We start from the raw sequence: 47,499 nt of genomic DNA, 5'->3' as shown, positions 1-47,499 counted from the left end.
CAGGTCGATATGGTGTGCGTAAGGTCTGGCAACAATTGAAACGTGAAGGTTATGTTATCGCACGTTGTACAGTTACTCGATTGATGCAGAAGCTAGGTATACAAGGTGTTTGGCGTGGTAAGAATAAACAAACCACCCGTAGCCGAGATGATCAAAAAAGAGCAGATGATTTAGTGAAACGTAATTTTAATGCTGATCATCCTGACCAACTGTGGGTGAGTGACTTTACGTATATTCAAACTCATTCAGGCTGGGTCTATACCGCCTTTATTATTGATGTGTTCTCACGAGCCATTGTTGGATGGAAAGTATCTACACGGATGAATACAGATATGGCACTCGATGCACTTGAGCAAGCATTGCACGATCGAGGCATGCCAAAGAATTTGATTCATCATTCCGATAGAGGTGTTCAATATCTTTCTATTCGCTATACCAATCGTTTAGAAGCTGCAAATTTACGAGCATCAGTCGGTACGACTGGTGATTCATACGATAATGCTTTGGCTGAAACAGTGAATGGCTTATACAAAACAGAGGTGATTGAGTATTTAAAAGCAGATTGGAAAGGTTTAGCGGATGTACAACTTGCGACACTCAACTGGGTAGATTGGTTCAATAAAGAGCGTGTACACAGTGCATTGGGTTACAAGTCGCCTTTTGAGTTTGAAGCAATGTACTATGATAAGATTAACCCGTTAGGTCAGGTGGCCTAACTTAAATAAAAAAGTCTCCGACAAACCCGGTACGGTTCATCTCAGCTTTCTACATAAAAGGGTCATCATTAAGCTTTAGCATAATAAAAGCATGCAAATGCCTTACATATATAACTGCTATTCGGGAGCGAACATGAATAACAGCCAAAATTATGTCAAACAAATTAAAAATGCTAAACGTGGAGGATATACGCCTACCATCGCCAAAGACATCAACAAACATAAGATTCAAAAAGCCATTCGCCTAATTGAACAATGGAGAACGCTCGCAAATGAACTCAAACCACAAATGCAACTTGATATGGCCTTTACCTTAGAAGAATGTGCACAGGATTTAGATCGCATCTTAAGAAATAAATAATCGCTTTTCACACTTCATTTCAAGTTATTTTCTTCAATGAGCCCACCCGCTGGGCTCATTTCATACAAAACCTTCTATGTGATTTCCTCGTTTGTAACGCGCCAAAATACTGTGTACAAAATCTTCAAAAACTCTATGCCCTGCATTAAACGGTTACTTTTTGGCTTGCGCACACGTAAAAATTCTGTAAAATTCTCTACACAACGCCGGCATAGCTCAGTTGGTAGAGCAACTGACTTGTAATCAGTAGGTCCACAGTTCGAATCCGTGTGCCGGCACCATATTAAACCTCATAAGTTTTTAATTTATGAGGTTTTTTGTTTCTATAAACGTATATTTTTATCTTCCTCATGCTGCTCGAATCTCCAATTTATTTAGGGCTTCGATGTATCTGCAAAACTTCAATTGCAATACAAGATTGTGACTTTTCACTTGTTAAATGTATTTTATGATTTAGAATGCTGTACACATATTTCAGATCGTATTTTTATATTGATGGTCTATTTTGTTGATGTTTCATCCATATAAACTGACATTTAAAAATATTTTTGTGAATTAAAATAAAAATTTAAAATTATAAGTCTTAGAAAATTGAGTATTAAAACAATGCTTCTCTAAAATTTTCCAGTTTAAGGAAGACCTCATGGCTCAAAGCTTTGCAACGCATCATTCCATGACCAATCATGGTGGAATCATCCTTGCCAACCAAATGCGTGTTTCTCAAATGGGAAATTTATTTTTAGTGGCGGGTGATGGACATTTCTGCCCTCAGTGCCAACGTTGGTCCACGATTATAAAAAGTCACGATCATATTCTTTTTGATGATAAAGCCGTGGCTTATGTCGGAGATCAATTGACGTGTGGCGCAAAAATTTTACCGAAGCAGTTTCATGTGGTGGGTAGGATTTAAAGCTAAGCATGGACAACTAAACACCGAAAAATCCCATCATCTAACAGCTCATTACAATAGATTAAGCTTTTTCCGCACTCACCTGCACATATTTAATCCAGCCATCTGCATAGAGCTTGGCACATAAACGTGCGGTCATGGCAATTTTAAACCAGTCTGCATCTCGCGTTTGAATTTGATGCTTGAGATGCTGATACACATAATCAGCAAAACCCGCCAAAACCTGTGCCGACAAATCTTCCACCTGAATCTGTTTAAATTCAAACTGTGCCAAGACCGCTCGAAGCTGACTTGCGGACATTAGATCTTTAAAATTGACATCGGCAGATTTTAATAAGGCACGATATTGCAGCTGTTTGAATGCATGTGGTGGCGCTTGTTCTGCCCAAATTAAATAATGAAAGCCCAAACGTCCGTTTGAATTCAAAACCGCACTGACCTGACTTAAAAATGAATTCAAATGACTGTGATATGCTGCATCGATACAGAACACCACATCAAAACGTGGTTGTGGAAAAAGTGCTTTTAAATTTAAAAATGAAGCAGCGTGAATTTTAATATTTGAATTTAAATGTTGTCGAATCGACTGCACATGATGATCTTGTAGCTCAACAGCTTCAAGTCGTTGTATTTGATAGTGTTCCAACCAATATTTAAGACTGGCACCTTGCCCACAGCCTAAATCCAGTACAACATCTTTTGAATTTAAATGCACTGCTGCGGCCAAATGCGCTGCTAAATTTTGACATGCAGCGGGATAATCAGATCCCACTGCATCTGACCAATAACCTAAATTGCTCCACGGCAGTGCGGAAGTATCTCCCAAATATGCCGCTTGAATGGCATATTTATGTTTTGGAAAATGCTGTCGTATCGCCTGTTGCCATTTCATACTGACTCAGTCTAATTCAAAAAAGAGGGGCTGTTGATAATTCATCTATGTTTGCGACAACGCATATTTTTTAGCTGATATAAGGCATGAGGCAGGAAATTTAGTCATTCTAAATGACTGACTCATAACGCAATAGCAGCAAAAAATATGCTCGTCCTGAAAGGCTGTGGCTAAAACTTTCTCAGATTGCGTTATGAAACTTGGCAATAGTCTCGCTATTCCCTGCGTTTCATGCCTGATCTGCTCAGTTTTAGCCTACAGCACAAACCATTTATGAAATATCAACAGACCCTAAACTTAATAACCTAATTGCGGCGCAACCTCAACTTGTGGTTTTAAATCAATAAACGGTAATGGTGCACCAAAAATTTCTGCAATATGCATAGCGGAAGTCACTGCAGATTCTAAAATTGGTAAACCATCGCACGACCATGAACCGCAGAAGAACACTTTACGATTGTCTTGGTGATGGCGCTGCTGCAACTCTTTGTTTAATGCCACTGTCTTTGAATCCACCACAGCGCGGGTTAAAGTTACCGTTGAAATGATCTTTTTCGGATCAATTGGTGTAACTGGACGCCATGTTTGGAACACTGGCGATTTACCGACCAAAGTTGGTTCGATCGAGTTAAGCCATACCGTAAATTGCTGACGAGTAAATTTACGATCCATCATATAACTTAAAACAGACCAATCTTTACGTTTTGGCGGCATCACCGTTTGATCAGTGTGAATCACCAAATCACCCTGCTCGAATTTGAACTGTTTAAGCAATTCAATATCTTCTGCAAATTGTTGATTGTCCAAGAAGTCTTGGACTTTAGTGGTTGGCGTTGCAATCACCACACGGTCAAATGTTTGCGACTGACCCTCAGAATTTTCAACAATTACACCATCTTCTTGTTGATGAACACGAGTAATCGCTGCACCACTTTGAATATTAATACCTTCAATCAACTTATCAACCAATGCAGGCGTGCCACCTTGTAAACGCAATAATGCATCACCATCAGTCAATTGGCGTAAAAATACCAACAATGGTTTTGCTGGCCATTCACCAATGGTTTTAGGGTCACAAGTACAAATGGTGTAAAGCACTGGCATCACTGCACCATGCCAAAACACTTCTTCAATTTCGTTACGGTTGATAAATTCCGCAAGGGTAATGTCTTGGTTTTTAGATTTGAAAAATTTAGCGATGGCTGTTTTTAACTGCAACATGCCTTTTACCAAACGCCAGCCGTATTGTTGTATGCCTTTACGGTTGTTAATGATTGGGAAATTACCAATACGGGTACGGCTTGTGGTCAGCCAAGTTTCGGTACGATCTTCAAATAACCAACTGCACGCCATATAAGTACGCACAGGATAAGTTTTAATGCCTAAATGTGTGGCCAAGCTGAGGGTGTTTTTCCACAAATGTGGATTCATGACCCGTAACGGCGCATCAATTAAACCATCTTCAAATTCGATGCTATGACTGTCCATTCCACGACCAGGCAGCGCCTCAAAAATTGTAATGTTATGCCCTGCATCTTTAAGAATTCTTGCGGTAGCCAGTCCAGCCATACCACTACCGATCACTGCGATATCCAAACCGATCATCCATCTTTTTACATACTTTATGAAATTATGAACCATGCCTAAGGAAAATGAGCTATTAAAAACTACCAGATTGTGTACTTTTCACAGAGAAACAACACAAAGTAGATTGGCAATCTGATTACATTTTTTAACAATCAGGAAGTGCTTAAATAAGCCCTAGAATTTATTCATATTATTTTCTAAACACTATAAATAGTGTTCTAAACCATGTAGATAAATTCACCAGTTTTATAATTTTCGTTTTACAAATAAATGTCTAAACGCTATGATACCAAGCACAAAAATGATAACTACATCACAGATAATTATCATAAAGAATATGATCAATCCGTTAAAACGAGAAACTTTACAGCGTAATAATGATAAAAGCCTCTATCGAATATTCGATAGAGGCTTTTTTCTTGGCTAAGATTTTTTTAAAGCTTAACCTGCTTGATGTTGAATCGGAATTTCACCAAACTTGCCTTGATTAAAATCTTCAAAAGCTTGAATGATTTCCTGCTTGGTATTCATGACAAATGGACCATAGCCTTGAATGGGTTCATTTAATGGCTTGCCTGTCAGCACTAAAAATTGTGTATCTTGCAGTGCTTCAAGCTGAATTAATACTTCGCCATCTTGAGCAAACAACACCACTGAGTGATCTTGCACAAGTTGACTGCCATTGACTCGCACTTCACCTGCCAACACCACCAATAAAGTATTGTGATCCACAGGCACATGCAGCGCTTGAGTCTGTGCAGCTTTCAGTTGTCCATCCCAAACATTGACAGGGCTAAAGGTGCTGGCAGGCCCAGATTGCTCTGCATATTGACCTGCGATAATACGTAAATGCCCCGCCTGATTTTCAAACTCAATTGTCGGAATATGTTGAGATTCAATGGCTTGATAACGTGGCGTCGTCATTTTGTCTGCAGCAGGCAAATTGACCCAAAGCTGTACCATTTCAAACAACCCGCCTTGTGCTGCATAGTCTTTGGAGTGAAACTCCTTATGCACCACACCAGCACCTGCTGTCATCCACTGCACATCACCTGTTTTAATGGTGCCACCACCGCCTGCCGAGTCTTTATGCGTCACTTCGCCCCGATAGGCAAGTGTCACCGTTTCGAAACCGCGATGTGGATGCGAGCCAACTCCATGTTGTGCCGTTGTCGCATCAAAATGATACGGCGCTGCATAATCCAAGAGTAGAAATGGACTGATCGCCTGCCCTAAACGGTCATAAGAAAATAGATTTTTGACTGGAAAACCATCGCCCACCCAATGCATGTTTTGGTTGCGATATAAACCGATTATTTTTTTCATGTGTTACACCTATTGCTAGGAGAATAGATGTTTTGATCTTAATCGCTCATCACACCACAACCTAGTGCAAATTTGGCATACAGCATTGCAAGAATGGAATAATCTTGTTGAAACTTATACATGGTTAAACAAATCATGAGCATAAAAAATCCAGAAGCGAAGTTCTGGATTTTTAAAATTGAGTGCGACGATTCGATTAGATTTTACCAACCAAATCAATAGATGGTGCTAGGGTTGCATCGCCTTCTTTCCACTTGGCAGGGCAAACTTCGCCAGGATGTGCATGCACATATTGCGCTGCTTTTACTTTACGCAATAACTCTTGCGCGTCACGACCAATACCGCCTGCATTGATTTCTACAATTTGGATTTTACCTTCAGGGTCAATCACGAAAGTACCACGATCTGCTAAACCTTCTGCTTCAATCAGCACTTCAAAGTTTTTAGACAATGTCCAAGTTGGGTCGCCAATCATTGGATACTGAATCTTTTTAATTTCTTCTGAGGTGTCATGCCATGCTTTATGGGTAAAGTGCGTGTCTGTAGATACTGAGTAAATTTCTACACCCATTTTTTGGAACTCGGCATATTGATCGGCTAAATCTGCAAGTTCAGTTGGGCAAACAAAGGTGAAATCCGCAGGGTAGAAAAACACCACTGACCATTTACCAATAAAGTCTTGCTCAGATACGTCAATAAATTGACCATTGTGGTAAGCGGTTGCGTTAAATGCTTTGACTTGGATATTGATTAAACTCATGGATGACTCCTCAATTCGTTTCGGGGATTGCTTATCTTGTGTAGCTAGAATACGAAAATCGAAAGAATCGGTAAAACAGTGTTTTTTTATAAAAATAATCGGATTTATGAATTATAAATCCTATCATAGTTTGAAATTTAATCGAGAAAATAGATATTTGCTAAATATCTGCATAAAAAACCCTTTGTCGAAACAAAGGGTTTGGATGATGATTTTCCATTTTAAATCAAATGGCTATCTCTAGTATGTCTCAAAACGGCAAATCATCATCTAAATCTGCAGGTGCGGTTGCAGGCGCAGCTTGTGGCTTCGGTGCAAAACCACTTGGGTTATTGTTGGCATAGCCACCACCCTGATTTTGGTTAAAACCGCCTTGATTTTGATTCGCATAACCTGTGGCTGGAGCTTGGTTCTGATTGCCATAACCGCCTTGGTTATTGTTAAAACGTGGTTGAGCAAAGCCACCATCTTGCTGGTCAGATTGTCCACGGTTAGCAGAGTCGAGCATTTGCATTTGATCGCCACGAATTTCAGTGGTGTAACGCTCTTGACCATTTTGGTCTGTCCACTGACGCGTACGCAATGAACCTTCAATATATACTTTAGAACCTTTGCGTAAATATTGCTGTGCAATCTCGCCTAAACGGTTATGTAAAACAATGCGATGCCACTCTGTTTGCTCTTTACGCTCACCTGTGTTTTTGTCTGTCCAGACATCACTGGTTGCGATAGAAAATTGAGTGAGAGAACCACCATTTGGGAAAGTTTTTGTTTCAGGATCACGACCTAAAGTACCCACTAAAATGACTTTATTTACACCACGCATTAGACGTTTTCTTCCTATTTGTTTCTATTATTTACTTTATAAGAGTTATGCTTAAATGGCTACCTCTTTCCCAAACAAGTGCGTTAATTGTTGTCGCGCAGCATCATCAATTTGCTGTTTATCCACTTTCACATAAGCCACTTGCTGGTCAGACATCACCACGACCTCTTCAATACCACGAATTACCAAAAGTTGAGAAGTCCATTCATCTGTTTCTCGGTTCTCAGGCAAACGCAACACCAAAGACGAAAGATAGCGCGGCTGCGCCAATCCAAAACTAACGAATAGCCAAATTATAGCAATCGCGGTCAAAATACTCCAACCCATTGCGGTGTGGTTGAGCATCAATAATTGTCCGCCAATCATCCCACCAAAGAATGCACCCAAAAACTGACTGCTGGCATTTACACCCATCGCGGTGGCTTTAGATTGAATTGGTGCAGCCTTTGACAACCACGAAGGTAATAAGGCTTCCATAACGTTAAAGGCAATAAAGAATAAACCCAAACCCAATAAAAGGATGTATTTCGATTCAAACCCGAAAATCAGCACCAACAGCCCTAAAATAATACCTGCAATCGCGGTCAGGAAAATGCCACGCATTTTGCGATATTTTTCTGCCAAAACAATGCTTGGAAATGCCACGAACAGACTGACCAACAACAATGGCAAATACACCCAACCATGATGCTGCAAAGGAATATCGGCAAATTGGATTAATTGCGAAGGCACATAAATAAACATGGCAGTCAGCAATAAATGTAGGGTAAATACCGATACATGCAGACGGTTTAAATCGCCCATTTTCAGGACTTGCTTTAACTGAGTGATATAGCCTTGCTGAAAATTACGATGATGACGCGTGACTTTAGGCACCAATAACAACATGAGAATCGCTGCTAGTCCCATCACTGTGGTGACCCAAAATAACCCTGAAATACCAACCCAGCCCGTAAGCCATGGCCCTAAACTAAAGGCCACCACAAAGGACATACCGATACTCATCCCCATCACCGCCATGGCTTTCATGCGGTTTTCTTCGCGGGTCACATCGGCCAGTAATGCCATCACCACGGCAGATACTGCGCCACCACCTGCAATGGCACGACCAATAATCACGCCATAAATGGTGTCAGACATGGCTGCAATTGCACCACCCAAAGCAAACAGTAATAAGCCAAAAACCACCAATGGCTTACGGCTATAACGGTCTGCAATTAAGCTAAACGGAATTTGTAAAATGGCTTGGGTGAGTCCATAAACACCAACGGCAAGACCAATCAGTGCAGGAGTTGAGTATTGATATGACTGCCCTGCTACTGAAAATACAGGAATAATCATGAACAGACCCAACATGCGCAATGCAAAAATACTGCTTAAAGCAAAGGTCGAGCGGCGTTCTAAGGCATTCATCATATCAATCGACTAAAACTAAATAATTTTGAATTTGCAGATATCCTACAACATTCAGCTTAAGGATGCTGATTTTTCCCGATGTTTATTCAACAGACCCTACTTTTTCAATAAAAAAGGGCGCAACGTTGTGCACCCAAATTTATATTTTATACAGTCTTCATCACCGTATTGCTCTGTGATTTCGCGGCAATACAGCAACGGGCATCACCATAGCATTAACCCGCTTTTGCCTGACGTTTTTTAAATTGAATAGATGCAATCACCGCCCAAACAATAAAGGCAACACCAATTAAACCTGTCACCACTTCTGGCACATGCAAGCCTGTACCGCTGGCAATCATAATAAAGGCCAACGCACCAATCGCATAGTGCGCACCGTGTTCAAGGTAAATATAGGCATCCAACGTGCCTTTTTCGACTAAATAAATCGTCATCGAACGCACGAAAATTGCACCAATCGCCAAGCCTAACATGATGATCACCACATCAGAGGTGATTGCAAATGCACCAATGACACCATCAAAACTGAACGAGGCATCTAGCACTTCCAGATATAAAAAGCCCCCAATACCCGCTTTCACCACGCCTGTCGGTACGCCATTTTCGTCATGACGCACAGCATTGCCCTGTTCATCGACCTCTGGTTCACCGCCCAACATGTGACTCAGCACTTGTACGCCAATATAAATCACGATGCCCCAAATACCCGCCATCGTCACCACAAGGCGCTTATCTTCCACCACATTGGCCGCCATGATTAACAAAGTCACTAAGGCCAAAAATACCGACATGGCAGGCACGCTTGCCAGATTGCTCAAACGACGCTCAAACCATCTAAACCAGTGCGTGTCTTTTTCATCATCCAAGAAAAAGTTTAGGAAAACCATCAACAAGAATGCGCCACCAAAAGCAGCAATTTCAGGGTGATGTGCCATCAGTTTAGCCGAATATTGCTTCGGATCATTCAATGCCAGTTGCACCACTTCCATCATGCCCATATCGGCAGTGACCGCCACAATGACCACAGGGAAAATTAAACGCATACCAAAAACTGCAATGATAATCCCCACGGTTAAAAACAGCATTTTCCAGAAATGATCCCAACCGCGCAGCACTGACGCATTCACCACCGCGTTATCAAACGACAACGACACTTCCATAATCGCCAAAATTGCGGTAATGGTTAGTGCGGTAAGCATGGTTTGCACACCTGCTTCTGGGCCATGGGTATAGCCCCAGTATGCAGATAGCGCAAGACACACAATCGAAAATACGATTGAGAAACCAAAATGTTTCATCATGAGAAACGACCTATCACTATATTTTGATCTGAACTTTTCATCTGCCGAATCTGTACCATCAACGCAAAGTACAGTTTTGATTAAGCTTTAACAGATACAAAAATTCTGAAAATTGAATTGCCCGAATTTTAAATCGGACAAAAACTGAGAATGTAAAATTTTATGCTGCAATTATGACGCTTTTTCCTCAACTTCGGCAAAATTCTTCGTATGATTTTTGGTTTCCCGATCAGATACCGTGAAAACCGTGTTTTTCATTCCCAAACTGCTATAGTGAAATGCAACGACATATTAGGAATTTAGGATGCGCTTTTCTCAAGACGCTTGGCAACGTAACCTTGCCCTTTATCACAAGACGCTCGCTTTACCATTTAATCAGGAGTTGGCACAAGGCACCTTAAGTAAAGCTGCTTTTGCACATTATGTGATTCAAGATTCACATTACTTAATTGCCTACGGGCGTGCACTGGCAGTCTGTGCGGCTAAAGCTTTTGATGCAGATGATATTATTCAGTTCGCAGATGCCGCCAAAATCGCAATTGTGGTGGAACGTACCTTACATGACAGCTTTATGCAGGAGTTTGATATTTCCAAACAGGAATTTGAAAGTACTCCGCTGACCCTTGCCTGTCATCACTACACTTCTTATTTAGTCGCAACCGCATGGTCAGAAAGCTATCCTGTGGTATTGGCATCACTACTGCCATGTTTCTGGATTTATGCCGAAGTTGGTAAAGATATCGTCAATAATTCTGCACCGAATAATCCGTATCAGGCATGGGTCGATACCTATTCGGGCGAGGAATTCCACACCGCAGTCAATAATGTGATTCAAACCATAGACCGTGTTGCTGCGCGCTGTGATGCCGATACCCTTGAAAAAATGCACCACGCCTACACCAAAGCTGCAGAACTGGAATGGTTATTCTGGGATAGCGCCTATCATCAACGTCAGTGGCCGGGTTTAGATCAAGCTTAACGGCCGCCCTCACGCACCGTATGGGGATCACTCCATACAGTGCGACAAGCCATGACCGATAAAGCATGAAAAATAACACTTGAACAATTTTCATGCGCTATCATATATAGGTTTTTCATTTGCAAAATATCGAGAAGTTTTTATGAGCCAAAGTCATATCCGTATTCGAGGTGCACGTACCCATAACCTAAAAAACGTGAACCTTGATATTCCACGCGATAAATTTGTGGTAATTACGGGTTTATCTGGTTCAGGAAAATCTTCACTGGCGTTTGATACCCTTTATGCCGAAGGACAGCGTCGTTATGTCGAATCGCTTTCTGCATACGCACGCCAGTTTTTATCGCAAATGGAAAAACCTGAAGTCGACTCGATTGAAGGTCTAAGTCCCGCAATTGCCATTGAACAGAAATCGACCAGCCATAACCCGCGTTCAACCGTGGGTACCATTACCGAAATTTACGACTATTTGCGTTTACTGTATGCACGTGTCGGCACACCTTACTGTCCTGAACATGATTTACCAATGGTGGCGCAAACTGTTTCAGAAATGGTCGATGCTGTAAAAGCACTGGAAGAAGGCACTGCCTTAATGCTACTCGCGCCTGTGATTCGTGAGCGTAAAGGCGAATATGTGCATCTGTTTGAACAGCTACAAAGTCAGGGTTTTGTACGCGCCCGAGTTGATGGCGAAGTCATGGACATTGACCCACCACCAGAACTCGATAAAAAGAAAAAACATACCATTGAAGTGGTGGTAGACCGTTTTAAAGTCCGAGATGATTTGGGCAACCGTATTGCCGAAAGCTTTGAAACTGCACTGCGTTTAGGTGGCGATTTAGCCATTTTATCGTGGATGAATGCGGAACAACCTGATCGTATTTTTTCGGCCAAGCACTCTTGCCCGCAATGTGACCGTGCCGTGGCAGAACTTGAACCGCGCCTGTTCTCATTTAACAACCCTTTTGGCGCTTGTCCAACTTGTGATGGTTTGGGGACACGTAGCCATTTCAGTGCGGAAAAATTGATTCCAAACCCTGAACTGTCGATTAGTCAGGGCGCAATTCGCGGCTGGGACAGACAGCGTCCGTATTATTACAGCATGCTGGAAAAAGTCGCGGCACATTATGAACTCTCACTCGATACGGCATGGAATCAGCTGGACAGCGTGACACAAAAGAAATTCCTGTATGGCACAGGTAAAGACAAAATTGACCTGAGCTATACTGATGAACGTGGACGCCACCATAAACGTGTGATTGCGTTTGAAGGCGTGTTACCGCATTTAGAACGTCGTTACCGTGAAACCGAAAGTAATTATGTACGTGATGATTTGGCGCAGTATTTATCTAATGCTGCCTGTGATGCCTGCGGTGGTTCACGTTTAAATGAAATCTCTCGTAATGTCCGCGTGAAAGACAAAACCATTGCTCAAATTACCCAAATGTCGATTGGCGATGCCGAAGACTACTATCAAGGCTTAAATCTTGAAGGGGCCAAAGGTGAAGTCGCAGATAAAATCTTTAAAGAAATTCGTGAACGTCTGCACTTTTTAGTGTCGGTGGGTTTGAATTATTTAAGTCTGTCACGCTCCGCCGAAACTCTTTCAGGCGGTGAAGCACAACGTATCCGCTTGGCATCTCAAATTGGTGCGGGGCTTATGGGCGTGATGTATGTGCTAGATGAACCTTCAATTGGCTTGCACCAGCGTGACAATGATCGCCTGTTGGAAACCCTGATTCGTTTACGTGACTTGGGTAACACAGTGTTAGTGGTAGAACACGATGAAGATGCGATTCGCGCTGCCGACCATATTATTGATATTGGCCCAGGTGCAGGTGTGCATGGTGGACATATTATTGCCGAAGGCACCTATGCAGAACTGGCCGAACATGCAGACTCCCTAACAGGGCAGTATTTATCGGGCAAATTAAAAATTGAAGTGCCGAAAACGCGCACCCAACCGCCACATCCCGAACAACAAATTAAGCTAATGGGCGCAGCAGGACATAACCTGAAAAAAGTGGATCTCACTTTGCCTTTAGGGGTAATGACTTGTGTCACAGGCGTGTCGGGTTCAGGAAAATCCACCCTAATTAACCGTACTTTGTTGCCTTTGGCTGCAACACAATTAAATGGCGCAACTACATTAACCGCAGAAAAATTCGACTCGATTGATGGTTTGCAATATTTAGATAAAGTGGTGGATATTGACCAAAGCCCGATTGGGCGAACGCCACGCTCGAACCCCGCGACCTATACAGGCTTGTTCACTCCAATTCGTGAGCTGTTTGCGCAAACCCCTGAAGCTAAAGCACGTGGCTATGCAGCAGGACGCTTCTCCTTTAACGTTAAAGGTGGACGCTGCGAAGCTTGTGAGGGTGATGGCATGATTAAAGTTGCCATGCACTTCTTGCCAGATATGTACGTGCCTTGCGATGCCTGTCATGGTAAACGCTATAACCGCGAAACTTTGGAAGTCAGTTATAAAGGTCGCAATATTTCTGATGTTTTGGAAATGACCGTTGAAGATGCCATGCATTTCTTTGATGCCATTCCTGTGATTCATCGTCGGTTGGAAACGTTAAATCAGGTTGGCTTGGGTTATATCCGCCTTGGTCAATCAGCTACAACTTTATCTGGCGGTGAAGCACAGCGCGTAAAACTGGCGCGTGAACTGGCCAAACGAGATACAGGCAAAACCCTGTATGTACTGGATGAACCGACCACTGGTTTGCACTTCCATGACATTGCCAAATTGCTCGACATCCTGCATGAGCTACGCAACAAGGGTAATACCATTGTGGTGATTGAACACAACCTAGATGTGATTAAAACTGCAGACTGGATTGTCGATTTAGGCCCTGAAGGTGGTGCAGGCGGTGGACAAATCATTGCCGAAGGCACACCTGAAACTGTCGCAAAATCTAAAGTTTCACATACCGCAAAATTTTTAAAACCCATGCTGAAAGGCTAAATAGATTATTTCAGTTTTTAGCCCATCCAACTTTAAATACAGATTCAGCACAAAACCTGTGCTGAATCTTTCACTCTAGGCTTTTTATCATTTCGGAATGGGATCACTTACTGCAACTTACCCACCAGCAACGGCATTGCGCCCACGTGCTTTGGCTCTAAATAAGTGTTTATCGGCTTTTTCCAACAATCTGCTCCATGACGCAGCACCTACCGCCACGCCAGCACTGACTGACACTTGAATATAATCATTCAGTTCTGGAATAAAAATTTCTTGATTTACAATATGACAGCGCAATTTATCTGCCAAATACAGCGCCTCAGTAAATTCTATTTGCTCAATCAAAACCAAAAATTCATCGCCACCATAACGCACCACCAAGTCTGAGGCACGGACATGCGCCTTGAGTGTATCGGCAATACATTTTAAAGCTTGGTCACCTACCACATGCCCGAAGGTATCGTTAATGTGTTTGAATTTATCCACATCCATAATAATCAGACCAGTTTTGCTCAATTTTTCAGGTCGATGTTCTAAATATTTGATGTATTCCTCAAGCGCCAAACGGTTGGAAACACCAGTTAAGGCATCGGTATTGGCAATATTACGCAGCTGAAATTCTAAAATATCACGTTGCTCTAGGCGTTGTTTTAGTTTTTGAATAGCCTCCAAGAGCGTTATCTTGTCTGGATTTTGCGTACCTTGAGCTTCATCTTCATAAGCTGCCAAACGTAAAATTTGGCTGCGTGCCTGAATTAAAGGAATAAAGACCTTTGAGCGCGCATAGACCATGGTGAAAATAGCAGCCAATAACGAAATAATTGACGCTACTAGGGTTAAAATGAAAATACGCTGAGCTTGATGATAATCTTTGTGCGCAACCTGCAAACTGTGCGCTAATATAAATGACTGCAAACTGACCACAGTGTTGAATTTATCCACCATTTTTTGGGTGAGTTCAGTGCCTGTCAATGAATAGGGTTGCCCATCAATACTTTGCTGAATCAATTGATTGACGATAGGAATTCCATCATCCAGAAACTCCTTTTTAATTGATCATGCAAAATATTATATTCAGGAATTTTATGTGCTTCAGGCAAAATGGTATGGATTAAATCCCACAAATAATAAGCTTGGCGTTGGGTTTGCAAAGAGCTCGCCAAATTAGTTTCAGGAATTTTTTCAGCAAACGTTACCGCGGCAATAATATTGGATGCCACCCTTCCCGCTTGATCACGCAAATCTGAAAGAACAAAAATCACACTATAATAGGTCGATACCGATGAGTCTTTTGCCACTGAATCGAGCATGACGTGTTTCAGCACATGCTGAGAACTGTCCCATGCCGCAAACATTTTTTGAATCGCATGATCCATCTGTTGAGAGCTACGCAAATGCTGTGGAGTTGCTGCATATTCATCGACCGCCTGACGCCCTTGTTCTAAAGCGGTCTTTAATTGATGCGATAAATGATGCGCATGGATAATAAAACCTTCTTTTCTTAAAATATTGATGGTCTGTTCTACTTGTTGATCCACGCCAGCACGGTACGCTTTCAGTTCTTGTAAATTTTGCTGAAATTCAGCTGCTGAACTCGACATGACTTTATTCGCAGGCGCTCGTTCACGCGAAATACTATTGGTCAGTTCAGCCACTTTGCCTAATACGGAAATTTCAATTAAAGCACGTTTTGTTTTTTGATAACTCTGATAACTATTCACCATCAGAGGAACGCAAATAAAAAGCAATGACACGATAATAATGATCATCGAGATCAACAGTCGCTGACTGATATGCTCTGTGCGCAATTTCATCATCATGCTAAGTTTCACCTACGTCATTATAACTGTGCAAAATCGTGGACTTGATCACTTAATCGGCGACTATATTACATGAGCAATCTTTAAATTACTTACAAAAAAGATAATTAATTCACTTATATTTTAAAGCCGTCTAACTAAGTCATCTCATTCAAGAAAATTTCTAAAAGCATGCCCTGCGCCGACTTACCTAAAACAACAAATACAAAAAATAATGTTTCAGCATGCAGAAAATATTTTACAGATGCAACATTTGGGTGCATAATGCACCTCATTAGGGCGAGTTTAGTTTTTCCTCAGCAGTAAACTAAATTTACCCGCAAATTTTGGCGAAAAATCCCAGTTTTTGAAAGAAAACTGGGATTTTTTTATGGGTTTTGATCATATCACACCCTCATACTGCACCATATCGGTGCAATTTTCGCAAAACCATTTGCGTTTTCACATGCAAAAAAAACCCAACCTTGGGGAAAGTTGGGCAGATAAAAAGCAAACAATTATGGAGAATCAGATCGCACTACTGGATGAACCAAGCTTAGGATTTGATGGTTAAATTATGAGATAAGTCACATAATTTACAAACCCGACTTAAGTAGTAGGACTTCATGGTGGAATTATGAAATAAATCACAGTTTATGTAAAGCCCAGTCAACTAGTCTGATTTATTTTTATACAAATAGTCAAAATTAATGTGATTAAATTCACATTATGCCGACTATTCCACTCAAATTTATTCTGAACAGACCCTATTTTTAGTTTGTTTTTTATCCAAAAATCATGATTTCACCCTAAAACAGGTGAATTTTTCCGTTATTCTTCACTCTCCAAGAATTATTATTACAGATAATTTCAATTAAATTTATCGATTAACCCAATTAATGCTTTGCTTATTATTTCTACTTTTGTTGCAAAAACGAACATATCGACTTGTTATCCATACAGTTTTTAGGTTGACAGCAAAAATTTTATTTGAATATTTTTTAAACACCAAAGTCAATTGGACTTAATTCTTAAATAAAGTCCTTTTAGTTCATTGATTTAATAATTTGTTACACTAAAATGATCAATGTTTCATCCATTTTTAACAAAACTGGTAACTATCATGAAAAAAACTCGGTTTAGCCACTGCATTATTATTAGCCATGACCGGTGCTCAAGCGTACCAATTCGAAGTTCAAGGTCAATCTGAATACATCGACAATACAGTAAACGATAAGAATTTCACTGGTGCTGTTCAAGGTACTTACTACTTCAAAAATGTTGATGCGACTAAAGGTCCATTGGCTGAAGCTGCATTCTTAAACCAAGCGTCTAACTTCTCTTTAGCATACAACTATGGTGAATATGACGAAGATGGTTTAGATATCGTTTCTCACACATATGGCGCTAAAGCTGAAGCGTATGTACCAACTCAATTGGTTCCAGTTTATGCAAGTGCAGCATATAGCCATACAATTAATGACAGCAAAAATAACCTTGAGTTTGATGACCAAGGCGACCGTTATGCCTTAGAACTTGGTGCAGTAGTAGCGCCGAACTTCTTAGTTGCTGTAGGTTATACAAGCGTTGCAGACCAAACTTCTTATGATGCTTTCAACATCCTTGCTAATGGTGTTGCTAAAGCAGCACTTGAGTCGGGCACAATCAATCAAGATCAAGATGCAATCACTGCACGTACAAAATACGTAGGCGCAATTGACGGCACCAATATGGCTGTTGGTTTTGAAGCAGGTCTTGTATATGGTGAAGATACTATGTACAACTTAAAAACAGATCTTTACTTAACACCAGCGCTTAGCGTAGGTGCTTCTTATGTAGAAACAAGTGCTGACTCTGTTGTCGATTCTGCTTGGGGCGCGAACGTAAACTACTTCATCACTCCTGCAGTTGCAGTTGGTGCTAGCTATGTAAATGCGAATGCTGTAGGCGAAGCTGTTGACACTCAAACTGTTGGTGTAAACGCTAAATTCCGTTTCTAATTTCACATTAGACACTGAAGTTAAAAAAGACGCTCATCTGAGCGTCTTTTTTATGCCTGAAATATGTCATGAAAAATTTGAACTGCCGTTTTACTCAGATGAATCATCATGGTGATGATGCGGTAGGTGGCGAATGTACTGCAATGCGATTAAACGTGACACGATCAATGCCAAATACATTACTCCACAGAACATTTGCAACATGGCAATCACCCGTGCTTCGGGACTGATCGGTATAAGGTCGGATAAGCCTGTCGCGGACTGCAAACTAAAACTTAAAAACAGTAAATCAAGCCAGCTTTGCAAACCTGCAGCATTTGGGTTCTGAAAACTTTGCGGAATCAAAATTTGACAGATGCTATATAAAAAAGCAAAACCCCAAGCGATTAAGGTAAATACCGCTGCAGCAGCAAACAACTCATCTTTGGTTAAGTAACGGTCATGAAACATATAGCGCAATAAACCATAAGCGGCACTAAAATAAGCTGCAGCTTCACAGGCATGACTCATCACCAGAATAAGTGGATGCCGCACACCCAGTAAAATAAAGAATGAAAAGAACAAAGCCGCATACACAAAACTTAGCCCCAAAACACTCAACATTGGCGTTTGTCGAATCACTTTGGCGATGAGCAGCAACACCAATACCCCTACCATCCAAGTGATGACTTTATAGGGCATATGGTGATGCGCAAAGAGTGAGAGCAGCAAAATCACAAACTGCAAAAACAACAGCCATGCCGAAGGCAAAACCCGAAACTTTTTCCAGACATTGTCTAATATGTACATATATCTGCTGCCTATTCTTTTTATATTGCATCCAACATAGCAGCTTATTTGCGCATGCAATGCAATCTCTCTGTATCAAAATTGCATATCTCAATAACCGTATCCACAAATGCTCAAAATATTTATCGGCATGCTTGCTCAAGCCAACATACAGGCATAAAAAAAGTCCCATGACTGGGACTTTTTTGAGGTGTTTCAGACCTTAGTGGTCAGATGCACCAGAGATACCAATACCTGTTTGTGAGCGTACGAACTGTGCATCGAATGCTTTACGTTCAGCTTGTGCTTGCGCAGAGTTATCTGTAATAGAGAAGAACCAGCAGCAGAAGAATGAAAGTGGCATTGCAAAGATCGCAGGACCGTTAAATGGGTTGATTGGTGTATCAGAAATTTGCAGCGTATCGACCCAAACTGCTTTAGACAATACAATCAAGGTTACTGCTGAAGCTAGACCAGCAACACCACCGATTACCGCACCACGAGTCGTTAAGCCTCTCCAGAACATCGACAATACCAGTACTGGGAAGTTCGCACATGCCGCTACAGAGAATGCTAAACCAACCATGAACGCAACGTTTTGTTTCTCGAAAAGAATACCCAAGATCATTGCGAAGATTGCTAAGCCTAAAGTTGCAATTTTAGACATGCGAAGTTCAGATTCAGGAGTCGTTTGACCTTTCTTGAATACGTTAGCATACAAGTCGTGAGAGATTGCTGAAGCACCAGACAATGTCAAACCAGCTACAACCGCAAGAATTGTTGCGAATGCTACCGCTGAAATGAAGCCCATGAACAAGTCACCGCCAACTGCGTCAGACAAGTGCACCGCAGCCATGTTGTTACCACCAACAAGTTCTAACTTGCCAGTAACTGCCATTTTCGCAACATCAAGGAATTGTGGGTTGTTTGATACATAAAGGATCGCACCAAAACCAATGATGAACGTTAATAGGTAGAAGTAACCAATGAAACCTGTAGCAACTACAACTGATTTACGCGCTTCTTTTGCATCTTTTACAGTGAAGAAACGCATCAAGATATGTGGTAAACCTGCAGTACCGAACATTAATGCAAGACCAAGCGAGATTGCATCAATTGGGTTAGAGGCTAACTTACCAGGACCCATAATGTTTGCAGCATCTGCCAAGCTCAAGTCATGTACTTTAGAGAATACTTGGATTGATTGCTCGAACATGTTAGTGAAGCTGAAGCCCACACCTTTCATTACCATGAAGGCCATGAAAGTTGCACCTGAAAGTAACATCACCGCTTTGATGATCTGTACCCAAGTTGTTGCCAACATACCACCGAACATTACGTAAGCCATCATGAGTAGACCCACGATTACTACAGCAAGGTTGTAGTTCAAACCAAAGAGTAGTTTGATTAACTGGCCCGCACCTACCATCTGTGCAATCAGATAGAACGCAACTACAACAAGTGAACTGAATGCTGCAAGGGTACGTACTGGCTTTTCAGCTAGACGGAACGATACCACGTCAGAAAGGTTATATTTACCTAAGTTACGTAAACGCTCAGCAATCAAGAACAATACAATTGGCCAGCCCACCATGAAGCCTAGTGAATATAGCAAGCCATCAAAGCCTGACATAAACACCATTGCGGAAATACCGAGGAACGATGCTGCTGACATATAGTCACCTGCAATCGCTAGACCATTTTGGAAACCAGAAATACCACCGCCTGCGGTATAGAAGTCCTTAGTACTCGTGGTTTGCTTCGCTGCCCATTTAGTAATGAACAAAGTTGCGCCAACGAAAATCAAGAACATAATAATTGCTGGCCAGTTGGTTGGCTGCTGTTCTGCTGCACCTAAATCTGGTCCTGCAAATGCCATACCTGACATTAATACAGTAGACGCAGCCAGTGCTTTCAATGAATTCCATTTCATCTTAGTGCGGTCCTTTCTCATGTGTAATTGCTTCAACTTCACGCATCGCTTCTTCATTCAACTGGTCAAGTTTGCCATTCGCAATTGATGAGTAAACTGCACATAAAATGAAAGATAAAACGATAATGCCCAGACCCAGTGGAATACCCCAAGTCGTCACACCACCTGAAATTGAACTCAATAAGAATTCTTTGTTATAGCCCACTAAAAGCATAAAACCTACGTACACAAACAACATGATTGCTGTTAATGTCCAGCTTAGGTTACTTTTTCTGCGAACCATTTCTTTGAATTTTGGGTTTTGTAGAATACGATCTACTTGTACCTCATCCATAACCTGCTCCTTCAAGCGCCCTGCCTTAGGCGCAAATTTTTAATTCGAATTATTTCGAACTTAAAATTAACAATGTTGGAGCCGATTTGCAATTTAGACTTTGGTCGCTAAAAAAATGATCAACCTCAGCGCAAAGGCAATGGAATAGGCTATCATAGCCCTATTGTCGATACTTTTAAGGCATCATGAACAGCTGGCTCATTATGGGGGTTTTAGCCCTCTATATCGCATTACTTTTTATCTGTGCTTTCTATGGGGAAAAACACGCCAGTCGTTTAAGCACGCGTGGGCGCATGCTCATGTTCAGCTTAACTTTAGGGGTGTACTGTTCATCATGGACTTTTTATGGTGCAACGGGCGCAGCCGTTCGTGAAGGGATCATTTTTTTACCCATTTATTTAGGGCCATTGCTGTTTGTCGCTGTTGGTTATGATATTTGGCGACGTTTAGGTCGAGTGCGACAACACCACGCCATTTCATCGATTGCTGACTTTGTTGCTGCACGTTACGGTAAAAGCGGGCCATTGGCATCACTGGTCACAATTTTGGCGGTGATTGCAATTATTCCCTATTTGGCTTTGCAATTACGCGCAATTGCGCTGAGTGCCGCAGTGATTTTGGATCAAAGCACCAATGTTGAAAGTACCACCAATGCGGTGTTATTCCTGACAGGTTTATTGGCTATTTTGGCGATGCTGTTTGGTACTCGACAAATTGCCAATACCGAACAACACGGCGGCTTAATGCTTGCGGTTGCCTTTGAGTCCTTTGTCAAACTATTTGCCTTGCTGGCTGTGGCCTTCTTCTTTGTATTTGAAGCGCCTGACAATATTCATCAAATTGCCAATGATGTTTCAATTACCTTCCATGAAGTACAGCTGTTTGGTGTGCCTGAAACCTTTTGGGTGCAAACCTTATTGGCGGCATTAGCGATTATTTGTTTGCCGCGTCAGTTTCACGTTGCTGTGGTCGAACTGCGCGATGAAAAACATATTCGGGGTGCGCGTCGCTGGTTTGCCGTTTATCTGATTTTAACCACCATCGCGATTGTTCCAATTGCCAGTTGGGCCTTGCACGCAGCTCCGCAATATTTAGCCATCCCAGATGTAGCGGTTTTGTCTTTGCCACTCAGTTATAACCAAGACTGGTTGACGCTGTTGGCGTTCTTGGGAGGATTCTCCGCCTCAACAGGCATGCTATTGGTATCTTCAGTAGCACTGTCGATCATGCTGAGTAATGACCTGATCATGCCTGCCTTGTGGCGCATGGGCATTTTCTCACGCCATGACAAGCGCTTGCCTTTGGTACTGAAATTCACCCGACGCATTTGTATTTTAGCGGTGATGCTGCTCGGCTTCCTGTTCTTCAACTTCTTTAACGATATTGATCAACTTTCTGTGTTTGGCTTGTTGGCCTTTAGTGCAGTGGCACAGTTCTCCCCTGCCCTGATTGGGGGGTTATATTGGCGTGGTGGCAGTAAACAGGGCGTTTATGCAGGCTTAATTGTTGGATTTGCGATGTGGGCCTATACCCTGCTACTTCCGACTATTTTACGCAGCCTGCCAAGTCAGTTCAGCGAGTTTACCCGTGAATTTTTATTGCTGGGACCTTTAGGCATCAACTGGTTACGCCCTGAAGCCTTGCTTGGCTTTGAATCTTTTGCCCCGCTCACACATGGGGTAGTTTGGGCGCTCGGTTTAAATATTTTGTTATATGTTTGGGTGTCACGTATTTTCCGCCCAAGTGTGGCAGAACAGATTCAGGCCGAAAGTTTCTTTTATTATGAAACCAAGCCTTTGCCAACTCAGAACATGAGCAACGAGGTCAGCTATTCACATCAGGATGTAGCGCGTTTAAAAGTAGGCGATTTAATCACACTGGCAAAACGCATTACAGGCGAATCTCCAACCCGACAAGCCTTTGAGCAGTTTAGTCAGCAAAATAATGTGGTGCTGAATGAAAATGCCAATGCCAACGGCATGTGGTGGCGTTTTACCGAACAATATTTGGCAGGCACCATTGGTGCAGCATCTGCGCGTACTTTGCTCACCACTGCCATGGTCAATAACGGACTCGCTTTAGGGCAAGTTGCGAATATTCTTGACCAAGCCTCACAATGGCAACGCTTTAACCAAAACCTAATCATGACCATGATTGACCACATGACCCAAGGCGTGAGTGTGGTAGATGAAAATATGTGTTTGGTAGCATGGAATAATCAATATCTCAAACTATTTGATTATCCTAAAGATATTGTCTATGTCGGGTGCCCAATTGCCGATTTGATTCGCTATAACGCAGAACGTGGTGAATGTGGTCCGGGCTCAATTGAAGAACACGTGCGTAAACGTATTCACTGGATGAAAATGGGCAGTGCGCATGAGTTTGAGCGCATCCGTAAAGATGGCCGTGTCATTCAAATGCGTGGCAACCCAATTGAAGGCGGTGGTTTTGTAACCACCTTTGCCGATATTACTGCCTTCCGTGAAAATGAAGCCGTACTTGAAGCACGGGTGCAGGATCGTACCCAACAATTGGCCGATGCCTTGTCCGAACAACAATTGGCTCGTGAACAAGCCGACAAAGCCAATATGTCCAAAAGCCGCTTTATTGCCGCAGCCAGCCATGACTTATTACAACCTATGCATGCAGCGCGCTTATTCAGTACGGCTTTAGAGCAAAGTATTCAGTCCGATGAAGACCGTAAAACCCTGCAACAACTGGATCGTGCCCTGCATGGTGCAGAAAGTATGCTCTCGGCCTTGTTGGATATTGCCCGTTTGGAAGGCGGTACGATTCAGCCGAAACGTCAGGCTTATCCACTGCATGACTTACTCAGCGATTTAAGCCTGCAATTTAAATCCATTGCGGCACAACGTGGCATTGAATTCCGTGTGCATGACGTACAGTTCTGGATTGATACCGACCCACAATGGATTCGTCGTATTATTCAAAACTTTGTCAGCAATGCGCTGCGCTATACCGCCAAAGGGCGTGTTGTGGTAGGGGTACTGCGTTCTGCCGAGCATCCACAGCATATTCGGATTGGGGTTTGGGACACAGGCCCAGGCATTGCCGAAGAACAACGCATTAAACTGTTTCAGGAATTTGAACGTTGTGGACATACTTCACCTTGGGGTGAGCAAGGTCTGGGCTTAGGCTTGGCGATTGTGCAGCGTATGACCAGTTTGCTGAACTACCCTGTGCATGTCTATTCGGAATTGGGCAAAGGCTCGTGCTTTATGATTGAAGTGCCGATTGTCGAAGCTCCAAAAGTAGTGGCTGCACCTGTGCAAGTGGTGCCGTTGAAAACCAAAGCCTATAAAATTTTGTGTTTAGACAATGATGAAACCATTTTGGAAGGCATGGCGACCCTGCTGAGTAAATGGGGCTATCACGTATTTAAAGCCACCGAACCTGAACAAGCAATTGAGTTGATTCAACGTGAGCACATTCAAGTTTGGTTGGTCGATCAGCACTTAAATGACGATAAAATCGGTTTAGATTTTATTCTGGAACATCGTCAAGCCGATGTACCTGTGGCGTTAATTACTGCTGACTCTGATCCAGAACTACCGCAACGCTTAAAAGAACTCAACATCGTCTTGCTGAAAAAACCATTAAAACCAGCATCGCTACGTTCTTGGTTATCGGGTCTGAAAATTTCGGAGACTTGATTCACATACCTAACTTTGGCTAATTTGGGGCGCTCATCCCACAGAGATAAAGCTGAGATGAACGCACCGACCTTGTTACATTTTCTGGTTTGGTTACATTTGTTAGTCTGATGACCAAGCTTCACTTTACATAGCGAAATATGGCTACAATGAAAATCCAACACATTTGCTGTCAATATTGACAGCGATTGACCTGATGCAGCACACCAATTGACCAAACTTTTCAAAAACACTGCCTTTTGATGCGCTACAATTCACATTAAATATCATGGTCAGATTCGCTATAGCAAAGTCTGACAAGATCGTAAGCAAATACACCCAAACTTGCTTACAATTTCTTTAATTGCCGAGTTTGTAAAGGCTTTTCTGAGCACATTGCAATACATTAGACTTTAGTCTTATACATCTATTGACTATCTGCGCGCATAACTAAGTACAAGAAATGATCAGCGCATTCATCTTCAAGCCACATCCAAACAAATTTCCTGCCCTATTAAGCGTTGATCGACCTGTTTTCACGTTTTAGGAAGAATCTCATGAATACCGTGAACCATGAACAGCAGCTCGCAGAACAAACACAGCAGCTACAGCGTCAATATGGCGTAAATGCGCTATTGCCCGAAATTCACTGGGATCGTCTGTTTCAAAACAGCAAACTCAAAGCTCCTCATCTACAAGCGCTGAATACCCTGTATCAAACCGCAGTACCCTTAGCCCTACAAGTCTTTGAAGAACTCAATTTTGATGTGTTTCGCCCTGCGGCGTATCAACCACAAGGTTTAGGTCTGTTCAACAAACTTTCAGCACAGGAGGAGCAATTACTGGATGTTTTGGAACAAGAAGCGCAAGGCTTAGATCAAAGCACCCGCCAGCATATTTGGAGTATGTTATTACGTGGTGGTGCGGTACTGGTCTTTAAAGCATGGTTAGGCAAAGTCAAAACAGATGAGGCACAACTCGATACAGCTCAATTTGATGAATTGTCCGATTTGCTGTTCATTAAAACCTCACCTTTTGAGCTGGCAGAACGCTTAAAAGTCGATGCGCATGCACCCACTGAACATATTTTTCTACTGTATGGCAATGACGTGTATTTAGACCGTTTTAACAGTCTTGAAACGGCAGCCTTATTTGTCGATTTAGGCGTGTACGATGCTGCGTTTATAAGCCTGAGAGATGACCACGTTGCAAAATACCTGATTGGACAAGGCTATGTCAGTGAGCAGCAAATTGATGAATTGCAATGTGCCTTAAATCCTTTGAATTGTGCCGATTTAAATCCAAAACAGAACTATATTGCTTAGTGTGAGTTGAAGACTTAAATTCCAAGTAATCACATCGCAAACCCCATCCTATTCCAAATAAAAACAAGGCGTGCAATAGCACGCCTTGTGGCTTATTTCATTAACAATACACGAATGAATTTTGCTTAAAACGTCACACGTTTATAATCACGATATTCAGGCTTCCAGAAATTAGCCTCAATTGCCTCTCGTAATGCCTCATCACTCATGACAGCTGCAACGCCTGCATCCATTGCTGCTTTTGCGACTCTAAATGCAATAAATTTAGACACCTGCTGAATTTCATTTAAATCAGGCAATAAATCTGCATTTGGATCCTGCAACAATGGTGAGCAGTCCGCCAGCGCATTACTGGATGCAATTAACATACTGTCTGTCACACGTGTTGCCCCTGCAGCGATTACCCCTAAGCCAATACCTGGGAAAATATACGAGTTATTGCATTGGGAAATATTATAAAGTTTGCCCTGATAGTTCACTGGCTCAAATGGGCTACCTGTTGCAATTAAGGCCTTGCCTTCAGTCCACTCCAAAATATCGGCAGGAAATGCTTCAACTTGTGAGGTTGGGTTTGACAATGGCAACACAATTGGACGCTCGCAATTGGCAGCCAAGGTTTTAATCACCTCTTCAGTAAATAAACCCGGTTGCCCCGAAACCCCAATCAATACCGTTGGCTTGGCGTTTTGAATGACGTCCAACAGAGAAATCACACCTTCAGGATTGCCCCAATGTGCAACACGGTCAGGACTTTGTGCCAATTTACGTTGGAAATCGAGCAAGTTTGGCTGATTGCTGGTGAATAAGCCAAAACGATCCACCATATACACACGAGCACGTGCTTCAGCATCGCTTAAGCCTTCCACCACCATTTGCGCCACAATTTGCTCGGCAATACCACATCCTGCAGAACCCGCGCCCAAAAAGGCAATGGTTTGATCTTTCAGCTGCTTGCCTGCCGCACGTGATGCAGCAATTAAACTGCCCACAGATACAGCAGCAGTGCCCTGAATATCATCATTAAAACAGCAAATCTGATCACGATATTTATTCAGCAAGGGCATGGCATTTTTCTGAGCAAAATCTTCAAACTGAATCAATGCCTTTGGCCAACGGCGTTTCACCGCATCGAGCACTTGATCAACAAATTGATAGTATTCCTCACCACTAATACGTGGCTGATTCCAGCCCATATAGATCGGATCATTCAGTAATTGTGGGTTATTGGTGCCTACATCTAAGGTAATGGGTAAGGTATAGGCAGGACTAATACCGCCACATGCTGTATATAAAGACAGTTTTCCAATTGGAATACCCATGCCGCCAATGCCCTGATCACCCAAGCCTAAAATACGCTCACCATCGGTAATCACAATCACTTTGACATTCTTTTTATTGATGTTTTGTACAATATCATCAATATGGGCACGGTCTGGATAGGAAATAAAAATACCCCGATGACGGCGGTAAATATCGGAAAAACGCTGACATGCCTCGCCCACAGTTGGGGTGTAAATAATAGGCATCATTTCACTCAAATGCTGTTCAATCAGGTGATAAAACAGGGTTTCATTGGTGTCCTGAATGTTGCGCAAATAAATATGCTTGTTGATGGCATCGCTAAAAGCAGAATATTGCTGATACGAACGCTGGCTTTGTTCTTCAATATTTTCAATTGCATGCGGAATTAAACCATGCAGGTTAAAACGAGTACGTTCTTCTTCAGAAAATGCAGAACCTTTGTTTAATAAAGGCAGTTCTAAAAGGCTGTTACCAGCATAGGGAATATATAAAGGACGTTTTTGCTGCAGATTTGCGGTGGTCATTGTTCATCTCATTCTAATCAGTTGCGAATGGCGCATGGATTGAGATACGCCATCAGACATTTGACTAGCTTAGCCCCTTTTGCAGTAAAGGGGGCATTTAGAAGTTTGATAACCAAATCTGAATGATTTTTATTTCTGATAACCGTATGTTTTTGAGTACGACGTTCTTTGAATCAACCTAAACAGAGAACAGATCACGATTATTTCGGTGGCTGTAAAGGTGGCATATCGACAATCAAGCTAGCGAATTTACGTACCATTGGCAAAACAAACAGCACCACTGGAAAAGCAAAGGCCCAAGAAATCATCCAGTTATTGAACCAGAGTGCAAAAAAACCATCAATCCAGCCTAAATTACGAATCATATTGATAAAGGAAATGATGCCACTCATCAAACACGATAAAAAGAAAGGAATCACCACGGTGGCCCATTTCATAGGTAACTTGGGTACATTGCCAAAAATCATTGCACGTTGCTTCATGCCATCGCCTTTTGCCTGACGTTATTGGCAGATACTATGCCATGAATTGCTTAGAGAAAAGATGATTTTTCAGGCAATGTATTGCTTTAGATCCACCCACCGCAAAATTCGATAAAGCATACAATTGCATTCCCCTAAAGCCCCTGAAATTTGCTATATTTAGCGTTTTTCTGCACATCTATTTTTCGACTCAATATGAATACGGCAATACAAGCAGCGCTCGAGCATGCAGTGCAATCCCTTCAAGCTGAAGGTGTACTCCCATCTGACTGGAACAATACGAGTAATTTAACCCGTACCAAAGACCGCAGCCACGGCGATTTCGCATCGAATATTGCCATGATTGCCTCTAAAGCTGCGGGTATGAAGCCGCGCGATTTAGCCGAAAAAATTCTTGCTGCTCTGCCTGAAGTGGCGGATATCAGCAAAGCAGAAATTGCAGGACCAGGTTTTATTAACTTCTTTTTAAATGCCGATCAACGTTTTAGCGTTTTAGATCAAATTCAAGCACAACAACAAAATTTTGGTCGCAGCCAAATCAATGCGCAAAAACGTATTCAGGTCGAATTCGTTTCTGCCAACCCAACTTCAAGCCTACACGTAGGACATGGTCGTGGTGCGGCTTACGGCATGACCGTTGCCAATTTACTTGAGGCCACAGGTGCCAAAGTTGAGCGTGAATACTATGTCAACGACGCAGGTCGTCAAATGGATATTTTGGCGACTTCGACTTATTTACGTTATTTGGAGCTGGCTGGACAAACTCTGGTTTTCCCGAAAAATGCGTACCAAGGTGACTATGTCAAAGACATTGCACAAAGCATTTTAAAACAAGATGGTGAACGCCACGTACGCCCTGTTGCAGATGTATATCACAATGTACCTGAAGATGTGCAATATGCTGCAGAACTCGATGCCGATGGCAACAAAGTGGTGCTATCGGGCGATAAAGAAAAACACATTGATGGTTTGATCTTCAATTCACAAAATCTTTTGGGCAATGACTATCGCGTATTCCACCAAGCGGCCTTGAACGCCATTTTGGCCGACATTAAAGATGACTTGGGCGAGTTTGGCGTGACCTTTAACCAATGGTTTAGCGAAGCATCATTGACTGAAAAAATTGATGAAGCCCTGCAAACCCTAGACCAACGTGGTTATCTATACGAAAAAGACGGCAATATCTGGTTTAAATCAACTGAATTTGGCGATGAAAAAGACCGTGTAGTGAAACGCCGTAATGGTCAAACCACTTACTTTGCTTCAGACATTGCTTATCACCTCAATAAATTACAACGTGGCTATACAGACCTAATTGATATTTGGGGTTCAGATCACCACGGCTATATTTCACGTGTAAAAGCGGCAATTGACGCGCTCGGCTATGACTCGAAAAAACTCACCGTGCTGTTGGTGCAGTTTGTGAGCCTATGGCGTGGCGGTGAGATGGTGCAAATGTCATCTCGCTCGGGTCAATACGTGACCTTACGCGACTTGCGCAAAGAAGTTGGTAACGATGCTGCGCGTTTCTATTATGTGATGCGTAAATCTGAACAACATATTGACTTTGACCTAGACCTAGCCGTTTCTCAAAGTAAAGACAATGCAGTGTACTACATTCAATATGCACATGCGCGTATTTGTCGTATGCTCGAAAAAGCGACAGCATTACAGCTCAATTTTGATGCTGCCGAGGCACGTCAATTTGCTGCAAAACTTGAGCTAGATGCTGAAACTGAAATTTTAGCCAAATTGGCAGCCTACCCTGAAATTTTAGTGCGTGCTGCCAACAGCCACGAACCGCATCAGGTAGGTAACTACTTGAAAGAATTAGCTGCCTTGTTCCATGGTTGGTACAACGAGCATAAAGTGCTGAATGATGATACAGCTTTGACTCAGGCGCGTTTATTGCTTTCAGTTAACGTGCAACAAGTCTTGCGCAATGGCTTAGAGTTATTGGGCGTTTCTGCACCTGAAACGATGTAATTCACTGAGCAACGCGTTGAGGGTCACAAGACTGAAAATTGATGCTTGAGATCGTGATCTCAACACTGATGTGTTTCTCGCTTTGCAATGCTTGAACTTTGCAAAGCGATTCTTTATCTTGATCGTATGTTGCTTAAATTTATTCAGGCAACATACAAAATAAAGTGACCCAAAATAAGTTTCTGGTATTGATGACAATAAAGAGGTTTCCTCGTGTTTGGAAAAACGCAACGCGGTGTATCTGAACGACCGAATAAGCCCAAAAAACCACTAATTCCAACGTGGTTAGGCACACTCGTGGTGATTTTAATCGTGTTGTGTTTTGCTGTAGCCTTAATGCTATGGAAACCGTGGGCACCTGTACAGCCTAAAGGGCAAATCAATTCTGAGCATTATCAGGAAGATACCAACAAAGACTATCGTTTTTATGATTTGCTGCCACAGCAACAGGTTACCCCAATTCCTGAGCAAGCGGTGCCTGAAACACAGCAACAGAATACCGTAGTCATTGTTGAAGCGCCTGCTGCTGTAGAGGCGCCAGCGGCCAGCGAAGCCAATGTTGGTCTGACAGAAATGCCTGCCCCTGTGGTACAAGCCAGCTATATTCTACAAGTGCGTAGCTATACCGACCCAGATGCTGCAGATGCACGTCGTGCCGAAATTATTTTGAATGGTTTATCGGCAGATGTAGTGAAAAGTGTAGAAGGTGGTGAAACTTGGTATCGGGTGATTTCAGGCCCTTATGATTCAGCCGATGCTGCAGTGATTGCTCAGCAAACTTTGCAGCATAGTGGAATTGATTCAATTGTCGTGAAACGCTAAGCCTCATTGTTATCAATCGACCAAAATCAATTAAAAAAAGATGCCTCGGCATCTTTTTTTAGGTCTATAGAACGATGTACTCACAAAAATCATCGCTAGATTTGCATTAACTGCTGCTCACGTTCGCGTGCACGCTGAAATGCAGGACGCTGTTCCACGCGTGCCAAATAAGCCGCAATCTGTGGATAATGATGCCCGGTACGGCTTTGCAATGCTTGGAGCGGGAAACCCATTTGAATATCGGCAAAAGAAAAATCCCCTGCAAAATAATCATGTTTGCCCAAATAATCTTCTAAATAAGCAATATGATCTTTTAAACGAGGCTGAATAAACCCTGCTTTAACACCTGCAGTAATTTTTTGCGCCATTGGTCGAACTAACCATGGCACATGCTGCGGCACATTGGTCATCACCAATTGCATCACTAACAATGGCATTAGCGAGCCTTCGGCATAATGCATCCAGTATTGATATGCTTGCTGTGCTGAAGCCTGCTGCGGTTTAAACTGCCTTTGCGTATCATAATGCTGCTGCAAGTACTCCAAAATGACTGCAGATTCTGCAATGGTCTGCTCTGCATCCGTCAAAATTGGTGCTTTACCCAATGGGTGAATCAGCTTCAATTCATTGGGCGCACTTAAATTGGGCTGACGGTGGTAAAACTTGATTTCATAGTCCAAACCCAGCTCTTCGAGCGCCCACAAAATGCGGAAAGAGCGGGATTGATCAAGGTGGTGTAAAGTAATCATAAACGTCCTATTTTGTTTTTATTACATCTGTTTTAAGTGATTGTTATATCTTCTGTTTCACGCAACATTATAAAAAGGCATGTCCTGCATGCCTTTTTATAAGAGACGGATTCAACTCTAGGTTTAACCCAATTCAGTACGAATTTCCACACTGCGTAACAAGGTTTTCGTCACAGGTGTTTTTTGACAGATATTCAGTACTTTTTGCTGTAATTCTGCATCTAACGCTGCTTCAGTTTGCACACGGCGTTCAATCCACTCCTGCCCTTCCTGATTGGTAAAGAAGTCCGCCTCGACCTGAATTTTGCCAAAATCCAAACCCTTATGCTGTGCATACATACGCAAGGTAATCATGGTGCAAGCGACCAAACTGCTACATAACAGATCATAAGGTGCAGGACCTGCATCTTGACCACCTAACTTTTCAGGCTCATCTACCTTCCATTGGTGCTGACCACTTTGAATCTGGCCTTGCCATGCTGTGTCTAAACTGCGTACCTGTGCTGTGCCAATCTTGGCCATAAGATGCTCCCTATAGATTGATATTCCATCATTTATTTTGATGCACGCATTTTTGCGGGGAAAGTCGGTGCTTCTAAACGTGGTCCATCGTAGTCTGGTATTGTGCCAAAACGAGGATCATGATTGATCCATTGCTCACGTGCAATGCTTAACTCTTCTTGGGTACGACCGACGAGATTCCACCACAACAAAATTGGCGACTCAAAAGGTAATCCGCCCAATAGCAACAGACGCGCACCCGCATGTAAATCTAGCTGAATTTCGGTTAAGCCCGGTTCAAGCACCAGCATATTTTCATCGTTTAATTCATGCCCATGCACAGTGGCTGTGCCTTCCAGCATCATCAAACCATATTCAAACTTAGGATTCAGCGGCAAACGGGTTGTCGTGCTAGTTTCACTATAAATATCTACCCCTAGCAACTCACTATGTACCAATACTGGCGAAGTGGTATTTAAAAACTCACCGACTAAAATGGTAAATTCCACTCCATCTTGCTGAACCACAGGCAGGTCAGGGTAATGATCAAAACGTGGCGCCATATTGCGCTGATCATCAGGTAAAGCAATCCACAATTGCGCTGTATGCATGTGTGTTTCGGTGTCGGGAGCAACTTCGGTATGTGAAATACCATAACCCGCGGTCATTAAATTAACCTGTTTGGGACGAATCAATTGCTTAGTACCCAAACTGTCGGTATGCATAATGCTGCCTTCAATCATCCAGGTGAATGTTTGCAAACCAATATGTGGATGCGGCCCGACATCTAAGCCTTCACCTTGTGGAAAATTAACAGGACCTGCGTGATCTAGAAAACACCATGCCCCAATCATGCGTTTATGCCGACTCGGTAAAGCACGTTTAATTAAAGTTCCCTGCCCAATTTCAGCACTACGCAGTGGAAATTCCTGTATAAATTGCTTGACGTACTTATCACAATCGTCTGAATTGGAAAGCTCGGTATAATTGCTGTTGCTCATCCTATACCTCTTATATTTCTGTAAATTCCTTGACTATTAAATATAGTAAATCACTAACGAAGAGCAAGATGAAATTTGTTGTTCTGATTTTTATGGTTCAAACTTGAACTACACCTTAAAATATATGGCATAATTTTGACCAAAATTTAAAAAAAATAGAGAAAATACCCAAATTTAGGGAGGTTATTTTTTCTGCATTTTGCGCATAATCCTCACTATAAGTTGTCAATTTGAGTAAATATCGCTATGTCTGTAAAAGCTCGAATGGGGGAACAGACCCGTTCGAAGATTTTAAGCAATCAGGAAGCCTCAGAAAAACTTTTAAAAACAACTGAGTGTGATCTTGAAAACCGACAAGCAATTGAAAAAGCATTGCAGCACCCTGCTGCGCAACTCCCGCCGCAATTTGAAACACATTTTTATCAACACCAGAATTTACATCAGCGTCGTTATTTACGCCAAGTCAATTACATTGGGCAAATGACGTTCCTGCTGTATTTCTTTATCGATTATTTCATCATTCCAGATGTCACTACACTCTCGGCCACACTCCGTCTCAGTGCTGTTGTATTGGCGCTGATTGGCAATTATTTCTGCTTTAAATTGATCAAAGATATTCGCCTGCTAGATTTAATTTTACCGGTCAGCGCCACACTGTGCTGCGGTATTTGGTTCTATATCCTGTCGCAATCACAAAGCCCTTGGATTTCCACTTATGTGTATGCCTCGGTCATTTTTGTGCTCATGGCGAACCTATGTATTCAAGTGCGTTTCCGCCCTGCGGTCTACAATTCATTGGTCATGAGCGTACTCATGTTTTTGGGGGTGATTTCCCTCACCAATTTGCAGGATGCCTTAGTTTTTATGGTGATGTATATCCCTGTATGTTTGTTGAGTTTGTATATCAGTTGGATCAACACCCTAAATGCCCGCCATCACTTTTTACGCAGTTTGCTGGATGACTGGAATTTTCATACCTTGCAAGCCTTGGCACACACCGATGAACTGACCCAACTCAATAACCGACGTCAGTTTGTACACATGGCAGAACACAAAATTCATGCCTGGCCTAAATCTGAATCGGTCTGCTTACTAATGTTTGATGTCGACTTTTTTAAACAAATTAACGATACCTATGGGCACGATATTGGAGATCGGGTCTTACAAAATATTGCAGACATTGCTCGTAAAGAAATGCGCCGCAAGGATATTTTGGCACGCTTTGGCGGTGAAGAGTTTATCGCTCTGCTTAGTGAAACCAGCTTAGATGAAGCACTGATGATTTCAGAACGCTTAAGACAAAAAATTGCTCAGCATGAAATGTGCATTGATAAAAAATGTTTTAATTTCACTGTCTCCATTGGAGTATCCAGTTTAAAACCGCAACAAACTGACTTACAGCTGTTGATTAAAGAAGCCGACCTCGCACTTTACCAAGCCAAACAAAGCGGACGTAACTGCGTGATCAGTTATGATGTGGGAATGTCTGAGCCACCCGAACCGATTTTAAAAAAAGAAGTTAAATCTTGGATGATCTAAAGATATAAAAAAATGAGCACATTACGTGCTCATTTTTTGGGTTTTTGGGGCTAGAGTATGTTTAAAAAACCCTAGCTGCCGCAAGCATCTTGCACCCATTTTAAAAGCCGTGCTTTAAAATGGGCTCATGTCGTAAAACTGGCAAGCAGCAGTGCTGCTTGAAACCCCTAGCTGCCGCGCGCATAGCGCTTGGCGTAATTCAGGCACGAAGCAGTGCTTCGTGAAATCCCTGAATTACTCCCATTCAATGGTTGCAGGTGGTTTAGATGATACGTCATAAACCACACGTGAAACCTCTGCAATTTCATTCATGATGCGCGTTGAAATACGGTCAACCAAATCATACGGCAAGTGTGCGAAACGTGCAGTCATAAAGTCCACTGTTTCTACGGCACGTAGTGCGATTACCCATGCATAACGACGGCCATCACCTACGACACCAACTGATTTTACAGGTTGGAATACTGCAAATGCTTGAGCTGTTTTGTCATACCAGCCACTTGCACGTAATTCCTGCATGAAAATATCATCAGCTAGACGTAAAATGTCTGCATATTCTTTTTTCACTTCACCCAAAATACGCACGCCCAAACCTGGACCTGGGAATGGATGGCGGTAAATCATGCTGTGTGGCAAGCCTAAAGTGGTGCCAAGTTTACGAACTTCATCTTTAAACAAGTCACGTAATGGTTCAACCAATTCAAAAGCTAAATCTTCTGGTAAACCACCCACGTTGTGGTGTGATTTAATCACATGCGCTTTGCCTTGTTTGCTGGCTGCAGATTCAATCACGTCTGGGTAAATCGTACCTTGTGCCAAGAATTTCACGCCATCCAGCTTACGTGCTTCTTCGGCAAAAACTTCAATAAATTCACGACCAATGATTTTACGTTTTTTCTCTGGATCAACTTCGCCAGCCAATGCACCCAAGAAACGCTGTTCAGCGTCGGCACGAATCACGCGAATCCCCATGTTTTCTGCAAACATTTGCATCACTTGATCGCCTTCGTTCAAGCGCAACAAACCATTGTCTACAAATACACACGTTAATTGATCGCCAATGGCTTTATGCAACAATGCCGCAACCACAGAAGAATCCACACCGCCCGACAAACCAAGCAATACTTTTTCATCGCCAATTTGCTGACGTAATTGCTCTACGCGCAGGTCGATGATGTGTTCTGGTGTCCATAAACCGCGACATCCACAAATTTGATGTACGAAGTTAGACAGTAATTCTGCACCTTTAGCCGTGTGCGTTACTTCTGGGTGGAATTGAATACCATAGAAACGGCGTGTTTCATCAGAAATCATCGCCACAGGGCAGCTTGGTGTGCTAGCCGTAATTTGGAAGCCTTCTGGAATGCGTGCCACTTTATCGCCATGGCTCATCCAAACGTGCAATTGGTTTTCACGGTCTTGCAAGTTACCAATCAGTTTGTCACGTACCAAAATATCGACTTCGGCATAACCGAATTCATGTACTGAACCCGCTTCAACTTTACCGCCCAGTTGTTCTGACATGGTTTGTAAACCATAGCAGATACCCAGTACAGGTACGCCTAAGTTAAATACAATTTCAGGTGCGCGTGGACTACCCGCTTGGTGAACACTTTCAGGTCCACCCGATAAGATAATACCGTTTGGATTAAATGCACGAATGTCTTCTTCCGACATATCGTAGGCATACATTTCAGAATATACGCCCGCTTCACGCACACGACGTGCGATCAGCTGGCTATATTGCGAACCGAAATCCAGAATCAGGATACGATCTTCAGTAATTTGAGTATTGGTAGTCATGACAAACAACTATAGAAAGGCAAACGAATTAAGCGCGCTATTCTAGCATTTTTCCACGCCTTGCGCACACTATTCAGACAATCCTAAAAATGGCTATTTTTCTTCGTGATATTGCAGTGACCACATACTCTAAGTTTTAAAAGACTATGCATTTTCTATGGCATAAAAAAAGCAAACTTCTTGAAGATTGCTTAAATTGTTGAGCTGATGTGGAAATCAATGACTTACTTTTTTGCTTCCAAAAGATGGTCTAGACTTATTTTGCCTGCACCGTAAAGCATGATGTAGAAGAAACCGCCAGCCAAACCAATATTTTTCATAAAATTCAGCGCATCTTCTGGTGCAGCATGGAATAAAAATGCAGTTAAAAGACTAAAAACACCTAAACCCAAACCCACGACACGTGCTTGTAAACCGAATAGAATTGCCAAACCACCACCAAGTTCTAGCAAAATCACCAAAGGTAGCAATGAACCTGAAACACCCATAGCTTGCATATAGCCCACTGTTGCATCATAGCCTGCAATTTTTCCCCAACCAGATACAATAAATAAATACGCTAAAAAAGCACGTGCAAATAAACTTACAATGGCTTGCACACTTGCTTTTTCGACCACACTTTTTAACACAACATTTGGATTAAACATCAGATCACCTATATTTTTGATTCATTCTTGAAGACAAATACATCTTAGTTTTTTCAAAATTCAGGATAAATACGCATTTAAAAGACATGTTGTTGCATCTATGCAACGAAAAAGAACCGATGTGGCTGGTCTAGCATCCCTAAAATCACTGTGAAAATTATTTACCTTTTCATACTGACTTTCCGCCTGTGGACTGCTAGGATTTGAGCACACTTTCGCTTGTTTTTTCCCATGGAACTGATTGATTTTATATTACACGTCGATGAACATTTGCTCGAATTCATCACCCAATATGGGGTATGGATTTACGCTATTTTATTCCTGATTATTTTTGTAGAAACAGGCTTGGTGGTCATGCCGTTTTTACCTGGCGATAGTTTGCTGTTCGCAGCAGGCGCACTGGCTGCATCGACAGGAGTGATGGATCCGTGGATTTTGGGTATTTTATTGTTTACTGCTGCGGTACTCGGTGACACCTTGAATTACCACATTGGTAAATATATTGGTCCACGGGTTTTTGAGCTGGAATCACGTTTTATCAATAAAAAACATTTGATCGAAACCCAGAAGTTTTTTGAGCGACACGGCGGAAAAACCATTATTTTTGCGCGTTTTGTGCCTTTTGCGCGTACCTTTGCGCCCTTTGTGGCGGGTGCAGGCAGCATGAATTATAAATACTTCCTAACCTATAACGTAATTGGCGCTTTTTGCTGGATCGCGTCGTTTATTACACTCGGTTATTTGTTTGGCAATATGCCAATTGTGAAAGACAATTTCACCCATTTAATTTTCGGCATTATTATTTTAAGTGTCTTGCCTGGGGTGATTGGTTTTATTCGCCAAAAACTCAAGAAAAAAACTGCTTAAGTTGTGAAATTCTTTGGGCATGCCTGTTGAACAGTGCTGCCCTTATCCATTCAAAATAGGTGAGATGAGTGCTCAACTCACCAAAAATCTCTAAATCTTTAGAAAAAACGTGCCACCACAGGCAGCATACACACCACCAACAGCAAAGCCGAGCCTTTATATAACAGATCTGCAGTCACTTTATTGGTTTCTCGCGCCAAAACTGCTCGCCCAAAAGACATCCAAAATAACGCTGTTGGCAATAAAATCAGACCAAATAAGACATAGACCATAGCAAAGTTGGTCGGGTTATCCCACGTTTCTGTAGGAAAAATACCTGCAGCAAATAACAAGGCTTTTGGGTTTTTAAAAGTCGAAAAAAATAATTGTGCAGGGCGAATGGCAGAGTGTTTTTGACAATGTTGCTCTAAATGTGACTGCTTCCATAAATGAAAAGCCATCCAAAACACATAGCCTGCGCTTAAAACATGCAGTATATCAATTAAATAAGGCCAAATTGGCGCACTCAAATGAATGAATAACGCCCACAGACTAATGGCATACATATAACCAAAAAACTCTGCGGGAATCAGCAGACTGGTTTTGGCAATGCCTTGTTGGTGGGCTGAGCTTGCCAATAGCGCATTGGTCGGGCCAGGAATCATCAAGACCGCAATCATTGCTAGGACAAAGAGCCAACTTTCAATCATAAACACCAGAGCATGCAAATCAAAAATAGGAGCACACCTTATATGAAAGCCATTGAAAATGACAAGTTTTTCTATCTAGCAGGACTGACCCAAGGGTGTAAATAAAACAGAAAATAAAATTAAGTTTTTGTTTTTAAAATATTAGATTGAGATCAACCTTGAATTATCTTGCTACATTTTTTAAGCAATGGTGCTGCACAAATGGCAGCACCATAGACAAAATATTCGCAAATCCTAAAATTTAAGATGTTACAGGTTTGGGCTTAACAATAATCGGGCAAGCTTTAAATTTTGCTGCTTGCACAATGGCTTCTTGCTCACCTAAAAGACGTGCCAATTCTGTTCTTTTGGTATTGGATGACTGTCCCATATTGACAGAAACACTCGGTGCAACGCCCCAACCGCCACGGCTGCCCCAACCACCGCCTAAACCGATACCCACACCAACACCTGTACGTTTCGGTGCTTCAACACCGCTTTCAATATATTGCTGAATACGGTTATATTCGCTTTGTAATTGTTGGCAATTCAAAGCCTGATAATGTGTAGGCGACACATAGCTAGGTTTCACTGTGGTCGCACAAGCCCCTAGCAATAAACTACTTGCCGCGACAAGACCAATTGCAAATGTTTTCATGTCTACCTCTGTATCACGCTTGCTCAATTTCATTGAACAATGATTGATAGGCCTGCGTCAATTTATGATCTGTTGCCAAATGAATTAATGGCAAATTTTTATGATGTGATTCTTTCATCAACACCGAAGGCGGTAACATACTATTCAAAACAGGCAAACCTTCATCTTTGAGTTGCTGCACCACTTCACGCGGTAACTTGGCCTGTGCCTGATATTGATTCACCACAATGCCTTCAATTTGCAAGTTTGCATTATGGTCATCCTGAGTTTCCAACACATTTTCAATCAAACTTTGCAAAGCACGTTTAGAAAAGACATCGCAGTCAAATGGAATGAGCACCCGATCTGCAGCAATTAATGCCGACAAGGTAAAGAAGTTAAATGCAGGCGGGGTATCAATAAACACGCGGTCATATTGATCGGACAATTGTTGCAAGGCATCGCGCAGTTTGTAAATTTTATGTTTCGATTCAAGTGCGTGTGCCAAACCGCCCAATTGCGGACTCGCAGGGATCACATCCAAATTTTTAAATGGCGATTGATGCACATAGGCTTCTAAACCTTTGCTACGGTTTTTTAAAATTGAGCCTAAAGCATTGCCCAGTAAACCTTTGGATTGGTTTGCACCCAACACTTCTTCAAAGTAATTTTCGATGTTGGGTTCAAGCGCAGGCTTGTCGGCAGAATAAGTGGCATCATCACCCAATAAATATTGGCTGGAGTTGGCTTGCGGGTCGAGGTCAATCACCAATGTTTTTAAACCCTGATGCGCACTGATTGCAGCCAAATTGACGGTAATACTGGATTTTCCAACACCACCTTTCTGATTAAACACCACACGTGTGCGCATTGCCGCCCCTCTTTTCAATTTTTGTTGTGACATCATTTCAGTTTAACTGAGCTGTAAATATTCTTGCCGAATTATGTCTAACAATTCGCCAGTGCTCAAATATGTAGCCAATCTTTTGCCGATATTTACATATATTCAATGCCCGTGAGTTTGCAGCCACGAGCAACATCTACAATAAGACCTGCTGACTTAGCCGAAGCTTGGCTTTAACATCACCAAACCTAAAATGGCAAAAAATGCGACTAAAGCTAAGCCCCAACCGACACGGCGTTGAATCAACAAAATACTGTCATCTTTTTTATACGCTTTGATTAAAGATGACAGCATCACCAAAAATAAAATAATTTTGGCATAAAACCATGTTTCGACTTGAAAGTCTTTTAAAAACAAAGCAATGACACCTGTCACTACAATCAACGTCAGTGCTGAATGTTGCAATGCCACAAAGACTGTCCACGCTTTAGGATTAGGCGAGTTATTTTGTGTGCCCTTAAACAAAGTCATGGCACGTACAAACAGCACCAAAAATAATAAAGCCGCTGCAGCAACGTGAATGGTATTCAGCATTCCTAAATTTTCCATTTATTTCAATCCATTACGATGTTTTTGGTGCGTGGGCGCATTCTGGACTGCTGGTGTCTTGTCCCTGCCATTCAGATGCAACAAAGGCATGAATTGCCAATGCATGAATTTTACTTGGGGCGAGTAAGTCACCCACAGCAGCATAAATTTTTTGATGACGTTGTACGGCGCGTAGCCCCTGAAAATCTTCACTCACCATCACCACTTTAAAATGCGACTCTTTACCCGGGAAATAACCGCCATGTCCTGCAGATTCGTTCACCACCTCTAAATGGCTTGGATTGAAAACGGCTAAGCGTTGTAGCAACTGTTGTTCTAAGCTCATGCTTGTATTTCCCCGAATGGTTTTAAAAGCTCTCTGAAGTATAACGTGTTCTGTGTGATTCGCAGCATCTTGCCGTGAGGATTCTTCGATTTACGATTCGCACCACTTTTCGTTATGAAATTTAGGCTGATGACTGCTGTTTTTTCTAAAAATGTTGTTTATTTATTCAGTCAGTACAACGATATGCAAAAAATGATTGACCCTATTTTTGCATCATGTATTATACACCGCATGCGGGAATAGCTCAGTTGGTAGAGCACAACCTTGCCAAGGTTGGGGTCGCGAGTTCGAGTCTCGTTTCCCGCTCCAGATTCAAAAAAGCCCTAGTCGAAAGATTAGGGCTTTTTTCTTGTTGATTTTATTATATTTTTAAAAAATCTTCTTCCTGTGTTATTCGATTCAATAAAAAATATTTTTAATGTAATTTGTATTTTGTGACCAAGATGTGACCATGGCGTGCCCACAACAATAAAAATGGTCTCAATTAACCTTAAATGTCTTCAATCGATCACCACTTTCAGAGCTTTTTTTGAAGGTAAAAAATCACCCTATTCTCTTCAAAACAAGATGTTTTTTACCAAACGATCAAGGATTTGTGACCATTTCACTTTTTGATGTGACCAATTGTGACCAAACTAGCTATTATCATTTTGATTATTATCAATTTTCTTAAAAACCAATAAATCACCCACTTCCACATCTAATGCAATACAAATTTTATCAATGGTTTCAAAATCAATCCGTACAGATTCATCATTATAAAGTTTATGTAAAGTAGATTTATTAATTCCAGTACTTCTCACCAAATCAGCAACCTTAAGTTTCCTTTCTGCTAATAAAACTGCCAAGTTTGAAATAATCATAAAATTTCCTATTTAAATCATAAAAAGTACTTGCAACAACATAAAAATATGATAATTTATGTCTTAGGAATAATTTTTCCTAGTTAACTAGTAAAAAATATGAGGCTCTATTATGTCATATACCTATCTCACAGCCCAGCAACTGGCTGAAAAAATCCAGTACGACGCTCGTACTATTCGCAACCAACTGAAGGACAGTGTCAAATTGTTGTCAATCCAACTGACGTCACACCACTCGCAGCACATTCAGAAACGAGTCAAAGCTATGTTCTACCGCTTGTTGCAAAACATATTCAACGCAAAGAACATTTACTCACGTCGAGTAGTTTTTTCCCGAACCCATCTAGTATGAACCATCTACTGAAAAGACTTCATGTGGACTACTCTGAACATCAAAATAAAAGTGCTCTGATCTTGATGCTCGCATTTTTGACAGGCAACAGTGTGAATGAGTGGCTATATATACAAAGCAAGCGAGCTAAAAACTTAAATAACCGCCAAAAATTGATCTATAAAAATGATCAGTTCTTCTTAAACAGTCACTTTAATGTATTTGAGAACCGCAATTTTGAGTATTCAACAAGCTTGCTTAATCAGACGATCTATTTAGACATTCCAATCCCGAATCTATTCATTGAGGATCTCCGCAAAATGGATTCGGTTAGTTTCGATGATATACAGCAATATTTACGCAAATTAAGACAAGAATTATTGATTCCAAAACTGTCTGTCGTAAAGGTGAGTTCTCTACTGCATCATACGGTTCTTGCAAAAACAGGGAATAAACAACTCGCAGATTTAATCACAGGGATTGATGCCAATCAGTCATCATCTATTTCTTATTGTCATCAGAATATTCCACGATTACATGCACAATATGTTGATATTCTAAAATCACTTTGTGCAGATATAGCAAGCACATATGAAAGCTGTGTACGTTCGCTCCCTGATTCAATAACTCATTTTGGTAGTCGTAAAGCTCCAAAACCACAGGTCATTACAGAGATTTTTGCTGTATTGAAATTTAATATTTTTTCACAAGCCGAAGATGATCTAATTTCAATCTTTAATCATTATAATATCTGGCTATGGCATATCCTCCTTCTTTTTACAGCAGCACGCCCCGTTGCTGAATTCCCTGGATTTCTTAAAAACTTTAATTTAAAACGCCAAATTTTGATGGTTTCTGACAAAGAAGTAGGCGGCCGTAATGGATTCGGACGCCTCATTCCGCTTTGTTCATTTTTAGTTGAAGAGATAAAAAAATTCCTTAAATTTTTAGAATATTTTTCGACTCAAATCATGATGAGTCATCCTGCTTTAAGTGATGTCATACAACAAATAGAAACAAGTAAGTTACCCTTGCTTGGAATCATTCAAAATAACAAGTGGACACCACTAAGACCTTATACAGTCAAAAATTTCCATCCTGAATTAGGACTTGCTCATGAAAATTGGCATCGCCACACAGCTCGTGCATTTTTGACTCATAAATTTTCTGAACCTGAAATTTTAGCTCTATTTGGGCATGAGCTCATGCAACAAGAAGCAGCACATCCATTTTCCAGTTTATCGCTCTCACAATTTTCTAAAATTGCAGATGTTTTAGAGCAAATGAAAACATATTTTAAAATTACAGGTGTTGAAGCTCATGTCATCACGCAATAAAAAAATCTCAGAAAAACGCTATGCTGAAGACAGACGTCAATTCAAACGAGATAAGTCTAAAAACGACATACGAGCTGGTGCAGAACAAGAGCTCCGACAATACTTTGATGAACAAAAATTCTCAAATGAAGACTTAATTCAAGCTTATCCTGCAATTTATGAGTTTATTAAACGTAAAGCACCGAATCTTGCCTGGAAAAAATATGCTCATGAATTCTTCCGAACATATATCAAAGACCTCAATAAAAGTAATAACCTAGACCTCCCACTACCTTATCTCACCTTTGAGATGAAACGCGATGAACCAATTTTCACCTTAGATTGGATCCAAGCCGGTCATGAAATTGACATCATCCTCGAAAAACTGTGGGATTACTGGATTCTTGCTCAAGATAGTTCCGCTTTTTCTGATGATGAAATTATTGGGAATATTCTGCTTTGCTCAATGTTATACGGTGGATTAAATCAAACAGCTTCATTAAATGCTTTGCTCGAACATTTAAAAAACCCTGAAAAAATCCAAAAAATTTGCGATTTTAATATCATCTTTTTAGAGCCACTTTCTCCAAGCTATGGCGATCTATTTGTTGATGAAAAAACTATTCGAAAATCACGTAATTTTGTTCCAGATCAACTCACACGACTCTGGCTCATTCACTTCAATACAAGACAAATTCGTGACATCAGTCTAGACGTGAATGCGTATCTGCACCTCATTTTTCAAAAAATAAAACATCCATACACCAAAAAGACTTTTAAGTTTTTACGTGACTACGCCAATTTTAATTGGCTACAACTGCAGAATGCAGATGTTGATCCTGCCCTTTCACAATGTTTGTTAGAAAACACACTCACGTGTGGTTTATCAGAACATGAGTTTGAAAACTTTGCATTCCCAAAATTTAAAACTCAATTAAGTGATGAAATCGAACGAAATGTCTCTTCTACAGCCAAAGTCCTACCAGATCTCAATACGTCTGAAGCGGTAGAGAATGTGATATTTATTCATAAAAACTTGCTGAAAATAATTCGCACATCATCAACGGACCAACCTATTGCTGAACTCATTATTGATTTTTGCCTGCGTCACCAAGAGCAGTTTAATGAGTTTTCTAAACGTATTATTTTATGGCTCATCAGTCTCTATCGACCAAGTTCAGAGCAAATAAAAGAATTATCAACCACCTTTGATTTTGATACAACTCAGTACACGAAGGCATTTCAAGACAATCAAAAACTCGCAGATAGTTCAATCTATACATATTACACCCGGATCGCAGAACCGTTTTTAACTCATGCCTTACAATACTTCGATGCCGACGATGACATTAATGATCTGCTGAACAAAATCTATCAACAAATCATTAGCAATACACGACTTGCTGATGAAGCAGATCGACCTGAGTTTAAAAAATCTAAAGACCAAACAATCCGCATGTTGAAACGCTTTCACACCTTTCAACAAATTGTTTTTCAAGCAGAAGATTTCGAACTTGAATTTATTGCATCGCAAAGTAGACCTCGTGCACGCATCATTGGTCATACAGCCTTCCAGGTCATATTAAAGAAGTTAAATCAGCTCTTACATGACCAATCCATCTCAGACCATCACTATAAATTATTAAAAATTATTTATATTTTGGCTTACCGTACTGGTATGCGTATTAACGAAATACTCGGGTTACGTGTAAAAGATATCGAGGGTTTAAATCAATTTTCTATCTGGGTTCAACCTTATGGTTCAAAAAAACAAGGGAATCAACATCTGCTCAAAACGGATAGTGCGGAACGGATTGTGCCTGCATACGCTTTGCTAAAAGATGATGAGTACCAATTCTTTAGCGATTTTGTTGTTGAAAAACGTTTAGAGAACAAGAAAAGTTTATATTTGTTCAGCAACTTGAATGAAAATAAAAAACTGAATAAACACACTGTCACCGTACCCCTAAAACTGATATTAAATCAGATCTTTAAAGGGCATCATTACTCCTTTCACTCTTTTCGTCACACTGCAGCGAATCATTTATCGCTTTTACTGAACTGTGAATATGCACCACTTGTGCAAAAGCTAACCGACTATAGCGAAAACGAATATCAAAAAATTCGAGCTGAGCTACTTCAAAATCAACATGGACAAAACCATTGGTTTGTTATTGCACATCTCTTAGGACATATAGAGCCAGTTGAAACATTCAAAAGCTATATTCATTTAAGTTATTTCATAGCTGGTCAAAAACTACTAAAACATCATCCAGATATGCCTAATGAATTGGCTAAAAAAATTATGGGCCACAATGCAACGTTTAAAAATTTGCAAATAACAAATGATGAAAAAGACTTTAATTTTGAAAAAAACCAGGCCGCTCTAGCAACTATATTATTGAACGATCAAACAAAATGGCTTCAAAGTAATGCTACTGACATTTTAGATGAACTGTCGTTAGAAATAGATCAATCCCATGATTTTTTTGCTTTCTTTGTTGGAACAGAAGATTCTAAAATTTCACTTCAACGCTTCTATGAAACGCTCAATATATTGGAGACTACTAAAGATCCTAAAAGTACAGCTCAACGTATGTGCTTGCCAGAAGAACTCGTCAATTATTGGTATGAAAATGCTCTAAATTTAGCAAACATTAAATCGAAAAAAGGGAATCCTCGTTTATTTAGTATTGATAGCTCAACTCACTTAAAGCCAGCGATGCTTGATACTGATGCAGAGCTTCATGCTGTGACTTATTTTTTTGAACATCTACAGAAAATAGCTCGTAAAAATCCAGCACAAATTGAATCCGTTCTGAATATATTTTTGAATCGAGTGACCGCATCACACACAGGTATCCATTATCGCTGGAAGGATATCGATCAACTCGAACATTTTTACTCCCAAGTTAAGGCTTTATTTCCTGCCAAATTTTGGCACTTACTTGGACAAGATTTGCAAACAAAGTTAGATGCTAAACAACAGCCTCAACTTTTCAAATTAGCAAAAGCATCAACAGATAAACATCCATCAACTCAGGAAGAGTTTCCTCGTCTACAACTCTATTCAGTAAAAGATGGTCATGCTCTTGCTGCATTTAAATTTTGCTTACATCTAGCCTGTATTGGCAGACCTCGATCTCTTGAACTGCAAGTTGAAGCTCTAAAAATCACTACATGCGGTTAAATAATTTAACCGTTGCTTCCTTATCAAATAATTTAACCGTTGCTTCCTTATCTAAAGCCAAACTTAATATATCTTTAGTAAAAATTGAGTGTCTGATCAACGATAATTAAATAGTATAAACTCTATGAATTAGCAGCGTCTGAAACAGGGATCGGTCATGCATACAACATCAGAAAAAACTGCAAAACAGAAAATGATATTAGCTAAGGCAGTTTTAGCTGCTGCTGAACGACTTGGTCTTGCACAGGATCAACTAGCCTTAATACTCAGTATAGATTCGGTGAAAACTTTAACCTCTCTTGAATTAGATCCCACTTCAAAACAGGGAGAAATCGCCCTCACTTTAATCCGTATTACCACATCACTAGATGCTCTGGCGGGTGGAGATACTACCTGGATGCAGCATTTCATGAAGTCATCAAATAAATTAACTAATGGCATTCCAGTAGAACAGATCCAAAATGCTCAGGGATTGTTCTCTGTTTTACAATTGCTAGAGGGTCTTCGAGCAAAACTTTAAAGAAATTAATGCATATAAATAATTTTGTATAATATTTTCTCTGTACACGACAAATTTCACAGAACCCTTATCCTATCAGGATTCTGCTTTCTTAAAATTGCCAAAAT

36 protein-coding genes, 2 tRNA genes and 4 pseudogenes are annotated in these 47,499 nt (G+C 41.3%); 18 read left to right on the top strand and 24 right to left on the bottom strand.

The window, feature by feature from the left end; all coding sequences use genetic code 11:
* The 4 genes and pseudogenes from CF596_RS09105 to CF596_RS09090 all read left to right on the top strand — a co-directional run.
* Window positions 1–716, top strand: a 716-nt coding sequence (locus tag CF596_RS09105; RefSeq protein WP_143228679.1) for an IS3 family transposase, incomplete at its 5' end; no start/stop codon positions are given.
* A gap of 133 nt (window positions 717–849) precedes the next feature.
* Window positions 850–1,077, top strand: coding sequence for a hypothetical protein (locus tag CF596_RS09100; protein ID WP_004970172.1), 228 nt, complete (start codon window positions 850–852; stop codon window positions 1,075–1,077).
* Between the two features lie 205 nt (window positions 1,078–1,282).
* A tRNA-Thr gene (locus tag CF596_RS09095) sits at window positions 1,283–1,358 on the top strand.
* Window positions 1,359–1,720: 362 nt separating this feature from the next.
* Window positions 1,721–1,978, top strand: a pseudogene (locus tag CF596_RS09090) (PAAR domain-containing protein); the annotation flags it as partial.
* Window positions 1,979–2,048: 70 nt separating this feature from the next.
* Here CF596_RS09090 and CF596_RS09085 read toward each other — a convergent pair.
* From CF596_RS09085 to CF596_RS09055, 7 genes are all read right to left on the bottom strand, one after another.
* Window positions 2,049–2,879: a class I SAM-dependent methyltransferase gene (locus CF596_RS09085; RefSeq protein WP_096902234.1), complete on the bottom strand. Its 831-nt coding sequence runs from the start codon at window positions 2,877–2,879 to the stop codon at window positions 2,049–2,051.
* A gap of 297 nt (window positions 2,880–3,176) precedes the next feature.
* The gene (locus tag CF596_RS09080; RefSeq protein WP_004970183.1) at window positions 3,177–4,484 is read right to left on the bottom strand and encodes an FAD-dependent oxidoreductase; all 1,308 of its coding nucleotides are present in this window, start codon (window positions 4,482–4,484) and stop codon (window positions 3,177–3,179) included.
* A 423-nt stretch (window positions 4,485–4,907) separates the two neighbouring features.
* The gene (locus CF596_RS09075; RefSeq protein WP_096902233.1) at window positions 4,908–5,792 is read right to left on the bottom strand and encodes a pirin family protein; all 885 of its coding nucleotides are present in this window, start codon (window positions 5,790–5,792) and stop codon (window positions 4,908–4,910) included.
* Between the two features lie 196 nt (window positions 5,793–5,988).
* Window positions 5,989–6,552: an alkyl hydroperoxide reductase subunit C gene (ahpC, locus tag CF596_RS09070; protein ID WP_096902232.1), complete on the bottom strand. Its 564-nt coding sequence runs from the start codon at window positions 6,550–6,552 to the stop codon at window positions 5,989–5,991.
* Between the two features lie 250 nt (window positions 6,553–6,802).
* Entirely contained in the window at window positions 6,803–7,378 is a 576-nt protein-coding gene (gene ssb, locus CF596_RS09065; protein ID WP_096902231.1) for a single-stranded DNA-binding protein, read from the bottom strand.
* A 51-nt stretch (window positions 7,379–7,429) separates the two neighbouring features.
* On the bottom strand, window positions 7,430–8,794 hold the full coding sequence (locus tag CF596_RS09060; protein WP_096902230.1) for an MFS transporter: 1,365 nt from the start codon (window positions 8,792–8,794) through the stop codon (window positions 7,430–7,432).
* Between the two features lie 215 nt (window positions 8,795–9,009).
* Entirely contained in the window at window positions 9,010–10,095 is a 1,086-nt protein-coding gene (locus tag CF596_RS09055; protein WP_004970195.1) for a DUF475 domain-containing protein, read from the bottom strand.
* A gap of 304 nt (window positions 10,096–10,399) precedes the next feature.
* Between CF596_RS09055 and tenA the strand changes: the two genes are divergently transcribed.
* Together tenA and uvrA are read left to right on the top strand one after the other, a co-directional pair.
* Window positions 10,400–11,074 (top strand): thiaminase II, encoded by a 675-nt coding sequence (gene tenA, locus CF596_RS09050; protein ID WP_004970198.1) that lies wholly within the window; start codon window positions 10,400–10,402, stop codon window positions 11,072–11,074.
* Window positions 11,075–11,216: 142 nt separating this feature from the next.
* Window positions 11,217–14,051, top strand: a complete 2,835-nt coding sequence (gene uvrA / locus CF596_RS09045; RefSeq protein ID WP_096902229.1) for an excinuclease ABC subunit UvrA — start codon at window positions 11,217–11,219, stop codon at window positions 14,049–14,051.
* Window positions 14,052–14,168: 117 nt separating this feature from the next.
* Here uvrA and CF596_RS09040 read toward each other — a convergent pair.
* Window positions 14,169–15,868 (bottom strand): annotated as a pseudogene (locus tag CF596_RS09040) (GGDEF domain-containing protein).
* Between the two features lie 373 nt (window positions 15,869–16,241).
* Between CF596_RS09040 and CF596_RS09035 the strand changes: the two are divergent.
* The gene (locus CF596_RS09035; protein WP_096902228.1) at window positions 16,242–16,424 is read left to right on the top strand and encodes a hypothetical protein; all 183 of its coding nucleotides are present in this window, start codon (window positions 16,242–16,244) and stop codon (window positions 16,422–16,424) included.
* A 553-nt stretch (window positions 16,425–16,977) separates the two neighbouring features.
* Window positions 16,978–17,850, top strand: a pseudogene (omp33-36, locus tag CF596_RS09030) (porin Omp33-36); the annotation flags it as partial.
* Window positions 17,851–17,940: 90 nt separating this feature from the next.
* Here the strand turns inward: omp33-36 and CF596_RS09025 are convergent.
* The 3 genes from CF596_RS09025 to CF596_RS09015 all read right to left on the bottom strand — a co-directional run bounded on the left by CF596_RS09025 (window position 17,941) and on the right by CF596_RS09015 (window position 20,885).
* On the bottom strand, window positions 17,941–18,639 hold the full coding sequence (locus CF596_RS09025; protein WP_096902226.1) for an ion channel: 699 nt from the start codon (window positions 18,637–18,639) through the stop codon (window positions 17,941–17,943).
* A 202-nt stretch (window positions 18,640–18,841) separates the two neighbouring features.
* Window positions 18,842–20,551 (bottom strand): cation acetate symporter, encoded by a 1,710-nt coding sequence (locus CF596_RS09020; protein ID WP_096902225.1) that lies wholly within the window; start codon window positions 20,549–20,551, stop codon window positions 18,842–18,844.
* A 1-nt stretch (window position 20,552) separates the two neighbouring features.
* Complete coding sequence (locus CF596_RS09015; RefSeq protein ID WP_096902224.1) at window positions 20,553–20,885, bottom strand: DUF485 domain-containing protein; 333 nt, start codon at window positions 20,883–20,885, stop codon at window positions 20,553–20,555.
* A 185-nt stretch (window positions 20,886–21,070) separates the two neighbouring features.
* On the opposite strand from CF596_RS09015, the gene CF596_RS09010 reads away from it, so the two are divergent.
* Complete coding sequence (locus CF596_RS09010) at window positions 21,071–24,562, top strand: PAS domain-containing hybrid sensor histidine kinase/response regulator (protein ID WP_096902223.1); 3,492 nt, start codon at window positions 21,071–21,073, stop codon at window positions 24,560–24,562.
* 536 nt (window positions 24,563–25,098) lie between these two features.
* Window positions 25,099–25,866 (top strand): hypothetical protein, encoded by a 768-nt coding sequence (locus tag CF596_RS09005; RefSeq protein ID WP_096902222.1) that lies wholly within the window; start codon window positions 25,099–25,101, stop codon window positions 25,864–25,866.
* Window positions 25,867–25,991: 125 nt separating this feature from the next.
* Here CF596_RS09005 and CF596_RS09000 read toward each other — a convergent pair whose 3' ends face one another.
* Both CF596_RS09000 and CF596_RS08995 read right to left on the bottom strand, forming a co-directional pair.
* Window positions 25,992–27,692, bottom strand: a complete 1,701-nt coding sequence (locus CF596_RS09000; protein ID WP_096902221.1) for an NAD-dependent malic enzyme — start codon at window positions 27,690–27,692, stop codon at window positions 25,992–25,994.
* 200 nt (window positions 27,693–27,892) lie between these two features.
* Window positions 27,893–28,174 (bottom strand): DUF2798 domain-containing protein, encoded by a 282-nt coding sequence (locus CF596_RS08995; protein WP_096902220.1) that lies wholly within the window; start codon window positions 28,172–28,174, stop codon window positions 27,893–27,895.
* A 195-nt stretch (window positions 28,175–28,369) separates the two neighbouring features.
* Between CF596_RS08995 and argS the strand changes: the two genes are divergently transcribed.
* Together argS and CF596_RS08985 are read left to right on the top strand one after the other, a co-directional pair.
* Window positions 28,370–30,160 (top strand): arginine--tRNA ligase, encoded by a 1,791-nt coding sequence (gene argS / locus CF596_RS08990; RefSeq protein ID WP_096902219.1) that lies wholly within the window; start codon window positions 28,370–28,372, stop codon window positions 30,158–30,160.
* Window positions 30,161–30,373: 213 nt separating this feature from the next.
* Window positions 30,374–30,982 carry an SPOR domain-containing protein gene (locus tag CF596_RS08985; protein ID WP_004970222.1) on the top strand — a complete coding sequence of 203 codons (609 nt, stop codon included), beginning with the start codon at window positions 30,374–30,376 and terminating at the stop codon, window positions 30,980–30,982.
* A gap of 95 nt (window positions 30,983–31,077) precedes the next feature.
* Here the strand turns inward: CF596_RS08985 and CF596_RS08980 are convergent, their stop codons facing one another.
* The 3 genes from CF596_RS08980 to CF596_RS08970 form a co-directional block, all read right to left on the bottom strand.
* Complete coding sequence (locus CF596_RS08980; RefSeq protein WP_004970224.1) at window positions 31,078–31,731, bottom strand: glutathione S-transferase; 654 nt, start codon at window positions 31,729–31,731, stop codon at window positions 31,078–31,080.
* A 123-nt stretch (window positions 31,732–31,854) separates the two neighbouring features.
* Window positions 31,855–32,253: an OsmC family protein gene (locus CF596_RS08975; protein WP_004970227.1), complete on the bottom strand. Its 399-nt coding sequence runs from the start codon at window positions 32,251–32,253 to the stop codon at window positions 31,855–31,857.
* A 32-nt stretch (window positions 32,254–32,285) separates the two neighbouring features.
* A complete protein-coding gene (locus CF596_RS08970) occupies window positions 32,286–33,233 on the bottom strand; it encodes a pirin family protein (RefSeq protein ID WP_096902217.1) in 948 nt (315 codons plus the stop codon).
* Window positions 33,234–33,479: 246 nt separating this feature from the next.
* On the opposite strand from CF596_RS08970, the gene CF596_RS08965 reads away from it, so the two are divergent.
* Entirely contained in the window at window positions 33,480–34,772 is a 1,293-nt protein-coding gene (locus CF596_RS08965) for a GGDEF domain-containing protein (protein WP_171324946.1), read from the top strand.
* Window positions 34,773–35,006: 234 nt separating this feature from the next.
* Here CF596_RS08965 and guaA read toward each other — a convergent pair whose 3' ends face one another.
* Both guaA and CF596_RS08955 read right to left on the bottom strand, forming a co-directional pair.
* Window positions 35,007–36,575 carry a glutamine-hydrolyzing GMP synthase gene (gene guaA, locus CF596_RS08960; protein WP_096902212.1) on the bottom strand — a complete coding sequence of 523 codons (1,569 nt, stop codon included), beginning with the start codon at window positions 36,573–36,575 and terminating at the stop codon, window positions 35,007–35,009.
* A 224-nt stretch (window positions 36,576–36,799) separates the two neighbouring features.
* The gene (locus tag CF596_RS08955; RefSeq protein ID WP_004970234.1) at window positions 36,800–37,222 is read right to left on the bottom strand and encodes a DoxX family protein; all 423 of its coding nucleotides are present in this window, start codon (window positions 37,220–37,222) and stop codon (window positions 36,800–36,802) included.
* 231 nt (window positions 37,223–37,453) lie between these two features.
* Here CF596_RS08955 and CF596_RS08950 point away from each other — a divergent pair, with 231 nt between their 5' ends.
* Window positions 37,454–38,089: a DedA family protein gene (locus tag CF596_RS08950; RefSeq protein ID WP_096902210.1), complete on the top strand. Its 636-nt coding sequence runs from the start codon at window positions 37,454–37,456 to the stop codon at window positions 38,087–38,089.
* Window positions 38,090–38,187: 98 nt separating this feature from the next.
* Here the strand turns inward: CF596_RS08950 and CF596_RS08945 are convergent, their stop codons facing one another.
* The 5 genes from CF596_RS08945 to CF596_RS08925 form a co-directional block, all read right to left on the bottom strand.
* A complete protein-coding gene (locus CF596_RS08945; RefSeq protein WP_004970239.1) occupies window positions 38,188–38,778 on the bottom strand; it encodes a LysE family transporter in 591 nt (196 codons plus the stop codon).
* Window positions 38,779–39,019: 241 nt separating this feature from the next.
* Complete coding sequence (locus CF596_RS08940; protein ID WP_004970241.1) at window positions 39,020–39,415, bottom strand: hypothetical protein; 396 nt, start codon at window positions 39,413–39,415, stop codon at window positions 39,020–39,022.
* A gap of 13 nt (window positions 39,416–39,428) precedes the next feature.
* The gene (locus CF596_RS08935; RefSeq protein ID WP_070155018.1) at window positions 39,429–40,265 is read right to left on the bottom strand and encodes a ParA family protein; all 837 of its coding nucleotides are present in this window, start codon (window positions 40,263–40,265) and stop codon (window positions 39,429–39,431) included.
* 189 nt (window positions 40,266–40,454) lie between these two features.
* Complete coding sequence (locus CF596_RS08930) at window positions 40,455–40,847, bottom strand: SirB2 family protein (RefSeq protein ID WP_004970245.1); 393 nt, start codon at window positions 40,845–40,847, stop codon at window positions 40,455–40,457.
* Window positions 40,848–40,860: 13 nt separating this feature from the next.
* Window positions 40,861–41,172, bottom strand: coding sequence for a BolA family protein (locus tag CF596_RS08925; protein ID WP_096902208.1), 312 nt, complete (start codon window positions 41,170–41,172; stop codon window positions 40,861–40,863).
* A 233-nt stretch (window positions 41,173–41,405) separates the two neighbouring features.
* On the opposite strand from CF596_RS08925, the gene CF596_RS08920 reads away from it, so the two are divergent.
* Window positions 41,406–41,481: transfer RNA gene (locus CF596_RS08920), tRNA-Gly, on the top strand.
* A gap of 326 nt (window positions 41,482–41,807) precedes the next feature.
* Here CF596_RS08920 and CF596_RS08915 read toward each other — a convergent pair.
* The gene (locus CF596_RS08915) at window positions 41,808–42,035 is read right to left on the bottom strand and encodes a helix-turn-helix transcriptional regulator (RefSeq protein WP_004974343.1); all 228 of its coding nucleotides are present in this window, start codon (window positions 42,033–42,035) and stop codon (window positions 41,808–41,810) included.
* Between the two features lie 201 nt (window positions 42,036–42,236).
* Between CF596_RS08915 and CF596_RS08910 the strand changes: the two are divergent.
* The 3 genes and pseudogenes from CF596_RS08910 to CF596_RS08900 form a co-directional block, all read left to right on the top strand.
* Window positions 42,237–43,703: pseudogene (locus CF596_RS08910) on the top strand (hypothetical protein); the annotation flags it as partial.
* Window positions 43,687–46,872 (top strand): site-specific integrase, encoded by a 3,186-nt coding sequence (locus tag CF596_RS08905; protein ID WP_096902206.1) that lies wholly within the window; start codon window positions 43,687–43,689, stop codon window positions 46,870–46,872. The pseudogene CF596_RS08910 and the gene CF596_RS08905, both read left to right, overlap by 17 nt.
* Window positions 46,873–47,029: 157 nt before the next feature.
* Window positions 47,030–47,392: an antitoxin Xre/MbcA/ParS toxin-binding domain-containing protein gene (locus tag CF596_RS08900; protein ID WP_004647815.1), complete on the top strand. Its 363-nt coding sequence runs from the start codon at window positions 47,030–47,032 to the stop codon at window positions 47,390–47,392.
* Window positions 47,393–47,499 lie beyond the last annotated feature (107 nt).

Source organism: Acinetobacter sp. YT-02 (assembly GCF_002412355.1).
Lineage (GTDB): Bacteria > Pseudomonadota > Gammaproteobacteria > Pseudomonadales > Moraxellaceae > Acinetobacter > Acinetobacter towneri.
Note: the sequence above shows the minus strand (reverse complement) of the source record. Positions and strands in the feature narration are given on the sequence as shown.

Coding starts and splice junctions, on each gene's coding strand:
- CF596_RS09025 (WP_096902226.1), bottom strand. CDS start 18,639: ATGTACATATTAGACAATGTCTGGAAAAAGTTTCGGGTTTTGCCTTCG.
- ssb (WP_096902231.1), bottom strand. CDS start 7,378: ATGCGTGGTGTAAATAAAGTCATTTTAGTGGGTACTTTAGGTCGTGAT.
- CF596_RS08980 (WP_004970224.1), bottom strand. CDS start 31,731: ATGATTACTTTACACCACCTTGATCAATCCCGCTCTTTCCGCATTTTG.
- CF596_RS08915 (WP_004974343.1), bottom strand. CDS start 42,035: ATGATTATTTCAAACTTGGCAGTTTTATTAGCAGAAAGGAAACTTAAG.
- CF596_RS09085 (WP_096902234.1), bottom strand. CDS start 2,879: ATGAAATGGCAACAGGCGATACGACAGCATTTTCCAAAACATAAATAT.
- CF596_RS08930 (WP_004970245.1), bottom strand. CDS start 40,847: ATGGAAAATTTAGGAATGCTGAATACCATTCACGTTGCTGCAGCGGCT.
- CF596_RS08905 (WP_096902206.1), top strand. CDS start 43,687: ATGTCATCACGCAATAAAAAAATCTCAGAAAAACGCTATGCTGAAGAC.
- CF596_RS08945 (WP_004970239.1), bottom strand. CDS start 38,778: ATGATTGAAAGTTGGCTCTTTGTCCTAGCAATGATTGCGGTCTTGATG.
- CF596_RS09055 (WP_004970195.1), bottom strand. CDS start 10,095: ATGATGAAACATTTTGGTTTCTCAATCGTATTTTCGATTGTGTGTCTT.
- CF596_RS08940 (WP_004970241.1), bottom strand. CDS start 39,415: ATGAAAACATTTGCAATTGGTCTTGTCGCGGCAAGTAGTTTATTGCTA.
- CF596_RS09035 (WP_096902228.1), top strand. CDS start 16,242: ATGGGTTTTGATCATATCACACCCTCATACTGCACCATATCGGTGCAA.
- argS (WP_096902219.1), top strand. CDS start 28,370: ATGAATACGGCAATACAAGCAGCGCTCGAGCATGCAGTGCAATCCCTT.
- CF596_RS08965 (WP_171324946.1), top strand. CDS start 33,480: ATGTCTGTAAAAGCTCGAATGGGGGAACAGACCCGTTCGAAGATTTTA.
- CF596_RS08900 (WP_004647815.1), top strand. CDS start 47,030: ATGCATACAACATCAGAAAAAACTGCAAAACAGAAAATGATATTAGCT.
- CF596_RS09020 (WP_096902225.1), bottom strand. CDS start 20,551: ATGAAATGGAATTCATTGAAAGCACTGGCTGCGTCTACTGTATTAATG.
- tenA (WP_004970198.1), top strand. CDS start 10,400: ATGCGCTTTTCTCAAGACGCTTGGCAACGTAACCTTGCCCTTTATCAC.
- ahpC (WP_096902232.1), bottom strand. CDS start 6,552: ATGAGTTTAATCAATATCCAAGTCAAAGCATTTAACGCAACCGCTTAC.
- CF596_RS09000 (WP_096902221.1), bottom strand. CDS start 27,692: ATGACCACCGCAAATCTGCAGCAAAAACGTCCTTTATATATTCCCTAT.
- CF596_RS08950 (WP_096902210.1), top strand. CDS start 37,454: ATGGAACTGATTGATTTTATATTACACGTCGATGAACATTTGCTCGAA.
- CF596_RS09075 (WP_096902233.1), bottom strand. CDS start 5,792: ATGAAAAAAATAATCGGTTTATATCGCAACCAAAACATGCATTGGGTG.
- CF596_RS08925 (WP_096902208.1), bottom strand. CDS start 41,172: ATGAGCTTAGAACAACAGTTGCTACAACGCTTAGCCGTTTTCAATCCA.
- CF596_RS09080 (WP_004970183.1), bottom strand. CDS start 4,484: ATGATCGGTTTGGATATCGCAGTGATCGGTAGTGGTATGGCTGGACTG.
- CF596_RS09060 (WP_096902230.1), bottom strand. CDS start 8,794: ATGATGAATGCCTTAGAACGCCGCTCGACCTTTGCTTTAAGCAGTATT.
- CF596_RS08970 (WP_096902217.1), bottom strand. CDS start 33,233: ATGAGCAACAGCAATTATACCGAGCTTTCCAATTCAGACGATTGTGAT.
- uvrA (WP_096902229.1), top strand. CDS start 11,217: ATGAGCCAAAGTCATATCCGTATTCGAGGTGCACGTACCCATAACCTA.
- guaA (WP_096902212.1), bottom strand. CDS start 36,575: ATGACTACCAATACTCAAATTACTGAAGATCGTATCCTGATTCTGGAT.
- CF596_RS08955 (WP_004970234.1), bottom strand. CDS start 37,222: ATGTTTAATCCAAATGTTGTGTTAAAAAGTGTGGTCGAAAAAGCAAGT.
- CF596_RS09015 (WP_096902224.1), bottom strand. CDS start 20,885: ATGGATGAGGTACAAGTAGATCGTATTCTACAAAACCCAAAATTCAAA.
- CF596_RS08935 (WP_070155018.1), bottom strand. CDS start 40,265: ATGCGCACACGTGTGGTGTTTAATCAGAAAGGTGGTGTTGGAAAATCC.
- CF596_RS08975 (WP_004970227.1), bottom strand. CDS start 32,253: ATGGCCAAGATTGGCACAGCACAGGTACGCAGTTTAGACACAGCATGG.
- CF596_RS08995 (WP_096902220.1), bottom strand. CDS start 28,174: ATGAAGCAACGTGCAATGATTTTTGGCAATGTACCCAAGTTACCTATG.
- CF596_RS09010 (WP_096902223.1), top strand. CDS start 21,071: ATGAACAGCTGGCTCATTATGGGGGTTTTAGCCCTCTATATCGCATTA.
- CF596_RS09005 (WP_096902222.1), top strand. CDS start 25,099: ATGAATACCGTGAACCATGAACAGCAGCTCGCAGAACAAACACAGCAG.
- CF596_RS09100 (WP_004970172.1), top strand. CDS start 850: ATGAATAACAGCCAAAATTATGTCAAACAAATTAAAAATGCTAAACGT.